Here is a 43823-nt window from a genome sequence, read left to right as displayed (position 1 = left end):
CATTGGCCGGGACTCTTTTTGTTTCTAATGTTTAGCCCCCGATCCATCTATAGGTCCCTAATTAATTTACTGACCCATGCTGGAGAACATCCCAGGATTTGGGCTAACTCTTTTTGCGAGGCTCTAGGGTTTTCCTTCATCGCTTGATGTAGCCGATCCAATGCTTTTTTCCTTCTTGAAGTATATTCTTTCTTGTTTCTCTCACTTGCTCGTTCACGTTCTACCCGCGCCAAGAAAACTTGAAGCGCCGGAAGGCTTTGAATGCATTGCATACAAATATAAAATTTTTTGAAGTAAATGGCTTGTTTCTCACTCAAACAAAACAAACATTCTTTGCAGTGATATCTATAGACCATAATCGCCTTTCTCTCGTCATCGCAAAAATACTCCGTCTGAACATTGGGATTCAGATTCAACATACGCCTAAGCTCCGTAGGAATTACGATTCTACCTACATTGTCGACCACTCTAACAATTCCAGTTCTTCTATCCTCTTGCATAAGCACACCTCATTCTAGCTCACACATCGCATTTTTCGCATTTGAGCAATTAAAACGTATGTATCTAATTGTTGACTCAACTGGACCACATATTCACTCGTTAAACTCTCACCTTGGTGTATTGCTTCTTCCATTTGGTTCCGAATGTTCTTCATGGCATTGAGTAACGCACCATCGTCTAAATTGTTTAGTCCAAGGGTTACACAAGCCTCCTTTCCATTCGCTAACATGGTCATATGGCAGTCCCCTTTTTTCAACTATTGCAATTTTGTTTTTTCACAAAATTAACTGTACCATACATCTCATAAAAAACTTGTAATTCCATTTTGTGCAACTTTAAAAAATAAAAAAACAGGTTTATGATCACCTGTTTTAACCGAAAAACACTTATTTATAATGACTTATATTCATTCCGGCCCGTTACATCTACTTTAACCTCTTCCAATGACGTCTTTACCGACAAGCTGATCACTCTGATGATTCAAACGAGATGCAATAAGACCGACTTCGTGGAACATTTCCGCCAAGTTATCAGCCGTGATCTTTTTGCTCTTTACCTGTTGACCAAGCAAGCCGATACTAAGTTGGTAATATCCTTTGTATCTATAAAACTTTCCAATAGACGCCAGTTTTTGTGGCGTTAGTGGCTGTTTAGGTAAAAACTCTTTTTCCCTTTCTAATATTTCTTCAATAGATTTAAAATCCCCTAATTGAAAATAAATTTCAAGTAGTTCATCTGCAATGTGTATCTTATTATCCAAGCTGACCTCGTCCATATATTTTTTAAGCAACGGTATAGCAATATCAAACTCTTTCTTTCGTGCTTTTGTTAAGGCCCGAGTAATCTTGGCGGATTCGATAACAAAATCATTCTTCATGTTTTCAAAAGTATCCAGGTGCTTCTCAACCGCATCGTAATCTTTTAATTGCGAATATGAATTAATCATCGTCAAATAGGCCCTCGCTTTAAGTTCAGTATCTTCTTTTTCTAGCGGAAGACCTTCCTCACAGAGTTGTATGCATTCTTTAAACTTTTTGATGTTATATGCATGTAAAACCATTCTAAAGTAATAAGTAATTTTCTCCTCACGTGATAAAAAATTAGTGTAGTGTAAAATTTCTTTGCCTGATTGAAAGGATTCTTCCAATTTATCGAAATCGTTCCTCTCAATCAAATACTTTTGAAGCAGCCCTTTGGCTACGTAATACGGCACTCCGCGTTCTCTGGAATACTTTATGATTATTGCATAGAGCGAAATTTTCAGTGAATCATGGTTTACTTTTCTGGTAAAGTCAAGCAATCGTCGAAGCGATTCTTCCGTCTCTACCATATGCAACTCCAATATCCGCGTCCCCACTTTCGGAACTAGCAAAAAGTTCTTTTCACAGGTAGTCACTTCTTCGAGTACTTCAAACAAAGTGTTTATCCGATTTTCTTCTTGTAGGTAACACTCCATAATCTCGAAATATTGTGCAGGAAAAGTGGTAGCTATAGCCTTCAAATTTTTAAATTCAAGCCGCTTCGTTTCCCCGCGCTCTATACGATTTAGTACACTTTTACTTACCCCTGTTAGCTCTTCAAGTTTTGCGTATGTCAAATTTTTCTCTTTTCTAAGTTGGAAGATAATATCTGAGATGGTTTTTAATTTAACGCCCACCATAGCACATAACCTTCCTTTTAAATGTATATTTTTACAATTTTTAATTATAGCAAAGTAAGTTTCGTCTTACAATTAATTGATTTTCTCAGCCTAAATTCTTACACAAAACACGATGATTCGATAAACTTCTACAAAGCTTAACTGTTATTTGGTAATCACTGTAATCACTTGTACATTTTGAGGAAATTATCAAAACGAAAATAGACTCCTATTCCTATCCCATATTTTGTATTATTGTGATAATTTATGTTTGAACAAGTCAGTCGGCCGACCATTGTTCAAAATATTTTTTAAGGAGCGGTTTGAATGACTTTATCAATGACGAATGGTTTCAAAAAAGTAACTCTTTGGTCGCTCGTTGTATGCATTTTTTTGGCGATGTTCTCCACCGTTGCATCTGCTGCCCCTAGTCAAAACAATTCCTTAACGGTTTCCGGGTATGTGGAATATTTGACGGAGAAACAAAAGACTGATCCCGGCGCAACTGAGGTATTGGAAAAATTCAAAGCTCTTTCTTCCTACGATCAAGAAAAATTTTTGAAAGTTCTTCAATCCTCTGAAATTGGGAAAGTGTTGGAACTCAAAAATCAGACTGTGATGATTGAGGGAGTACCAGTAGAAACAAAAGCTACTTTGGTTTCTGACCTACCTAATACGTTGAATGCTCAATGGGAGTCAACTGTGTTAGGTGTTAGCATTACAACTTTTTACCTGACACTTACGTACAGGTTCGATCTCGCTAATGGTGGGCGTGTCACAAAAGTTGTCGATGCCAATGGAGCACACCGAAATTATAACCCCGGGGTTATTATCAGCGAGTCTGGGTCAGCATCAAAGGAGACTTCCGGCAGCGAAGCATATGCAAGGCAGAATTGGACGGCAAAAATGGTTCCCGCTGGAGGCTTCGTTGAATATGCTCTTATCGGCTATTTAAAAGGGGATGGGAATGCAGGATATGCCAAATTTGAAGGGAATACTCCAGCTCTAAACAACATCAATAAAGGCATTTGGCAGCAAATTTGGTATAATGATAGCACCCATACCTTGAAATAATTGGGAGGTGCTTTAGATAGAATACCATCTTATATATTGGCTTTCGCTTGCGCTTGTAAACACAGGGCTTGCTCAAAGTAAGAATCAGAATGGATTATTCTGGTTTTTCATTTCTCTTATTATCGGTCCGCTTGCTACCTTGGCACTAGTAATTAATTTTAAGAGAAAGCACTAGAAACAAGGGTCACTATCGCTTATATTGCGGTGTGACCCTTGTTCTTTAAATTCTATGTGTTGGTTGCCCGGACGCCTTCCGCAGCTCATTAGAGATTCGCGTCCCCGCATTTAACATAGGCTTCTCCGCCCTTCGTACATTTGGTGGTCGGCTTCGAAGGATGCAAAATATTATTACCACAGGGTTAGCTGACATAAGGAAAGGAATGATCTAAATATTTGCGACTGTAATGCTTATCTTCTTTTTAGTCAGCATGTTGTCGTTGGGAATAGCATACTATAAGATCCACAGCACTCCGTATGCGAAGTTAATTTTACTGAGTATTATACTGACCTTTATTGGATATTGTGTAACTTTCTATTTTATTTTCTTCAATGAATGAGCGTAAACAAAGAACCTTCGCATTCCCTGCGAAGGTTCTTGTTCTATCTACCGGGTCGATCTCGGCTAAAAAACTCGACTGACCGAAAGTTCTCTCCACACAAGCACCTCTCCTGAATTCTCCCGCTTATAAACAAAATGTTTCCGATCATCTTCATTCGTTCAAGAACGTCGTCGCCCGATTCTGAATCAGCTTCGCCACGTCCTCCGCGGACTTTTGGCCCTTGAAGAAGGCTTCCGATTCCTTGACAATAATGTCCTCCAGCTTGGAAGGCTTGAACGCCACCTGATAGACGGCCCTCGACAGATGCTGCTCCAATCCCTGAAGATCCGCTTCGGTGACTTGGAACGTCTTGCCCTTCAGCGGTCCGAGCTCGTGAGCCTTAACGGTTCCGGTTTGGAGCAATTGCTTCACCTGCTTGTGAAATACGGCTTTGTTCAGAGGAAAACCGGCCCGTTCCGGTGAAGGCTGCATCTCCTCGGACATCAGAAATTTGATAAAATCCCAGGCTTCCTTCTTCACGGCGGATTTCTCGTTTATGCCCATCGTCCGGTAAGTCCGGAAAAAATCTCCGGCTTTTTGGCCTTCTCCCTTCGGTCTGGAATACAGCTTGGGTTGAGCGAAATTTTCCTTCGGCGTCAAAATATAATCCGCGGGCGAGGTGATATGCGTCATTCTGAAATACGCTTGGCGCGCCTCTTCCGTCACGACCTTCTCGTCGAACATCGACTTCACTTGCTTCATTAAGTTGATAAAAGACTCGGATTGAAAGTTGGCTTTCCGGTTGACCTGATCGACATACAAGGATAAATTATTTTTCACCATTTCATTTAACAATCCGGAGGGATAGGTCATAAAGGCATAACGCTGATCCCCTTTCTTCGCCAGCGCTTTGGCAGTCTCGCTGAACTCGCTCCAGGTCCAACGAGCGTCGTCGAAGGTCACCCCCGTTTTCCGGATCGCCTCTTCGTCCCCGACAAGACCGTACAAGAAGAAATTGACCGGCATCCCGTAGACGCTGCCGTTCAGCTTGATTCCTTCCAAAATGTTTTGAAAATATTGATCCTTCTTGAACTCGGGGTCCTTCTCCATCATGTCGCTCAAATTGGCAAGCACTTTCTTATTCACGTAGTTATCCATAGGCAGCAGGTCCATCTCTACCAGATCCGGCCCTTTTCCGGATAACATTTGCGTATTCGTCTTTTTGATAAAGTTTTCCACATTCTCCTCGCCGTGACTATCGTCCGTCGGGACATAATTAAGCTGGATCTCGATATTCGGGTGCTTCGCCTCATATTTGCGCTTCGCGTCTTTGAAAAAATCGTCCTCAAAAAACGTCGAGAGCACAACCGTCTTCTTGCCGCCCTGTGATTGGACAGATTCGGCGGTCTTGCTTGTCGTGTCCGCTTGCGCCTCGTTCTTGTTCGCGCCGCCTTCCGGCTGCGCCGCTTCGCCGGGGCCTCCATCGGCGCTGCAAGCTGTCGCCGCGATCATCAATAGGCAGCCGCTTAGGCTTAGCCATGCTTTTCTCATGTTCTGTTCCTCCTGTTAAGAGCTTTTCGATTTCAATTCATCTACCGTCACAAACGAATAGCCTTCTTCCTGCAATTCCTCGATCATCTTGGGCAGCAATTCGATCGTATTGCTCAGATCGCCCTTTTTGCCGCCGAAGCTGTGCATCAGAATGATGCCTCCGGGCTTCAGATTCGCTTTGACATTTTTCAGCATGTCCTCCGGCGTCGCTCCGGCCCAATCGCGTGTATCGACATTCCACAGCACATTGTGCTGACCGTTTTGCTCGATGGCTTCGGTTACTTTTTTGGAAACCGCGCCGTAAGGCGTCCGGACATACTTTGGGGCCTCGCCCGTTGCGTTCTGAATCACCTTGTTCAGCTTGACGATTTCATTGTTGATCTGCTGTCCGTTCAGCTTGGTCAGATCCTTGTGGCTCCACGTATGATTCCCCAGCATGTGCCCTTCCTTGACGATGCGGGATAGAACGTCCGGGTATTTCTCCGCCTGATAGCCGACGACAAAAAAAGTCGCTTTCGCGTCATACTTCTTCAAAACGTCCAAAATTTTGACGGTATATTTCGCATCCGGCCCGTCGTCAAAGGTGAGCGCGACCAGCTTGTCCTTCTTCGGCGGCTTCAGGTTCGCCTGACTCTGGACTTGCTCACTCTTCGCCTCTCTTACTTTCGCCTCCGTCTGGGGGAGCATCGCATCGACGATGAAATAGCCAGACAGCAACGCAAGCACAACGATGCCAATCCGCAAACGCAGCAGTCCTTTAGTCCTCTTCATTCCGTTCAACCTTTCCATGAAATTGGTTTCTCTAAACCTAGTTATAAGTCAACGTTGTTACCAAAACTTCTCCGAGTTGTAAACAAAATGTAACGGAATCGGACAACGATGGACAACGAGGTACAAAATCCGGCAAAAAGGTTCTCAACGCAAAAAAATCCCTAACCAGGATGATGACACTGGCGGGACACAAAAAAGAGCAGCAAGGTTATCCCTCCTGCTCCTTGAGTTTCCCCGGCTTACGGGCTAACTTTCACATGCACTTTCGTTCTATTGTTACTTTTGTTCGCCACAGCGATAATGTGCTGTTTGTCCGGGTTCACATGAAATTTTTTCTCGAGCGCTTCGTCCGTTTTATTCCCTGTGACAACGATGTCGCCGACCTTTGTTTCCCTAATCCCCTCTACTTCGTATAGCATATAGATAACTTTCGTATCTCCCGAGCTGGACTGAGAAACCGTCAATGTCAGTTCATCACTAACAGGCCGAAATTCCCCCGATTTACCAAATCTGGTTAACAGCCCCGTTCCGAGCTCGAAATAATACTTGTACGAGAACAAGCCTGCATCGCCAGTCTGTACGTTTTGCGGAGTAGTTGCCGTCTCTTTCGCGAAAGCGCTGATCGGAGCGGCGGACATCAGAAGTGTGAAGGCCGATAACATCAACAAGGACTTTTTCATTAAACAATCATCTCCCCTTTGTTTCAGATTAGTTTGAGTCCGAACACAAGTAATGATATTCTATCTCGTTTCCGATTTGTAAGATTTAGTTTATCTCGCTAAAAAATTGTATTTTCTTGTATAGAAGTTGCAAATTCCTGTAGATAGATGTCGATTGAAATGTTTTAACTTTGAACGCTTCACTTAAATTCGATGATAAAAAGGGAGCTGTTCTGGGAAAAAGGCGCGGCGCTCGGGGCGCTGACGACAGGGCGGGACTCATACCATTTCCTGCCGTTCAGCAGCATCCTCCGGTTATCCGGGCTCCACTCGATTTGTTCGGGAACGATTCCCTTGTAGATTTCCTTTTCGTTCATGATATTGTTTCCTTGCAGCTTGGCCACGTACAGATTTTCGCGGCCTTTGGAGTAGGCGATATATTTGCGGTCGCGCGAGAGCTGGAACACGCCGCTCCGTTCAAGCAAAATCGTTGTCTTCGCATTCCGGCGGTCGAATAACGTTAACGAGCCTTCCTCCCCGACAAAAACGATTTGATCGTCATTCACAAAATCGCCGTTTCCCTCACTGCTTACGGGATGCTCATACTGGCTTACGAAGGTATCGCCTTGAAGTGAACCGAAAACGATATATGCCTGACGAGCCGCTATTTTGAAAATTAACGCACTCGCTCCGTCATCCGAAACCTGAACGGAATAAAATTGATGGTTCTCCGTTTTCCCGGGGAACTTGAACTCCTTCGTCTCCTGACGCGTCACGTCATAAACGACAATGACAGCCTCCTGGTTCCCGTTCTCTTGCACAAAGGAGACGTAGCGCCCGTTATTCGACCACGACATCTGCCCCGCCACGACAACGCCCTCTTTGTTGGTCCACTCCCGCAGGACGGTTTGCTTTTGATCCGCCAAATGAAGCAGCATTAATTTCTCTTTGCCGCCGGTCTGAACGGAAAACGAAGCATACGCGCCGTCGGCAGATACTTTGACGCCGTGCACAAATCCATGGATCTCCGGCCATGACTGCCGGGTCTTGAGTTCGTAGTCCAACTGCTCGAAGCCTCGCTCCCGGCCCCTTTTACCAAAATAGCCAAGCACGTGCTCCTTGTCGGTCCAGCCGAACAGCTCGCCATCCTCGTTCTCCTGCAGCTTATAAATTTTGTTTACTTCGAATGTCTCGCTTAAGCTCTGCGGCTCGCGGCCTTCTTCCGTGTCGGGAATAATAACGGTCTTCGATTTCAGCGCCCCCGTACAGCCGGTGACGATAACGGCCAGCAGAACATACGCCGCCGCCCACAGGAATATCCGTTTCATTCTGCATGTCCTCTCTTCGGCTTCGTATAAGGGAGCTCAATCGCTACGCTCGTTTCCTGATCGGCGCTCCGGATCACGATGCTTCCCTGGTGGTCGTCGACAATCGCTTTGCAGATGCTGAGCCCTAAGCCGCAGCTGCCCAGCTCTTTGGACTTCCGCATATTGGCCCGGTAGAACGGCTCGAAAATTTTCGCCAAATCCTCCGGGCGGATATCTTCCCCTTGATTCGCAACCGTCATGTGCACGCGGCCGGAGACAAGCTGCGCCTTCACCGAAATCGCCGTATGCGCGAAGCCGTACTTAATCGCATTATCGATAATATTGATGAACAATTGCCTTAGTTTGGGTTCGCTTCCATCAACCCACAGCCCGTCCTCCACCTCGCAGCGAATCGTTTTCCGGTATCGTTCGGCCTTGAATCTCATGCCCTCGCATACGTCTTGAAGCAACCGCCCGGCCAAGACAGGCTCGAACGCTTCCCGGTCGGACGTTTCCTTGGAAAGCTCCAATAATTTAACTACCATATCGTGGAGCCTCTTGCTTTCGTCAACGATATGATTCATCCCTTTGTCGAAGAAGGCTTCGTCGGTTTGCCCGTTTTCCTTGATCATTTGGGCATAGCCCAGGACGGACGTCAGCGGCGTTTTCAATTCATGCGTCACATTGTCGAAAAACTGCTTGCGATGGCGGTTCAGCTCCTCCAAGCGGTCCCGGTCCTGTTCAATGCGTCCGATCTGGGCCTTGATCTTCTCGATCATCGTCCCGAAGTTATCCGCCAGTTGGCCGATCTCGTCTTTCCTTCGGAACGAGAGGCGGATATCCAGATTGCCGTTCGTCACTTCCGTGGAAGCCTTGGTCAGCTTGACGATCGGGATCGTGATATTGCGCGATAAAATATACGAAAAGATAAACGCAGCAGCGAAGATAGCGATCGTAACGTACGAAATAAAATCCAAAATATGCCTGCTCTGCTCGTACAACAGGGAAAAATCTTTGGCGAAGCGCAAAATCCCTACTTTTTTCCCTTCGATGACGACCGGATACGAGTAGTAAGCTTCGGCCGTGCTGTCCGTGTAGTTGATCGTGTACGAGGTTTTGCCGTTCAAGGCATGGTCCAGATCGTCGCCCGCCGTATTCGAGTTTTTCCACCCGGCCGAAGCATAGACCAGCTCCCCATTCACGCCGTAAGCGCTAATCTCGCTGGAAGTGACCTGCCGAAGCTCTTCCACCACGTCCTTCGCCATTTGGCGAAAATAGATCTCGTCGTTGCCGAAATGGTTGATCATAAAAGCCTGTTTCACATAGACGCTGCTGTTCTTCTTGAGGCCGATCAAGTCCTGGGTCATGATCTTCTCGTTGCTGGTCTCGATTATCTGCACGATAAAGTGGTTGAGCAGCAAAAACGAGGCGGCGAAAATAACAAAGAGACCTAACAAAAATTTTACTTTGATGGTCGGAGCCGGGATCATGCCTTTAATCCACCTGTTTGTCAAATTTGTACCCCACCCCGAACACGGTTACGATCACGTCGCCCGCCTCCAGCTTTTTGCGCAGCCGTTGGATATGAATATCGACCGTCCGCGTATCGCCGACATATTCGTAGCCCCATACGAAGTCCAGCAGCTCCGTCCGGGTAAAAATTTTGCCCCGATGCCGGTACAGCGTCATCAGAAGCTCGAATTCCTTGGGCGTCAGATCGACGATCTCGTTATTTTTCCGGACCAGCCGCTCGCTTTCGGTAATTTCAATATTTTTGAACCGGATCGGCTCGTTGGCCGGCTCCTCCGCAGGCTTATGGGGATGGGTCATTCTCCGAAGTATCGTCCGGATGCGGGCGATCACTTCCCGGAGGTCGAACGGCTTGGTAATATAGTCGTCAGCGCCAAACTCCAGGCCGACAATTTTGTCCGTAATGTCCGATTTGGCCGTCAGCATGATGATCGGAATGTTCCGGGTCTCCGTCACCTTTTTGCATATATCGAGCCCGCTGACGTCCGGAAGCATCCAGTCAAGCAGCAGCATATCCGGCTGGAAGTGCTCGATGGCCCTGAGCCCGTCCGCTCCGGTATGGGAGATCGTCGTAAGGAAGCCTTCTTTGTTCAAGCCGTAGGCCAGCAAGTCCGCGATCGCTTCTTCGTCTTCGATAATTAAAATTTTCACTTTGTCCATCTTGTCCACTCCATTCTTACCGAACATGGTAGCATACCTCATGGCTTTCGATCTACTTCGATGTGAAAAGCGCCAGCATTTGGCTGACAAACCGCGCGGGCTATTTTACAATTTTGGATAGGACGGCTGTAACGAAAACGGGACATGCAGGCACTAATGATAGAGAAAAAAAGCTTTTACGAAACCGAGCCGACAAGAAGGTGCGTTAATGTATGATCCGATAACGAAGATCTATCTGCTTTATTACGACGATTTATACCGCTTTCTGGTTACCCGGTACCCGAATCCCGACCATATCGATGACATTATACAAAATACGTTCCTCGAAGCGCTCCGGCATATGGACAGCTTCAAGGGCGACTCTTCGATCAAAACGTGGCTGTTCGGCATCGCCAAGCATCAACTGTACCGGAGCCTGCGAAAAAACAAACTCCAGCTTCCGCTGGACGATTCTTCCGAAGCAGAGCTTGCCGCCCATACGGATTTTAGCGACAAGGTGCTGGCAGAGCAAATCGTGGAACGGTTAAACCGGCTCGATCCGCCCCATCGCGATATTATGCGGCTGCGGCTGCTCCATGGGCTATCTTTTAAAGAAATTGCGCAATGGACCGACCGGACCGAAACGTACTGCCGAGTTAATTTTTACCGGATGAAAGAAAAGCTGAGAAAGGAGTACGGCGAGGATGAACACATGTAGTATCGTGAAAGATTTAATGCCGCTCCATGTGGAGGGGCTCGCGAGTGAAGAAAGCGCCGCGCTTGTGGAACGGCATATCGCGGATTGCGAGGAGTGCCGCCGTTACTATGAGACGATGAAGCAGGATTACGAGAGCCACGAGCAGAGTCGGCCCGAGCCGGATAAGAAGCGGCAGATTGAGGAGCTGATCGCGCAGCTCGGCAAATATCAGCGCAGGATCAAGCTGGTCAGCGTACTGGTGGCGATGCTGATGACCTGCATTATTAGCGGTGCAGAGGTTCACTTTCTGTCGACGATTCCATTCCTGATCCTCACTCCATTCGTGTGCCGCTTATACTACTCCCGTACGCTGCCGATTGTTGCGTCAACGATTCCGTTCGGCTTGCTGGGCGGGCTGTTAAGCGAGAACAATTCGAGCTATATTCCGTTCTTTACCGTGATCGCTCTTGTCAATGCGGCTATCGGCATCGGGGCTGCGCTATTGGTAAAGCAGGGGCTCAGGCAGGCGAAAACAGCAGCCAAAACGGGATTAATCGCGCTTGGAGCGGCGATCCTTTACTTCGGCTGTGCCAGTTATTTCTCCTTCTGGGGCAATCCCGTCGGATATACGAAGGCGCTGCTTCAAACGAATGAATACGTCAAGCGGACGTATGAACAAGGGACGCTCGACTTCAAGAAAGTGTTCTTCAACTTCAAAGACAGGCGGCATTACGGGAAGTTCGAGTTTGTGATGAACGGCGTGCGGCAGACGGCAAGCATCGGCTTCCACCGGGACGGCAGCGTGACCGACGAGTATAAATTTAAGCTGGACAACCAATTTAGCGAAGAACGCAGCGACGATTTGAAAACTGCGATTGCCGCTGCGGTCGATCCGATGCCTTCGCTCAACGTGCAAGCTTCTCCGCAAGCCGATCTGGAGATTACGCAGGACGAATTGAACGCCAACTTCTATTATTTGGCCCCCGACAAACTGGACAAAGCGGAGAAGCTGCGGGCCAGCGAGAGCGGGAAGCTGCGCTACAAGATCCTATTCGGCGCATCCGATGCAAGATACGTGAAGCTGACGAAGGAAGCGTTTTTGGCCAAAAGCGCAGCCGTTCTTCGAACGCTGCAAGAGCGGAAGCTGAATTATCACAGCGTCGAGATGAAAGCGATGGACCCAAGCGGAAACATTCAAACCGTAGAGCTGACCAAGCTGACGACGGAGCAGGATTTGCCCGGCAGCTACCGGACGTTCGATCCGGAGCGGCAAAAGGATCAGCCTTAGCCGCAGGTTAGAGAACAGAGACACCGGCCCCATATAGCCGGTGTCTCTTGTCGCTTATCATCGGCTGCCGCAGCTCCGCCCTATCTTGTAAAAATGCACACCTTGGCATCGACGTTCAAGACTTGCGTTCCGCCCGGCAGGCAAGCCAGCGGATCGTTCCAATGGGAATGTCCGCAAAATACGAGCGCTTCCGGCCCGCTCTCCAGTACAGCGCGAATCTCGGGGCTGCCTGCGCATCCCCGCTCCGGCACATCCGGGCTTTGATGAAGCAGCAGCGCATGAGGCTGCTTCTTAAGCAGCTTGCGCAAAGCTTGCAGGTAGTCCGCTTCCGTCATCCGGTTCGGCTTGTCCGGTCTGCCGATCACGCCTCCGAGACCGCCCCACGCCGCGCCGCCGAATTCGACGACTCCCGGGCGGTCGATCAGACAAATGTTGCTTCGGCCGGAGAGCTGCCGCTTCTTGGCATCGTCCATCAGATCGTGATTGCCGTCCACTCCGACGACCCAGCGAAACGTTTCGCCGAATTTAAACCATACGCCGGACGGGTCGCCGCTGCCTCCTCGCCGGAGGTCGCCATACAGATCGCCGCATAGCAGGACGCCGACCCGATCGGGAGCAAGATCAGGCCGCTCGATGCCGATCATCAGCGACAAGTAGTCGGGGAGTCCTTCGCCTAGCATGACGTCGTTCCCATCCCTGGTCCGCATCATCCCCTGCAAATCGGAGGTCACGATCAGCGCGTCGACCGATGACGGCAAACCGCACATATGCCCCACGTACACAGGCAGCTGCACTTCCTCGATACCGCCCGAGCCGGTCGAGGTCCGATAAGCGAACCATTCTACAGGCTCCTCGCTAAGCGATTCGATCCTCATCATGGTCTATCCCGGTCCGTCACCGTAATCCCTAAAGCTTCAAGCTCCGGAAGAACTTCCTCTACGTTTCGTTCCGGATTCAGGGAACGGATCGCCTCTACGCTGATTGCGGGGGCTGCATACAAAGCTTTGACGGGCTCGATCGGAATCGGCATGTCGAAGTAGCCTTCCGCCCAGTCCGCATAGTCCTCCGGCGTTTCGCAGATCGTTCCGAGCAAAAACTCCGAGCCGTCGTCTGCGCCTTTCGGCATCCGTACTTTTCCCGTTCTCCACTGCGAGTCGCCGGTTTCGCGCCATATGCAAAAGGTTACATCTTCTTTCTCCAGTGCTTCATCCTCAAGCAAAGCCAGCAAAGCTTCCGGCGTCCCGTCGTAAATTCCCGGCCATACCGCATACTCGTCCTGGGCGTGCGGGCTTAGCTCGGATTCGTGATCGAACCCTTTCAAAATAACGCCCTCCGGCGCAAACAATACGAACAAACAATCTCCGGCGCCGTTGTCGATTTTCGCAAGCGAGACGTTTGGCGCCCAATTCGGAATAAACGTATGATACCGGAGCCATTCTTCCGGGCATAAGATTACGTCCAAGGCCGCAAGCGTCAGCAAGCGCCGCTTCAAATCATCCGGCGCCGGCAAAACAGTTCGTGATGCCATCTCGATCCCCTTTCTTTATGCAGAAATTCGGTACGTGCGGAACATGTACCATTTTACCAAAAATGTTGCCGCAAACCCATACGCCGAATAATTTGGATTAATCCCGCTTTATGAATTCTTCAGAATTCCTTTAGAAATTTCTGCGCTCGTTCTGAAGATTTATTCGATAGGATGAAGAAAGCAGATGGAGAAAGGAGAGTATTGGCATGAGCACGCTTCAGGAAAAGCTGCTGTTCCTATATAAATTCTCGCGCGATCCTCAACAAATCGGCAGCGTGACGCCAAGCTCCGCGTTTTTGGCGAAAAAGATGGTCGAATCGGTAGCTTGGGAGAACGTGAGCGCTGTCGCGGAGCTTGGCGCCGGTACAGGTGCGATTACGGAATATATTCAAAAGGCCAAAAAAGACAATACCCGCGTTCTTTTGTTCGAACGAGATGCGGAGCTGCGCGGTCGGTTGCAGGAGAGATTTGCCGACTGCGCCTGTTACGACGATGCCCGATGTTTGCAATCCGTTCTACGGACGGAAGGAATCGATTCGCTCGACTGCGTGATCAGCGGACTTCCGTATTTCAATTTTCCGCAAAGCCTGCGCGATCGGCTCCTCAGTGAAATTACGGCCTCCCTCAGACCGGGCGGACGGTTTGTCGCTTTTCAATATTCACAGCAAATGCGCAAGCAGTTCAGCAAACAATTTGCCATTGAAGGGATACACTTCGTTCCGTTCAATGTCCCTCCGGCGTTCGTGTATGTATGCCGTAAGGAGGAGGGCTAACGATGGATATCGTGTCGCTGCTCTCCTGGCTCTCACGGATGACGACGGGCGAAACGATTCCGTTCCAAGAGCTTGGTTATCTCATTTATGGCTATGCGCTGGGCTTGCTCGAATCTCCCTATCGGATCATCGCGCTATTGCTCGTTTGCGTATTTCTAAGCCTACCGCGGAAAGGAAGGGATAAACAACGATGCAAGCCATAGTCCATGCTTCGATTAACGATAGCGGCTTAACGCAGGCAGGAAGGCTGAAGATCAGCCGAGCAAGCTCGCAAATGCCCGTTCTGGGCCGAATTCGGGAACGGTTCGCGCTCGGGCGGCCGCTCAAGGGACTGAAGATCGTCCTTGCTCTTCCTCTGGAAGCGGCAACGGCCTGTCTTGGGAAGACACTCCAGGCCGGGGGCGCGGAGCTGGTCATCACCAGCGGCAGCCCACACTCGAACGATGATGAGATAAGCGCTGCCTTGGCAGCCGACGGAGTCACTGTGATCCCCCAATCCGATTCGGAGCCGGAGTCTGCCAAGGCACGGCTTATCAGCGCCATAGAGACAGGGCCCCATCTGTTCGTCGATGAATGCGGGGAACTGGTCGGCACGATTCAGTCGGAGCGCCCGGACTTGCTGGCGGGCATTCGCGGCGGCGTGACGCGAACGAGAGCGAGTCTGCAGCATTTGACGCGATTGGAAAAGGAACAACGGCTTCCATTTCCGATGATCGTTCTGGACGATGCCCCCGGCATGGAGACGTTCGATCGTCGGTGCGAAACCGTACCGTCCGTATGGGATGACATGCTGCGTACGACGGACTTCGCCGCAGCGGGCAAAACCGTCGTGGTCGCAGGCTACGGCAGGCGCGGCAAAGCGATCGCCATACAGGCCAGAGCCCTCGGCGCCCATATCGTGGTCGCAGAAACCGATCCGTTGAAGGCGGTCGAGGCTTTTATGGACGGCTGCCAAGTCATGCGCTTGCAGGAAGCGGCCTTGATCGGAGACCTTCTAATCACCGCCACCGGAGCTTTGGATACGATCGGCGGGAAGCATTACTTTCTGATGAAAGACGGCGTCTTGCTCTGCCAGACAGGTCCAGCCAACGGCGAGATCAATACGAACGAGCTTGCAGATATCGCCGTATCGTACGGTATCGTTCGGGAAAATCTGGAGCGGTACGAGCTGATCGACGGGCGGAGCATTTATTTCTATGACGCAAGACTGCCTGTGCATGGGACATCCGCGGACGACGAATGCGCCGAGATGACCGACATGCGTTTGGCCCTGCTGGCTTTGTCGCTCCAATATATGAACGAGCATTACGATCGGCTGGGCAATGAGGTCTTGAAGGCGCCCTACACACTGGATGAGGAAATCGCTGTCTTAAAGCTTCAATCGCTCGGAGCGAATATCGACGAGGCTGCGGACCGGTAGTTTGACTACGACTTTTTCAACAGATCGAACAAGTCGAGACCGATCCGGTCGACGGAATCGCTCAAAAGACCGGACCGGTAATTCGAGAGCACGACGATGCCGGACGACCGGTCTTGATGAAATCCCATAAAACTGGAAAATCCATGTGTCGATCCGTTATGCCAAGCGAACTTGCCTCGTTCGTCGATAATCCATCCCAGTCCGACGCCAATCGTCTTGCTGTGACGCGCATAGGTTTGTTGGCTGATCAACAGGTCCTGACCTACCTCTTCATTGGGATGGTCACCCAAATGGGCGGACAGGAACGTCAGCTGATCGTTGAGCGTGGAGCGAAGCGCTCCCGCTCCGGCATAATCGCGCAGCAGCGTCTCAGGCCGCTGCACATCTTTCCCCGCATAGCCCGGAACCATTCTCGCCTGCTGCTCCAAAGTCAGCGTGATGCCGGTGTCCGGTAAATGCAGCGGCACACATAGACGTTCGGTGATGGCCGTCTCGTAATCCGTTCCTAGCCAGGTCGCCAGAAGCCTGCCGAGTATCCCCGTTCCCTCGTTCGAATAGCGAAATTTGCGCCCTACGGTGCCCGGAGGAACGTTTCGCAAATAGGAAATGGCTTCCTGCGGCGTAAAGTGGCAGTATGGATCGCGATGCTGCGTTTTATCGAAACGGTTGCGCCATGCTTTAAAGATTGGAAAGCCCGGCAGACCTGACGTATGCGTAGCCAGATGGGCAAGCGTCACCGGATGACGGCCGGGAAGCGTCGGCTCGAACTTCCCGAGCGAATCATCCGGGCGGAGCGCGCCTTCGGCGATCAGCAGCGCGAGCAACGAGGTTGTGAATACTTTTGTAATCGAGCCGATCTCGTATATAAGATTGTCAAAGGACACCGCTCCAAACGGCCGCAAATCCCCGAAGCCGTACACATGCCGCTCCCCTCCGCGCAAGATGCCGACCGACAGCACCGCATGCTTCCTTTTGCTGACATAAGGCTGAACGATACGCTCGACAGCTTGTTCAATATTCGTCGTATGATTTAAGCGCATTCGAGTTCATCTCCTCTCTTGGAGCAGATTTCATCACCTATATTTAATTTAAATTAATAATTTAGTTTACTTAACAATTGTCCAAAAAAAATTAGTTTCCTTTCGCCTGCTCCTCTTCAACAATCGCTTTCAGCTTCAAAACAATGTTTCTCAAAGTCAAAATATCGTCCATCCCCAGCTTCGAATAATAACGTTCAATAATGGAACGCTCGATCTGCTCGTTTCGGGCCATATACTCGGTACCCCGCTGATCCAGCTCGACGATGATCTCCCTGCGGTTGCTCGGATTGATCGACCGCTTGATGTACCCCGCCTTCTCCAGCTTGCCGAGAAATTGGCTGACGGCGCTCGGCGTAATCTCCATTTTATCGGCAATCTCGCCCGTATTGAGCCGGCCGTGCTCATGAACCATACCAAGCACAATGAACTGCTTATCCGTAATCGTCTCATCGACCAACGCGGCATATTCCAACGTTAGCATCACATTGGTGTCGTACTCGGCTTTGTTGATCTCTTTCACGTATTGGATCAGTTCTTCGTTCATCTTAATCACCTTAATTATTAAGTTTACTTCAATATTAGTTTATTCGATTTCCGTCCGTATGTCAAATTTCGCTAAAATCGTGAAAAACTTAATCGCGAGGGGTTATATCAACGCGCGTTTCTGAGAGAACCGCTCCTCCCCTCGATCTCCAAAACCGAGGATGGGTCAGTCCCGCTTCTCGCCGTACAGGACCGACGAGAATCATCCGCGGAACTCCCTGTCCCTCTTGATACTCATTTCATGACAAGACAAGCAGCGATGAAAGGTAACGGAACAACATCGTCGCCGCAATGCCCGTCACGACCGTGCCCAACAAGCTCCGCGTGAAATAAGCTACGGCAAAGGCAGGAACGGCGGACAGCAGAGCGACAGGCTGCGGCGAGAAAGCGCCTTTCGAAACGAGCAGTTCCTGCGCCAGCAAAGCGGACATCACGGCAATCGGGATGTGACCGAGCCAGCGAAGCCCCCAATCCGGCAAACGGACGCGGCTCAACACGATTAGCGGCAAAATTCTCGGGAGCAGCGTCACGAGCGACGCTCCCAGAAGCATCCATAGAAAGCTCGGCCTTATTTCCATTTTTCAATCCACACTCCTATACTTGCGGCGAACAAGATCGCGATCAGCACGCCTGCGCTTTCGGATATAAAAACACTTCCGGCAATGGCCGTCGCTACCGCGCTAAAGGCAACGAGGAGATCTATGCCGGGCTTCGACCGCTCCAGCAGTTGAAGCATGAACAATCCGATGAACATGGCCGGCAGCGCATAGTCCAGCCCGAATTTTTCCGGGTCGGGGATCCATTGACCGAAAATGCCTCCGGCCACGTTGGCGACGATCCAGTTGAGATAAGCGGTCAGATTTAAGCCGAACATCCACTTCTCGCTGCCCTTGGTTTTGGCCGTTAATCGGGAAGCGGCTACGCCGAACGTCTCGTCGGTTAACAGGGAACCGATCCCCGCATTTCTCCAGGCCGGCAGATGCCGGAAATAAGGAGCCAGCGCTGCGCTCATGAGGAGATGGCGCAAATTGACGAAAAATACGGTAAAAATGATAACTGTGGCGGGGCTTCCAGCCGCCATCATGCCGGCCGCGATAAACTGCGCCGAACCGGCATACAGCAGCAAGGACATCAGCGCAATTTCGGCAAGGGACATCCCCGCCGTCTTCTCGACGACACCGGCCGCGAAGCCAATGCTCAAGTAGCCAAGCACCGTAGGCAGGCAGTCCTTTACGCCTTGAATAAAGCTTTCCTCGTTTCCCGTACTTCCCGGGTAAGCCGCATGAATAGGTTTCTCGCTCATGATTCCTCCCGCCCGTCGAGCCGTTTTCCGGTCACGACATGGGTCAGGGCCGGGTTATTCCGCCACAGCGCATCCAGCTTCTCCGGACCGAATTGGACCGTGATTTCTTCGAGCATGATGTCGTGCCGGACATATTCCGTCGCTACCAGCACGAGAGCCGGGTCGTGCGTCTTGACCGCCCAAGCGGTCGATTCGTCCGAAAAGTTCGCGATCAGCACCTCTTCCCCGTCCCGGGCGGCAATCGTCAAATGACCGCCAGTCCGCTCTTTCACGACCTCCGGCGTCATGTAGTCATGGTGAAACGTCGTCCCGATCTGCGTCTCCGGCGCTCCGAACAGCACGGAAAAAACAGGAACGCCCTCCCGAAGATGACGCTCCACGGACGCCTTAACCCCGGGAACCTGCGGCTCCCAGACGGAAAGCCACAGCTCCTTCTCCGCTCTGCCGATCAGATCCGCGATTTCGTTCATGACCGATTCGTCGCTGCGGATATGCCAGATGACATCCATTTCCCGCTCCTGCTGCAGCATCGTCAACGACTTCTCCAAATAAGCAAAGGACTCGTCGAATTGCTTTCTCAACCGGCCGATCCATTCGTCCGCCGGCACCGGGGCATATTTTACCGGCTCGGATGGGACAAGATGAACCGCGCCTTTGTCCATCAGCTTCCCGAGCACCTCGTAAATCATCGACCGGGGTACACCCGAACGCTTGCTGATTTCGTAGCCGGTAACAGGGTTAGATTTCAGCAGGCCGACGTAAGCCTTGCACTCGTATGGCGAAAAGCCGAGCTTTTGCAGTTCCTTGAATACGTCTTCCATAGATCCCCCTCGTAGTAGTTAGTATACTACCTACTTTAAACGAAAGGGTTTCCGATTGTCAAAAAAATATGTCCCTACTGCTGAAAACGGTTTATAATTGTTTAATAATCCCATTTTCGTTAAATAGTTAGCAAAGGAGGACGACAATGGAAGATTCAAAAGTCAAACGCTCCGCCCTGATGAGCGCATACCTGCGAAGCTATCATGCCGTTCACGAAACGCCAAAAATTTTCAACGATTTTCTGGCCCATCATTTGCTGAAGGAAGAGGAACACGCCGCTTTCGAACAGACTATGGTAACGACGCTTCAGCTCGTCGATCCTGAACGCGCTGCCGCTTGCGAAGACCGGACGGCGGCTGTGGCATGCATGCTGCAAAGCTATTTTCCGACCTCTCTCTTTCTCAGCCGGGCACGGTATGCGGAGGATCGTCTTGAGAGCGCTATCAGGCAAGGGACTAAACAGTATTTGATCCTCGGAGCCGGAATGGATACGTTTGCGTTCAGGCATCCGGAGACGTTAAAGGATATCCAAGTGTTCGAAATCGACCATCCTGCTACGCAAGCCTTTAAGCGCTGCAGGCTTGCGGAATTGGGATGGGAGCTCCCGTCCAACCTCCACTTTGTGCCGTTGGATTTTACGAAGGAGAATTTGGAGACGGCGCTAGCCAGATCGTCGTTCGATGCGCAGTCATTAAGTTTCTTTAGTTGGCTGGGTGTCGTCCATTATTTGCCCCGGGAAGTGGTATTCTCCACGCTGCATTCGATCGCCAACCTCTGCCCGGCGGGCAGCTCGGTCACATTCGATTACTGGGATACGGACGCCTTCGACGCCGAACGGACGGCTAAGCGCGTAAAGTTGATGCAGGAGATGCTGCGAAGTGCAGGCGAGCCTATGCTAACGGGTCTTGATCCGTCCGCTCTCCCGGACGAACTGCTGGACATCCGCTTGCGTCTTCAAGAGCATTGGAGCCCAGCCCATATCCAAGGACACTACTTTCAAGGACGCACAGACGGCTATTACGCATACGAACACTCGCATTTTGCAAACGCGGTTGTCGAATGAGCGATCCATCGCGTAGATCTGCGGCAACTTAACATTGGGATTCGCGTTGTAAGAATCCGGCGTGTTGGCTTCTTCCGGCGCCGAACTCCCGAATCGGAGGTTCAGGCCCAGTATCAATGAATTTACTTCGTAAAATACGAGGTGTTCACATCCACCCGCTGAACGCCAAGAGCAATCTTATTCCTCATCTGATGAAAAAGCGGTGTCCGGCGCATCACTGGCGCAAGCATGCGCCGAAGTCTGAGCATCCCCGGGGACTTCATGGCGATCAAGCGGGCCTGCATCGCTTGCATGCTCTGAATTTCAGCCACCGCCGGCTTGCGGTAAAGCTCGTACCCTTTCAGAAGCTCGGCAGGCACAATGCCGTCGCCTCCGGATTCTAGCGCCTTCATCACCGTATCGTGCGCGATAACCGCATCCTGAAAGGCCAGGCTGTTGCCCTGCCCGGAAAACGGCGAAGCGATATGCGCCGCATCACCGAGCAGAAGCAAGCCGTCCTTTACCCATGTATCGGTCATGCCAACCTGAATGTCCAGCACCGAACATTGCTTAAAGCTTCTGAGGTGACGAGGAAGCACGTTCTGCAAATCCGGCTCGGCCGCAATCAAAGTGCGGACGAAATCTTCGATTCCTTTTTTCACGAGCTCCGGGTACGTCTTTTTCGGAATCACCCAGCCGACCTGTACTTGATCCTCGCCTTTTGGAATATAGATCAGCATGCCTTCGTCTTCGATCTGGATTTGCAGCGGGTAATCTTTGCCCGGAACCTTGGGCATGTCGAACCATACGAAGTCCAACTCGAACTCCCCCATCGTCTGGCTTAGGCCCGCCAGCTTTCGAATCGTGGAGTGGCGTCCGTCCGCTCCGGCAACAAGCCGGCAGCGCATTTCGAGTTCCTCGCCCTCGTGGTTTTTGGCGATCAAGCCGTGTACCGCGCCATCTTCTTCGATCAGGTCCGTCACCGACGTCCCTCCGAAATATGTAAAGTTAGAGTAACGAGCAGCCTGTCCGATGAAAAACTCAAGCAACGGAGGCTGCGGAATGGTCAGACCGTAATTGTACGGCGGTTCCAGCTCATCGAAGCGAACCTCGAACAGCGTTTTGCCATGGTCGACAAACGTAAATTTGGGCACATGCTGATGCGGAATATGGAAGATGTCCTCCAGCACACCGATCTGATCGAACAGCTTAACGACGGACGGTTGAAAAAAATAGCCCCGGAATTCGCGGTCCAAACGGTTATGCCGTTCCAGCAGCGCCGTTCTCACGCCGCTCCGCGCAAGCAAATAACTGAGCATGCACCCTCCGGGTCCGGCTCCGACGACCGCGACATCCACATCGATTATTTTCATAGCAAACCAGCCTCCATTTTCATTTATTAAGTATTTAATTAATGAAATAACTAAAAAAATTTAGGTGACGATGTTCAAAAATTGCTTGACCGAGATTCGGATATACTCCGTACTCTGCGTGTCATCGTCAGCGAACCGGGCGGTCATTAAGAAATAAAACACCATCGACGTCTGCACATTGCGGATCGCGACCAGCAGCTCCTGCGGGGCCAAATGAACCTGCGGTGCAACAAACGCGTACAGCAGCTCGACACCTTCCCGTATAATGTCCTCCACCCGGGCACGAATCTCGGGAATGCGCTGGGCCTCGCCGAAGCACATCACGATCAAGTCCTGCTGCTCGCGCAAATTGCGGATTAAGGCTTGAAAATACGCGGTCAAATTGTGCTCTAGCGGAGCTTGCTTGTCCATGGCCTCCAGCGCTTGCCGGATGGAATGCAGGAGCGTGTATTTGTCCAGTATGGCCCACAGCAATTCTTCCTTGGACTGAAAATAGTGATAGATCAGGCCGTCTGAAACTCCCGCTTCCTTGGCAATATCCTTGGTCGTGCTTTCGCTGAAGCCTTTGCGGGAAAACGTCCGGAGAGCGGCATCGATCAGCTTGCTTTTCGTCTCCAACGCCTGCTGCTGGCGGCTTGTTCTTGGTTTCATCGGAACCCATCCTTTTGCGCTGTGAAATCCAAATTCATTAAGTGATCACTTAGCAAAATGATATACGACCTTCTCGACTTTGTCAATCGCCACTACTTGATACGGGGATTCCGACTTTTTTACCGCCCGAGCGGGACGCTGCCGGACGTCAGCTGCATTCCCGCACATGCAGGACAAACGCTCACACCTTGCCGCTGAACCCGAATATATTAGGTTTAGTGGAACGACACTGAGAGGAAGTGGGAGCATGCCGAGCGATACGGCGAAAGAATTGTATCTCGAGCTGCTGAAGAAAACGATTTTGTTCGAACTATGGCTGGAACACGAGCCCGGCGCTACCGTCGAGAACCGCAGGCAAGGCTTGGACTGGCCGATGATCGCGCACAGCATGATCGGCAGGCTGCGCATGGACAGTCTGCATCAGCATATGAATTCTGTGCTCGCGGACAACGTCGAAGGCGATTTTATCGAGACGGGGGTATGGCGTGGCGGGGCATGCATCTTTATGAGGGGCTTTCTGAAAGCGAACGGCGTGAAGGACCGGCGCGTCTGGGTAGCCGATTCGTTCGAAGGCTTGCCCGCCCCGGACGAAGCCCGCTATCCCGTCGATAGAGGGGCTATATTTCACGAACAGGAATTTCTGAAGGTCTCGTTATCCGAAGTGATCAGAAATTTTCAGCGATACGACCTGCTGGACGACCAGGTGCGCTTCCTGAAAGGCTGGTTCGAAGATACGCTGCCGACGGCGCCGATTGAGAAAATCGCCATTGCCCGGCTCGACGGCGATATGTATTCCTCGACGATGGACAGCTTGACGAACCTGTACCCGAAAGTATCTGTCGGAGGCTACGTCATTATCGACGACTATTCGATCGGTTACTGCTCGGCCGCGGTGCACGATTACCGGCAAGCGCACAACATCGAGGACCCGCTCATTCCGATCGATACGACCGGCGTGTATTGGCGCAAGACGAAGCCGTAAAGGTTCGCGCTGCAAGGAATACACAAGAAAAAAATCTCTCCATTGACAAATAGATGCAACCGATTTTACAATAACCTTGTAGAAGATCAACATAAGGGCCATGCATTTTTTAGACCGCTATCGGTTTGAAAAACAACCCCGGTATCTCTTAGGAGACGCCGGGGTTGTTCGCTTTTAAGGGGGTGATGTATCGGAAACCATACTCGAACGCCAAAAATGTAAGCGTTTCATTTTTGCACAAAACTTAGGAACCAGGAGGACATCCTATTGAAAACTTTGCCGAAACTTCTTGCAGCCGTTCTTGCATTGTCGCTGACCGCAGCCCTATCCCCGATTTCGCCGACGGCATCGGCTTCTCCGGACACGTCCGTGTCCAACAAACAAAACTTCTCGACAGACGTCATTTACCAGATCGTGACCGACCGGTTTTCCGACGGCAATGCGGGCAACAATCCGACAGGGAACGCGTTCGACGGCACCTGCAGCAGCAATCTGAAGCTGTATTGCGGCGGCGACTGGCAGGGCATTGTCAATAAAATCAATGACGGCTACTTGACCGGCATGGGCATTACCGCGATCTGGATTTCTCAGCCTGTCGAAAATATTTATTCCGTCATCAACTATTCCGGCACGAACAGCACCGCCTACCACGGCTACTGGGCGCGCGATTTCAAAAAGACCAATCCCGCTTTCGGCAACATGACCGACTTTCAAAACCTGATCAATGCCGCTCACGCCAAAAACATCAAGGTCATTATCGATTTTGCGCCGAACCATACGTCCCCGGCTATGGAGACGAACGCCGCCTTCGCGGAAAACGGCAAGCTCTACAATAACGGCGCCTTGGCCGGAAGCTATACCGGAGATACGAACCGTTATTTCCACCATAACGGCGGGACAGATTTTTCGACGCTGGAAAACGGGATCTACAAAAACCTGTTCGATCTTGCGGACCTGGACCACAATAACAGCTTCATCGATACGTATTTTAAAGAAGCGATCCGAACCTGGCTGGATCTCGGTATTGACGGCATCCGGGTGGATGCGGTCAAGCATATGCCTTTCGGCTGGCAAAAAAATTGGATGGCTTCCATCTACAACACGAAGCCCGTCTTCACGTTCGGCGAATGGTTTCTGGGCACGAACGAGGTCGATCCGGCGAATCATCATTTCGCCAACGAAAGCGGCATGAGCCTGCTCGACTTCCGGTTCGGGCAAAAAGTGCGGCAAGTGTTCCGTGACAATACGGATTCCATGCTTGGTCTGGACAGCATGGTTACCGGGACGGCCGCAGATTATGCCCAAGTGAACGATCAGGTGACCTTCATCGATAACCATGACATGGACCGTTTCCAAGTACAGGGCGCAAGCAACCGGAAGCTGGAGCAGGCGCTTGCCTTTACGCTGACTTCCCGTGGCGTACCGGCCATTTATTACGGAACCGAGCAGTATATGACCGGGAACGGCGATCCGAACAACCGGGCGAAGATGGCTTCCTTCTCGACGGCGACTACCGCCTATAACGTTATCAAGAAGCTGGCCCCGCTCCGTAAGTCGAACCCGGCGATCGCTTACGGAACAACGCAGCAGCGGTGGATCAACAACGACGTCTACATCTACGAGCGCAAATTCGGAGGCAGCACGGCGGTCGTCGCCATCAACCGCAACCTGACCTCCCCCGCCTCGATCAGCGGGCTCGTTACTTCGCTGCCGGCAGGCACTTACACCGATGCGCTAGGAGGACTGCTTAGCGGCGGCGGCCTGACGGTAGGCAGCGGCGGCGCCGCATCCGCGTTCACGTTAGCCGCCGGAGGCGTATCGGTGTGGCAGTACACGGCGGCGCAAACGACTCCGGCGATCGGACATGTCGGCCCGATGATGGCGAAAGCCGGCAATACCGTCACCATTGACGGCAGAGGCTTCGGCTCGACGAAAGGCACCGTCTATTTCGGCACGACAGCCGTTACCGGCGCCAATATCGTCTCTTGGGAGGATACCGAGATCAAAGTCGTCGTACCGTCGGCCGCAGCGGGTAAATACGGCATCAAAGTCAGAACGGCCGGCGCGGCAGACAGCAGCGTGTACGGCGGCTTCAATCTCCTGACCAAGGAACAGGTCAGCGTTCGCTTCGTGGTGAACAACGCCTCGACGACGCTGGGGGAAAACGTCTATCTGACGGGCAGCGTGAGCGAGCTCGGGCAGTGGGAACCGGGCAAAGCGATCGGTCCGCTGTTTAACAAGGTAATGTACGCTTATCCGAACTGGTATTACGATGTCAGTGTTCCAGCGGGAACGGCCATCGAATTTAAATTTCTCAAGAAAAACGGCAGCTCCGTCACCTGGGAAGGCGGCTCCAACCATACGTTCACTACGCCTTCCAGCGGTACGGCAACCGTAACGGTAAACTGGCAGCCGTAATGGTCATGCCGATGGATTGCGGCATACTAAAAAACAGTCCGAGAGAAGCGATTGGTCTTGAGTTTCCGCCGATGAGATGCTATAGTATAGCTAAAATTAAAGGCAATGCTACCAAGCAAAAAGGTACAACCTCGCGTTTTACATCGGGGTTGTGCCTTTTTTTGTTGCCAAGAAGGAGAATGCACTGATGTTATTGGAAGCCATTTACCATCGTCCGAAATCCAACTGGGCCTATGCCTATGATGAGCGCACGATCCATCTGCGCCTGCGTACTAAGCGGGATGACGTCGAGCGGGTCGCTTTGATCGTTGGCGACAAATACGCGTGGGACCGCACCGTCGAGGAAATCCCTATGACCAAGTGGATCAGCGACTCGCTGTTCGATTATTGGCACGTATCGGTGCAGCCCCCGCTGCGCCGGATGAAGTACGCCTTCCGGCTGGAAGCGGGCAACGAAGCCGTCTGGTTTGTCGAGACCGGCATTTCGAACGAAGAGCCGAAGGACAGCATCAAAATGTTCGATTTCCCCTTCCTGAATCCGGCGGACGTGTTTACACCCCCGGCTTGGGTCAAAGATGCCGTTTTTTACCAAATATTCCCTGAGCGCTTCGCCAACGGAGACCCGGGCAACGATCCGATGGCCGTTGAACCATGGGGTGGCGAGCCGACGCCCAAAAATTATTTCGGGGGCGACCTCCAAGGCGTCATCGACCATCTGGATCACCTGAGCGAGCTTGGCGTCAACGCCATTTATTTCAATCCGATCTTCAAAGCGACTACCAACCATAAATACGATACCGCCGATTATATGACGGTAGACCCTCACTTCGGTACGAACGAGACGCTGAAGCAGCTGGTCAAGGCTTGTCACGAACGCGGTATCCGCGTGCTGCTGGACGCCGTCTTCAACCATTGCGGGCACACGTTCCCTCCCTTCCTCGACGTCAAGGAAAAGGGAGCGGATTCCCGTTACGCCGACTGGTTCCACGTGCGGGAGTGGCCTCTCGACGTCAAGGACGGCATTCCAACCTATGACACGTTCGCTTACGAGCCGATCATGCCCAAACTGAACACCGAGCATCCCGAAGTCAAAGAATACCTGCTGAATGTAGCGAGGTACTGGATCGAAGAAATGGACATCGACGGGTGGCGTCTGGACGTAGCCAATGAGGTCGACCACCGCTTCTGGCGCGAATTCCGCGACGTCGTGAAGAAGGCGAAGCCCGACGCCTACATCTTGGGCGAAATTATGCACGACTCCATGCCATGGCTCATGGGCGACCAGTTCGATGCGGTGATGAACTATCCGCTGACGAATATTATCAACGAGTTTGCCGCCAAGAAGGAACGGGACGGAGCAAGCTTCGCCAACGCCTTGGGCGCTCTCCTGGCCAGCTATCCGCAGCAAGCGAACGAGGCTGCCTTCAACCTGCTCGGAAGCCACGATACGGTGCGTCTGCTGACGCTTTGCGATGAAGACAAACAGCGGATGAAGCTGGCTACACTGCTTCAATTCACGCTGACCGGCACGCCCTGCGTCTATTACGGCGACGAAATCGGTCTGACCGGAGGCTACGATCCCGGCTGCCGCAAATGCATGGAATGGGACGAAGCGAAGCAGGACCGCGAGCTGTTCGCGTTCTTCCGGCAAGTCATCGCGCTGCGCAAACAATACGAAGCGCTGCGTACGGGCGATCTGACCTTCCTGTTCACGCAAGAAAACGATATGCGCCTTGCCTACGAACGCTCGCTGGGCAGCGACCGCTTGATCGTCGCCGCCAATGCGGGGTCTGAAGCCGATACGCTGGATCTGCCGGTCACCAGCCGTCGTTGGAGGGACCTATTGACCGAAGAAGACCTGATCGCAGACAACGGCGAATTGCATCTGTGCTTGTCCGCAAACGGCTTCCGTCTTCTGCTGGCGCAAAGTTAGAGAAAGTACAATATAAACAATATCGATAAGCATGAATACAATGTTAGATATTTAATTGGTGATAATAAGAATGGATAGAGGTTTCAGAAGAGATCTGAATCTCTATCCATTTCTTTTTGTTTATCTTCTACAACATTCTTGTTTTGTAAATCGATTTTCATTTTTTGAAGTATCGTTCTCTATCGTCCCGATGGAGTTTAACAACATTTACTGATTTATCTACTCTTAGAAAACTCTTCTACTTTGAGGCTATTTCTAATATACTATCTACTGACAATATCTTTGTTTTTAGGAGGGAAGTAGTATGAGAGAATCTGTTGTACAAAGACAATTACAAGCATATAACGATAAAAATATTGACTTATTTATGGAATGTTATAGTGAAGATGTTAAAATTTATGATTTTCCTAATACACTTGCCATAGAAGGGCAAGTGGCTATGAGAGAGCGCTATCATAAATTGTTCGAATCATACCCTAATATGTTAGCAACTGTTGATAAAAGAATATTTCACGGAAAATATGTAATAGACCATGAAGAAATAACTGGAAGATTAGAAGGTGCCATTATAGAAGCAGTTGCAATGTATGAAATAAAGGATGATCTAATTACAAAGGTTTGGTTTCTTAGAGGCGATTAGTGAAAATTAAAAAAACAAGTGGAGAAAATATATACAATGCTTCTTCTCTATTGCTCCCCTTCGGTTGCTATCGTGTCCCGATAGCTGAACAGGCTGCCGAGCGGCAGCCTCCAAATTCTTAATAACCTTAAAGTCATAAAATACATTTTCTATGCAAATAGAGTCAACTTTGTAAAGCGAAATATTTACTAAAAGGTAGGAGCAGGTGGTTCGTCTATTTTCATACGGAGTAAACTATAAGGCTTCTGCCTCAGGTCATTTCCATAATGAAATCTTGACTGCCGATGTAATTGGTTCACGATGAAATATAAGTATTGATCTGGACCAATAGAAAAAGTATCCGGCCATAAAATTCTCGGATCATGTGCGATGGTTTCCATTATTCCATTCGGCAATATCTTTCGAATACTATTGTTTTCATAGTCTCCAGCATAAACGTTTCCTTTTGCATCGGTGATCATTCCATCTGAAGCACCTTTTTCTCCCCAATACTTCACGTGATCCTGTAAATTCATATCCGGTATCGTTCGGTCTCTTAGGGCTTCCGTTGAAATCGAGTACAGATGACGACTGGAGAGAGGACAAAAATACAACATCTTGCCGTCCGGGGAAATCGCTATACCATCGGATGCCAATCTAAACGGTGAAGTAGATCCATCTTTGTTTCGATTCATCAGGATTTTACCTTCAACTTTCGGTAAGAAAAAGAGATCGGGCGAGGTTGAATTTGCTCCGTTTAACCGTCTCCAGGCATAGCCCGTTTCTAAATCAACGACAATAATGGCTCCTGGTCCTCGGGAAGACGAATCCGTTATATAAGCATAACCTGCTTTACCAACACGAAAATCAAATCGGACATCATTCAGATAAGTGGTTGGCAGGACAACATTTTCCGTAAATGTATATACACTTCTTATGGTATTTGAATTTAAATCTACAGCGACTAACTTCGCCCCCCCTTTGATGGGTTCTGAGAAATTAGGAGCCCCCGTATCCAGTACCCAAAGCGTTCCCTTTCCATCAGCAACGACACTTTGGACACTAATGAAGGATGTTGTGAAATTCGATTGGCTTACCAAATTAGCGTCTAAACTAGGATAAGGCTGTAATGTACCGCGAACGATTTCAGCCACCGTAAATTTAACATCGTCTCCCCATCTTGGAAAGCAAATAAAAATGCGCCCAGTTTCAGAAACAGTAACGCCTGTAGGCATGGCTCCGTAAAATAAAAAAAACGCCTCAAACTTACCGAAATACTGTTCACTCGGTAACATCACTTGCATAAAATCCTCCTCAACAAGTTCGAACTGCTATTACCTATTTATATGACTGAATGAGGTTCAAGTGCCTGGAAAATAAAATATTTTTACGGGAACCCCGAAAGTTCGTGTCTATGACGGACAACGAGTAAACGGTGTTGTGTTTTGCCTAATTATCACCGCCCACGAGAGTATGAATAAAAAGACGTACACTATACATAGGAGCCTCCTTCCTTGTACAAGCTATGGCCATGGACGTGGAACGAAATTTATTGTTGCTAGTCTGGTTTGTGTGTATAACCACCATCTATTTTCTTGTTCCAAGAGCAAAAGCTCATGAATTTGTGTTGTGCTTTCTTGTGTGTCAGGCTGTTGGATGGATAGTAGAAGTGCTGCTCGTTCAATTTGATTTGGTGGCCTACCCGTTACGTGAATTCCCCAAAGCTTCGGATTTGAATATCACGTTCAAAGTGGTGTGGACGCCTGTTGCGAGCGTGTACTCGATTATTTTTCTGTCCGTCCGCTGCCTAGCGAGTTGGTTCTTTAGGGACCGCAAAGTTTTCAGGAAGGAAGCGAATGAGAGATGAGTTTGCTGCTGCAATACGGCATTATCGTTTCAGTGTGGATCCTTTCATTGTTATTGATTCTCATCATCCCGCGGCAGAAACGTCGATTGGCGATGGTCGCTTTTTTGTTCAAACAGTATATTACGTGTATTTTCGGTCATGCCGTGGTCGAACTCAAACTTCTCACCTATCCCGTAAGGGAGCTTGCCGACGTTAGCCGGACGAGCTTCACCTACGAATATATGGCCTATCCGATGACATGTGCGGTGTTTAACACATATTATCCGTCCCATCGGGGGCGCTGGGTTCAATTCGGCTATTATGTATTATTCACTACTGTACTTACGGTGGTCGAGGTGCTTATCGAACAATATACCGATCTGATTCGGTATGTTCGTTGGAACTGGTTTTGGTCATGGGCCACGATTTTTCTCACATTCCTGATGACTCGAGCGTTCTGCGTGGTCTATTTCGGAACCATGACACGAGTGGAAACGGCAAAACAAAAGAATGCAGCCAGTACGACACGTTCCTAAATGTGGGCTATGCCCCGAAGACGTCGCCCTGCTTGCGCTGCCGCCGCGCGTGGTGCTGAAGAGCAACGACCAACCCGTAATAAAAGGAAGCAGAAGAAAGAGGGAGGCCCCTAAAGGACCTCCCTTTCGCTTGTCATGATTCGCTGCGCTGGTCCGCCAAATCAAGCGCGTTCGCCGACGTGCAAAAATGTCTCATTGAAAGGGGGCAATTTCCGTAGTCTTGCTTATATCCACTAAAAATATGCTCTTCAACATTAAGAGGTTATTTACGGTGACTCTCCGTGTCTATGGCAAATACGTTCCTCCAAGCGTCAACGCAGTTCATTTGCCCATGCGGAGAGTATCGGCGTAAATTCGGAAATCATCATAAGCAGCGTCTACATAGACAGACGACCATACCTCGACATTAGTGAGCTTGATTCCACTTGTACCGAATAAGAAGGAGAATCACTGCCACTACCAAAGCTACCGTTTTATTGTTGGTCCGGTAGACGTAATGCGTTTGCTGAAGTTTGCGCTTGATCTAAAAATTCCTCTGCTTGGGTCAATTGCTGCCGGGCCGTCTCCAAAGCTTGTGAATTTGTTGCCGCATTAGATTCACTTATCGAGCTTATCGCCTGATTTAAAGCCGTTTGCGCCTCAGAAACCGCGTTAGATGCATGCTGCTCCAGCGTATTGCCGCTCGAGTGAAGTGTACCTTCTGCCGGTTTTCTTGCATTTTCGGTGGCTAGATCAATTTTGTTTTCATTGGGCAAGGTGAGTCCTCCTTCCTTAGAGCAAAGATCAATAACTTAAACAGAAATAAGTATGCGGTTGAGATTTTGTTTATATTCCTGTGACTGCATGGGAATATCCGGACCCCACATTACCGGCAATCCATTTTTGTATAGGATCCAATGCGTAGGAAAAGCTAAATCGGATGAAAAAAGGAGGGGATAATTTCTCAATGAATACGCCAACGCTAGCGCCGCACGAATCGATGGAACTGCATGAAGCGTTAAACTTCAAAACGCTCTGCCTCGCTAAGTCAAAACTTATGCAAGGCTTGGTCTTTGACCAGGAGCTGAAAGCGTTAATGCAGAAGGACGTCATTCTATCCACGCAACAGATCGCCGAGCTCCAGGCCATCTACGCAAGAGCTCCATTCCAAGCGCCTGTTCCGAATAGCCCGACACCTATCACACATTAAAGGGGAGCGCCAATGAACACCGATTATTTAGACCCGATTAATTCGTTAAATATGCCGGAGATGGCAGATATGACATTTGCAATGGATTTCCTTATTCGTGCCAAGGAGGGTGTGCGAAATTTGTCCATCGCCCTGACGGAAACGGCTTCTCCCGATGTAAGAGCGCTGCTGCGCAATCATCTTATGCAGGGGATTGCACTGCACCAAGAAATCACGGAGCTTATGATTCGCAAAAAATGGTTCCATCCTTACGAGCTGAACGAACAGTACCAACTCGACCAGCTTTCAGCGAAAAATACGGTGATGATCGGGCAGATGAATTTGTTCCCGGATGATACGTCGCGTAAAGGGATGTTTGATCGGACCCCAGATGAACATATTGGAGGACATAAAGCATGAAGGCGGTAACGTATCAAGGGATTAAAAATGTCGTGGTCAAAGAGGTGCCGGATCCGAAGATTGTGAAACCGGACGATATGATCGTAAGAGTCACCAGTTCCGCCATTTGCGGTTCGGACCTTCACCTGATTCACGGGATGATCCCTAACCTTCAGGAGAACTATGTCATCGGGCATGAACCGATGGGGATCGTAGAAGAAGTAGGCCCTGGAGTGACCAAGGTAAAGAAAGGTGACCGGGTGATCATCCCTTTTAACATCGCATGCGGGGAATGCTTTTATTGTAAGAATCAGCTGGAAAGCCAATGCGACAATTCAAACGAACACGGGGATATGGGCGCATATTTCGGCTACTCCGGAACGACCGGTGGTTACCCTGGCGGGCAAGCGGAGTATTTACGAGTTCCGTTTGCTAATTTCACCCACTTCAAGATTCCTGAAAACTGCGAGCAACCGGACGAAAAGCTAAGCTTGATCGCCGATGCCATGACGACGGCATTCTGGAGCGTAGATAACGCCGGTGTCAAGAATGGAGATACGGTCATCGTGCTCGGCTGCGGTCCGGTCGGACTTCTGGCCCAGAAATTCTGCTGGCTGAAGGGAGCAAAGCGAGTCATCGCCGTTGACTATGTCGATTACCGCTTACAGCATGCGAAGCGAACGAACAATGTGGAAATCGTAAACTTCGAACAGGATAGAAATATCGGCAACAATCTCAAGGAAATGACCAAAGGCGGCGCCGATGTCGTGATTGATGCGGTAGGAATGGACGGCAAGATGAGCGATCTCGAATTTCTAGCCAGCGGTTTGAAACTGCAAGGCGGCACCATGAGCGCATTTATCATTGCGTCTCAGGCTGTCCGCAAAGGCGGGACCATCCAAGTCACTGGGGTATACGGCGGACGCTATAACGGATTCCCGCTCGGCGACATCATGCAACGCAACGTGAATATCCGTTCCGGGCAAGCCCCGGTCATTCACTACATGCCGTATATGTACGAACTGGTTACGTCGGGCAAAGTAGACCCTGGAGATATTGTTACGCACGTCATTCCGCTTAGCGAGGCCAAGCACGGCTATGAAATGTTCGATACGAAAACGGACAATTGCATCAAAGTCATCTTAAAGCCCTGAATATGGGTAAATACAGGGGAGGACAATCCGAATGAATTCCAATTACGCTTTGCATGAGATGCTGGAGGCTCATGAAATGGCTGCGTTCAAGACCGTTTGCATGACCAAATCCAAAACCATGCAAGCTCTTGTAACCGACCCGGAGCTCAGGCAAATTTTGCAGCAAGACGTGCAATTATCACAGCAGCAGCTTCAGGAGCTCGGTGGAGTGTTGTCTAAAGTGACCCTAACCTAAAGGAGATAGAAACATGAACACCCTATTAGAACACTTGACAGGGCTTCATACGCTGACCGACGACGTGATCGCAATGGATTTTTTGATGAACGCCAAGAGCGGAGTCAGAAACTACGCCATGGCCGTAACCGAATGTGCCACCCCCGAAATCAAGCAAATTTTGATGAAACAACTCGACGAAGCTATAGACTCCCATGAAAAGATAACAAACTACATGATGCAGCGGGGCCTATACCATCCCTACCATATTCCGGAGCAAATTCAGCTCGATCTGAAAAATATTCAGACCGCTATGAACATTCCGTCCTGACTCCGTATTCGTCCCGACAAAACGCGCAAACCACCATGGTTCAGGCGCGTTTTTTGATTTTATCCGAAGACTTTGGAGAATAAAATGTTCCCCCGTGTCAAGAATCCAACAATACAATAATGGCAGACACGCTCCACACTTATTTGGGCTTCGTCACAAACACACTTGAACAAGCGTTCCTTCGTTTGTTTTGCTTCTGATTGTCATCGCCACGCACTCTGTGGATCTCTTTTCTCACGTCTACCCTTCTCTTTTGGTATTCTTATGTTGCCAATCTTTGCAAATAACGTCTGATTTGTGATTTTAAAATACTCAATCCTCCCGGCATTCTGTAGAATTAATTGAACTGCCAGTTTGCTTTAACGTCTGGCGGCCAGCACCAGCCGCTCCTGACAAAGCAACCCAAACGTCCACTTTACCTTGAGTTTTAGCCCGTGTGGAAGGTTCAGTTGAATCAACAATGAGTGCAGTCCCACTTATTAAACAAAGATTCCATCCTAGACCAAGCAAAGAAAGCGCAACTACTAGAAGAACCATAGAATCTCCCGGCGAAAAAGCAGCTGTTAAACCTGCCAGAAGCAGTGTAGCACCAGAAGCAATAGCCATTGCTGTACGCCCCGCATTATGAAACTAGCAATTCTGTCCATTATTTCGGCTAGGCATCCATTGCGTTATCCTGCCCGTTCGTTTAACAAGCAATATCAACAACAAAGTTTAACATAGCCTAAAACAAAAGAGGATGAGCACCATGCATGAAGGGATAATCCCTTTGCATGACTCATCCTTTATTAAAATGTCTAACATTGTATTCAATTGCTTATTGTTGTTGGTTTTAGTGAACTTTTCCTTTTTATCACTTAACGCCTGCCTTAACCTTTGCTTGCCCCCGCTGTCAGCCCTTCTACCAGGAAACGCTGCAAATAAATGAACAGGAGCGAGATCGGAACCGCGATCAGCACGGCCGCCGCCGCAAACAGCGTAAAATTGCTGTTCTGGTTGCTGCTGATCTGGTCGTACAGGCCGACGGCCAGCGTCCATTTGTCTCTTGTGCGCAGCACCATCCGCGCGAAAATAAAATCGATCCAAGGGCCGACGAACTGGGTCAACGCCGCGTACGCCAGCATCGGCCTGGAAAGCGGAAGCATGATTTTGACGAAGATCGTAATGTTGTTCGCCCCGTCGATTCTTGCCGCTTCATCCAGACTGCGCGGGATCGTATCGAAAAAGCCTTTGGCAATAAAGCTTCCCATCAACGGAGCGCCGAAGGAGTAGACGATGATCATCGCCAGATGCGTATCGAGCAGATTCAATTCCTTCAGCAAAATATAGATAGCAATCAAGCTCATGAAACCGGGAAACATCCCGAGAATCAACAAGGTGGACAGTGCGGTTTTGCGTCCTTTGAACCGGAACCGGGACAGCGCGTAGCCGCACAGCAGCACCATCAGCGTGCCGAAAATCATCGATAAGGTGGCGATTTTGAGCGTATTCCAGTACCAAGTGCCGAACAGGAAGCTTTTGGACGTAAACAGCTCCGTATAATGCTCGAACACGAATTGCTCGGGAAGCAAGGTTTTGCTGTACAAGGACCGGCCCGGCCGGAAGGAAGCCAGAATGACCCACAGCGCCGGATATAAGCAGCATATGCACGCCACGATCAGAAACAGATAGCTGAACGCCAGCCGAATCGTGTTGCTTAATTTTCTCCCTATCATTGGATCATATCCTCCTCCCGGAACGAACGGGTCCTGCGGTAATTGTAGATCGAGAACGAAGCGATGATCAGGAAAATAATAATGCCGACAGCCGAGGCCATGTTGAACTGGCTTTGGTTCAGCGTCAGCTTATATAACCAGGTGACAAGCAGGTCGGTTGCGCCCGCGTATTGATACTCCCCTTCGACCGGATTGCCGTCCGTCAGCAGGAAAATCGCATTGAAGTTGTTGATATTTCCCGCAAACTGCGTAATCAGAATCGGAGCCGTCGTGAACATGACCATCGGCAGCGTAATGATGCGGAATTTCTGAAACGCGGTCGCCCCATCCACTTCAGCCGCCTCGTACATATCGCGCGGGATCGTCGTCAGCACGCCCATGATCAGCAGCATCGAAACGGGCACGCCGACCCACATATTCACGACGATAACCGTCACTTTGGCCCACAGCGGGTCCGTCAGCCACGGCAGCTTCTCCAGTCCGAAATACGATAGGTATTGGTTGATCGGTCCGAACTGGCCGTTGAACAGATTTCGCATCACCAGCAGAGAAATGAGCTGCGGAATAGCGTAAGGGATGATCATGATCGTCCGCCAAAACCCTTTGAAGCGGATATCCTTTTGCTGAATGATCAGGGCCACCAGAAACCCGCCGAAAAAGGTCGTGATAGTCGACAATACCGCCCAAATGATCGTCCAGCGCAGGACGCCGAAGAACGTATGGCTCCATGTTTTGAGTCCGACAAGGTCCTTAAACGTCTGAAACCCTACCCAGTTGACCAATTTGGCCGGGGGCATATGGTTCGGGGAAGAATAGTTCGTGAAGGACAGCAAGATCATAAAGATGATCGGCATGATGGTAAAAAACAAAATGCCGGCCGCAGGCAGCATCAGAAACGCTTCCGCAAATCTTCTGTCCCGGATATAGGCAAGCGACTGGATGAAATTATTCGGCCTTCCCCCCGCCTCCCGCAGCTTTCCGACGAGATACGCATCCTTGACGACAAGCACGTACAGCAGGATGAACAAGCCAAGCACCAGCAAGGTAATGACGCCCTGAATCAACAAAAAGATGGAGTGGTCGCCGGGAACCATTTTGGCAATGCCGTTAACCTTCTCCAAATGCATCGCCTGTTCGCCAAGCGTTGCAATGCCCCACAGCGCCTGACCTAAATTTTGGACGAAATACTTCAGCGCCGCCACCTCGATGAGCAGCAGCACCAGCCCTTTAAGCCATTGCCGGTTATACCATTGTCCTAAGCCTAATCCGATGCATGACAGCACCGCTGCGGTGATCCGATGTTGAGACATAGTATGACGAAGCTCCTCTCCCCGAAAAAAAATGTGGAATCACCCGCCGGATTCCGCGACGGGTGAACCCAGACTCAGCCTCCCGGTCCGTTATTGCTTTTTACCGCTGTTGATGAGCTCTTTCAGACGGGTAGCCGCCGTGTCGAGCGCCTGTTTCGGATCTTTGCCGTTATTCCATACTTCCGTCAGTGCAGAGTCAAGCGGATTCCAGACGCTGTCCATTTCCGGGATCGACGGCATCGGCTGCGAGTTTTTGAACTGCGCGACAAAACCGGAAATGATCGGATCATTCTTGATTTGTGGGTCCTCTTGCGCCTCTTTGTTCGTCGGGATGGATCCGACCTTCTTGTGCAGCAGAAGCTGCGCTTCTTTGCTGGAAGCGAATTGGGCGAACAGCTTGGCCGCGTTCGGATATTTCGAGAACGAGTTGACGTACCATGCTTTGACCCCGGAGAACGATACCGCCGGCTTGCCTCCGATCGCCGGAATCGGAGCGATGCCGAGCTTGTCGCCAAGCGCTTTCTTGTAGCCGGTCAGCTCCCAAGGACCGTTGATATCCATCGCCACATCACCTGCCGTGAACAGTCCCCGCTTGATGTCCGGGTTAATGTCGCCTGATTTCACGGGCAAAATTTCTCTCAGGCTGGCATACACTTTCATTCCGGCCAGTGCGCCTTCGTTGTTCAAGCCGATATCGGTTTTGTCCGTGCCGTTTTTGCCGAACAGGTACCCGCCCGTCGAAGCGATGAACGGATAGTTGAAGTAAGTATTACCGGTTTCCCACATGATGCCGAATTTATTTTTGTCTTTGTTCGTGAACGTTTTGCTGAACGCGACGACGTCCTCGAACGATTTCGGAGCTTCCTTCACCAGTTCTTTATTGTAATACAGCGCGTAGGTTTCGGCAGCCCGCGGAAAACCGTACAACGTGTTGTTGAAGGTAACGGCTTGAATCGCGTTGTCCGTATTGTTTTTCTTCGTTTCCTCGGCAAACGAATCGTTCGGGAGAATCAATTGCGCCGATGCGGCCCGACCCAAGTGGTCGTGCGGAAACACCACCACGTCGGCTCCTACGCCCGCCGGACCGTCGTTGGTCAGTCGGGTCACTTGGTCCGTCGGAGCGATTTCGTCGATTTGAACCGGAATATTATATTTTTCCGTAAAAAGCTTCGCGATTTCATCTGTGAACACGCGTTCATCTTTACTCTCCCAGATCACCAGCTTTGCGCCCGCTTCCGGCGTCAACGCGCCCGCTTCTCCTGCTGCAGCCGACGGCTGCGCATTATTGTTCGCGGCTGGAGTCTCGGCTTCCGGTTTGTTCGTGCCCGAGCAAGCAGCCATCGAGACGGATAAGGAGGATACGGCAACCAGCGCCAAGAGCTTCTTTTTGAATTCCATTTTTGTAAGTACCCCTTTCAGTTTCCGATAATAATTGCTCTGCCTTCGCGCTTGCGGCAACTGCAACTTGTGCAAACCTTTGCGCACAAAGCCGTAAAAAGTGCTACTAACAACTTTCTTGCCATGGAATCCGTTTGAAAACGTTTCATCCACGACATATCATAACTCACGCAGAAAATTTTGTAAAAACGTTTGCACTGGTTATTTGAGCCAATTTTTGCTGAAATCCCCGCTCCTATCCCCCTTATCCTTCCATTTCCTCATCTTTCCTACATTTTATATGCCATAATTTAGGGAAAACAAGTTATTTTGCACTCATTTTCAAACGTGTATTTACAATGGACCGGCTTTTGCGCTAACATAAAAAATATGCGGCAGCCATTTTCGTGCCACCTTTTGTTCAAACGTTTGCACAAGTCATTTTTTACATTAGCCTCCTCTGATATGTTACCATGGGAGAAACATGCTTCCTTACTTGTGCAAAATAGCAGCCAAGTGCCAATATCCCGCAAGAAAGCGGCTCTCCTATCAACAGAACATCCGGAGGTTACACAGCTATGGCAATCACAATCGTCGACGTCGCCAAAAAAGCCGGCGTCTCTCCTTCCACCGTATCGCGCGTCCTTTCCAACCATCCCCGGATCAGTCCGGCGACCGCGGCGAAGGTGCGGGAAGTGCTGAAGGAGCTCGGCTATCACCCCAACATCATGGCCAAAAGCCTCGTCTCCAAGACGACGAATACGATCGGTTTAATCTTGCCCAGACCGGCCGAGGAGCTGTTCCAGAACCTGTTCTTCTCCGAGGTGATTCGCGGCATCGTTACCCAGGCGGCGCGTACGGGGTACGATCTCATGATGACGACGGGGACAACGGAGCGGGAAGAGCTTGAAGCCGTTACCCGGCTTGTCAAGGGCCGGCGGGTCGACGGCGTGATTTTGCTGTATTCGCGTCAAAGCGATCCGCTCATTTCGTTCATGCTTGAGCACGGCTTCCCTTTTGTCCTGATCGGGCGAAGCGACGAGTTTCCCGACATTTTGTCGGTGGACAACGACAACGTGCAAGCGGCTTACGATGCTACCCGCCATTTGATCGCACAAGGGCACAAGCGCATCGGATTTGTGAGCGGCCCGCCGAATCTGATCGTTTCGGGCGACCGGATGAAGGGATATTTGCAGGCGCTCAAGGACGCCGGGATCGACGCTCGCCCCGAATGGATCGTCGAAGGGGACTTTTTGCAGGAAAGCGGCTACCGTGCGATGTCGTTTTTCATGTGTCTCCCCGAACGGCCGACGGCGCTTGTGGCGATTGACGACGTCGTCGCTTTCGGCGTGCTGCGGGGGCTGACGGAGCTCGGCTACAAGGTCCCGAACGATCTCAGCTTGGTCAGCTTCAACAACATCTCGTTGTCCGAGCTGTCCACACCGCCAATCAGCTCCATCGATATCGGGATTTACCAGATCGGCTACACCGCTTCACAAACGCTTATCCGGGCCGTCAAGGGGGAAGCCATGCCCCAAAAGCGCGTGATCATTCCCCACCGTCTGATCGTGCGGGAATCGTCCCTGACTCAAGCTTAAGACTAGGAGAGATGCACATGTACACAACGAAAAAGCCTTACTTGATCGACGCGATCGTCGGAAATTCCCGTTTCCTCGCTTCTCTGGGCCGTACGGGCAGGATGTACCGCCTCTGGTGGCCGCATATCGACTATCCGCAGCATGTGGACGAAATCCGCGGCGGCCTGTACATCGAAGGAACCTCATCGGGAACAACTTGGTTTGACGGCGAGGAAGACGGCTGGCGGCACGAAGCCTCCTACGTTCCCCGCACGAACATGTTTAAAACGACCGCCGTTTCCGAGCGCTTCCCGCTATCCGTGGATACGGTCGATTACGCCGTTCCGGGCGAAGATTTCGTTGTCCGCCAGTATACATTCACGAACCGCGGCGAGGCGCCGGTATCGTTCCGCTTTATGTATTACTCGTCATTCCGCTCGATGGAAACGCCTTTTTACCATACGACCCAGTTTGAGGAAGCACACGATTCGCTCATGCACCTGCGGCACGAGTATATTTTTTCGGTCTCCAGTTCAAACGTTTGCACAGGATACCAAGCCGGAGCCGGCGTATGGGAAAACGCGCAATCCGGCCATTTAAACGGGAACGGGATAGACATGCAGCCGGACGGCGCGCTGTGCTGGCACATTGAAAAGCTGGAGCCAGGCGCGGCTATCGAGGTGCCCGTATACATTGCGGCGGGCCAGACGCGCGCTGCCTCCCAGCAATCGCTGGCAAAAGCGAAGAGCCAGCCGCATACGTACTGGTACGAATTCACGGAGAGCTACTGGCATCGATTCCTGAACGACGCCGTGCCGGCTCCCGGATCGCGAAGCGATATCCGCGAGCTGTACGAGCGTTCTCTGCTGGCGATGAAGCTGATGAGCGACGAGAAGTCCGGCAGCGTCGTGGCCGCTCCCGAATTTGACGAGCAATTTTCCCGCTGCGGGGGCTACTCCTATTGCTGGGGCCGCGACGCCGCGTTTATTACGACGGCGCTGGACCGCGTCGGCCTGACGGAATTGTCCGCGAAGTTTTACGAGTGGACCCTTACGGCGCAGGACCCGGACGGCTCCTGGCAGCAACGGCATTACCACGACGGCCGGCTGGCTCCGTCCTGGGGATTGCAGATCGACGAAGGCGCCTCGATTATTTGGGGCATGTGGCAGCATTATCTGCAGGTGCAAGATGAAGCTTTCCTGCAAAACGTATGGCCGGCCGTCGAACGGGGCGCCCGCTTCCTTACCGGCTATATCGACGCGGAAACCGGATTGCCCTCATGCAGCATGGATCTGTGGGAGGAGCGATTCGCCGAGCACACGTATTCGGCAGGTGCGGTTTTCGGCGGCTTGACGGCGGCAGCTTCCTTTGCCGAACGACTCGGCCAGCCGGAGCTGGCAAGCGAATGGAGCCTCGCGGCGGAGCGCATCCGCCAGTCGATCGGCGAGCTGTGCTGGAACGAGGAGAAAGGCGCCTTCTACCGCGCGTTAAAGCTGGCAGTGCCGGAGGCGGCCTATCGCGAAGCCCAGCAGCAAGGACTCTGCACCTCCGTGAGCGTCAATGCGAAAGGATATACGACCTATTTCCTGGAGCACGACCCGATCGTCGATATCAGCCTGATCGGTATCTCCGTTCCGTTCGGCGTGTTCCCTGCCGATGATCCGCGCATGGTCCGCACAGCCGATACGATTGAACAATACTTGACGTCTCCCCAAGTCGGCGGTATCAAGCGTTACGAGAACGACCATTACATTGGCGGCAATCCGTGGATCTTAACGACGCTGTGGCTGTGCCATTACCGCATTCATCGCGGGCAGTACGCCGAAGCCAAGTCGCTCCTGCAATGGGCGATAGATCACCGGACGGCGGCAGGGCTGCTGCCCGAACAGGTCGACAAGCAAACGGGAGAAACCGCTTGGGTCGTACCGCTAACTTGGTCGCACGCGATGTTTATTTTAGCCGTTTCTCTGCTTGCGGAGTATGGACAATTGGATTAAAACACACAAGCCCTTGGTTCTCTCCTGACGGGAGCGGCCAAGGGCTTGATTTGTGTTCCTGTACGTTCGCTGCGAGTGCGACTGGTTTAGTTTCTCGAAGCGCTTACCGCGGAGCGGGATATTCGTTCAAGCCGGCCCAGCCGGTGCCCGGACCGATTTCCCCGGTTTCCCCGTTCCCTGCCCGGACATCCCCCTTCTCCAGAAACGGCGTAATTTTTACCCAATCGATGTACATCTTGTCGGTGGCAAAGTTAGGTACCCCCGCCCATTCCTTCGGAAACCAGACGCCAAGCCAAAATTTCGAGGCCGCCCGGGGCACGTTCGTATAGCTCGTATGGATCAGCTTATTGTCGACGTAAAAATCGACTCTCTTCGGGTCGGTATGCCAATCGAACCGGTATACATGCCAATTGCCGTCGATCTGCTCCGGAAAGTCCGTCACCTGCGAAGTATTCCGCGCTTCGACGACCCAGGTCGTCGTCATGATCTTGCGGAGGCTCTTGTCACCGGGCGCTTCGAAGTCGATCTCATGATTGACCTCGCCGTTGTTGAAGAAAGTCCAGAAGGCCGACACCGCACCGAGCTTCGGCACTATTTTGGCTCTCACTTCATAGCTTCCCGATGCATAGGCATATTTCGTCACGATGGACGCCCCGGTACGTTTGCCGTCCGCCCGCGTCGAGCCGTCACGGTTCATTCCCCGGACCGGTCCGTTGTACAGGTCGCCGTTGGCGGTGAGCTCCACGATACCGTCCCGGGTGACGGCCACATTGACCGGAAGCACGCCGCCGTTCACGTCTTGACCGCCCCATTGCTGCTTCGCGATCAGCCATTTTTCAGGGTCGATGCCGTTCTTGAAATCGTCAAAGAACACACCCGGAGGATGTGGCGGCGGGAGCGGTCCGACCGACTTGACCGGCGGATCTTCGTCCGGCAAGCTGCCGCCTATCTTGAGAGCGACGTCATCGACATAGGCGAATTTGCCGTTGTCCGGATTTTTATAAACGTAAACCTGCACTTTCCGGGTGCCGGGAACCGTCCGGAACGAGAGCGACTTCTGCTCGTAAGCCGCCGATTCGAAGCTCATCATAAATTTGCCGCCCGCCAGCTTCTTGTCGGAGGCATCGAGGCAGTCCGCTCCGATCCAGGCTTTTTCGCCGGGGGTGCCGGCTTTGCCCGCGCCGCTTAACGTGACGATCGTATTTTCGTCTATCCCGTCAATCTTTTGCCCCATACCGCCTTCGGTGGGACCAAGCTTGAGTGCCTTGGTTCCGCTTTGAACGTCGGTAGTTACCACGGTCGCCGCTCCCCAATCCTCCCAGTCGGCCTTGCCCTGCTCGAAGTCTCCGTTTTTCACCAGATTCGTATTGGCCGGAAGCGGCCCTGCGGCGAATGAAGGAGCCGGAACGGAATAGATCAGGGCCGAGAGCATGGACAAACCCAGAAGAGCGCTTACAACAACGCGAAAGCTTCGATTGGTTTTTTGATTCATAACACCCTTCCTCCCTTCCATCATTTGGATTATCTTGAACACTCCCACCACCTGCGCTAATGGCG

At 51.0% G+C, this 43823-nt stretch carries 44 protein-coding genes and 1 pseudogene; 20 read left to right on the top strand and 25 right to left on the bottom strand.

The window, feature by feature from the left end; translation table 11 throughout:
- Positions 1 to 47: 47 nt before the first annotated feature.
- The 3 genes from PEL01S_RS29380 to PEL01S_RS29370 form a co-directional block, all read right to left on the bottom strand.
- Complete coding sequence (locus tag PEL01S_RS29380) at positions 48 to 500, bottom strand: AbrB/MazE/SpoVT family DNA-binding domain-containing protein (protein ID WP_127462762.1); 453 nt, start codon at positions 498 to 500, stop codon at positions 48 to 50.
- Positions 501 to 514: 14 nt separating this feature from the next.
- Positions 515 to 655: a Spo0E family sporulation regulatory protein-aspartic acid phosphatase gene (locus PEL01S_RS29375; RefSeq protein WP_255320173.1), complete on the bottom strand. Its 141-nt coding sequence runs from the start codon at positions 653 to 655 to the stop codon at positions 515 to 517.
- Positions 656 to 931: 276 nt separating this feature from the next.
- Positions 932 to 2161: a helix-turn-helix domain-containing protein gene (locus PEL01S_RS29370; RefSeq protein WP_127462761.1), complete on the bottom strand. Its 1230-nt coding sequence runs from the start codon at positions 2159 to 2161 to the stop codon at positions 932 to 934.
- Positions 2162 to 2467: 306 nt separating this feature from the next.
- Here PEL01S_RS29370 and PEL01S_RS29365 point away from each other — a divergent pair, with 306 nt between their 5' ends.
- Positions 2468 to 3214: a hypothetical protein gene (locus tag PEL01S_RS29365; protein WP_127462760.1), complete on the top strand. Its 747-nt coding sequence runs from the start codon at positions 2468 to 2470 to the stop codon at positions 3212 to 3214.
- A gap of 710 nt (positions 3215 to 3924) precedes the next feature.
- On the opposite strand, the gene PEL01S_RS29360 is transcribed toward PEL01S_RS29365, so the two are convergent.
- The 6 genes from PEL01S_RS29360 to PEL01S_RS29335 all read right to left on the bottom strand — a co-directional run bounded on the left by PEL01S_RS29360 (position 3925) and on the right by PEL01S_RS29335 (position 10231).
- The gene (locus tag PEL01S_RS29360; RefSeq protein ID WP_164824335.1) at positions 3925 to 5304 is read right to left on the bottom strand and encodes an ABC transporter substrate-binding protein; all 1380 of its coding nucleotides are present in this window, start codon (positions 5302 to 5304) and stop codon (positions 3925 to 3927) included.
- 15 nt (positions 5305 to 5319) lie between these two features.
- Positions 5320 to 6075 carry a polysaccharide deacetylase family protein gene (locus PEL01S_RS29355; RefSeq protein ID WP_127462759.1) on the bottom strand — a complete coding sequence of 252 codons (756 nt, stop codon included), beginning with the start codon at positions 6073 to 6075 and terminating at the stop codon, positions 5320 to 5322.
- A 239-nt stretch (positions 6076 to 6314) separates the two neighbouring features.
- The gene (locus tag PEL01S_RS29350) at positions 6315 to 6755 is read right to left on the bottom strand and encodes a hypothetical protein (RefSeq protein WP_063184896.1); all 441 of its coding nucleotides are present in this window, start codon (positions 6753 to 6755) and stop codon (positions 6315 to 6317) included.
- Positions 6756 to 6934: 179 nt separating this feature from the next.
- Positions 6935 to 8062, bottom strand: coding sequence for a hypothetical protein (locus tag PEL01S_RS29345; protein ID WP_127462758.1), 1128 nt, complete (start codon positions 8060 to 8062; stop codon positions 6935 to 6937).
- Positions 8059 to 9531, bottom strand: a complete 1473-nt coding sequence (locus tag PEL01S_RS29340) for a sensor histidine kinase (RefSeq protein WP_127462763.1) — start codon at positions 9529 to 9531, stop codon at positions 8059 to 8061. The genes PEL01S_RS29345 and PEL01S_RS29340 overlap by 4 nt, the downstream gene beginning before the upstream one ends.
- Positions 9532 to 9535: 4 nt before the next feature.
- Positions 9536 to 10231, bottom strand: coding sequence for a winged helix-turn-helix domain-containing protein (locus PEL01S_RS29335; RefSeq protein ID WP_063184936.1), 696 nt, complete (start codon positions 10229 to 10231; stop codon positions 9536 to 9538).
- Positions 10232 to 10439: 208 nt separating this feature from the next.
- Between PEL01S_RS29335 and PEL01S_RS29330 the strand changes: the two genes are divergently transcribed.
- Complete coding sequence (locus PEL01S_RS29330; protein WP_127462757.1) at positions 10440 to 10928, top strand: RNA polymerase sigma factor; 489 nt, start codon at positions 10440 to 10442, stop codon at positions 10926 to 10928.
- The gene (locus PEL01S_RS29325) at positions 10915 to 12195 is read left to right on the top strand and encodes a zf-HC2 domain-containing protein (RefSeq protein WP_127462756.1); all 1281 of its coding nucleotides are present in this window, start codon (positions 10915 to 10917) and stop codon (positions 12193 to 12195) included. The genes PEL01S_RS29330 and PEL01S_RS29325 overlap by 14 nt, the downstream gene beginning before the upstream one ends.
- Before the next feature lie 80 nt (positions 12196 to 12275).
- Here the strand turns inward: PEL01S_RS29325 and PEL01S_RS29320 are convergent, their stop codons facing one another.
- Both PEL01S_RS29320 and PEL01S_RS29315 read right to left on the bottom strand, forming a co-directional pair.
- A complete protein-coding gene (locus tag PEL01S_RS29320) occupies positions 12276 to 13070 on the bottom strand; it encodes a metallophosphoesterase family protein (protein ID WP_218032561.1) in 795 nt (264 codons plus the stop codon).
- Positions 13070 to 13723: a hypothetical protein gene (locus PEL01S_RS29315; RefSeq protein WP_127462754.1), complete on the bottom strand. Its 654-nt coding sequence runs from the start codon at positions 13721 to 13723 to the stop codon at positions 13070 to 13072. Before PEL01S_RS29315 ends, PEL01S_RS29320 begins: the two co-directional genes overlap by 1 nt.
- A 206-nt stretch (positions 13724 to 13929) precedes the next feature.
- Between PEL01S_RS29315 and PEL01S_RS29310 the strand changes: the two genes are divergently transcribed.
- The 3 genes from PEL01S_RS29310 to PEL01S_RS29300 are packed head-to-tail and all read left to right on the top strand — an operon-like array spanning position 13930 to position 15916.
- Entirely contained in the window at positions 13930 to 14496 is a 567-nt protein-coding gene (locus tag PEL01S_RS29310) for a class I SAM-dependent methyltransferase (RefSeq protein ID WP_127462753.1), read from the top strand.
- A gap of 2 nt (positions 14497 to 14498) precedes the next feature.
- Positions 14499 to 14699 carry a hypothetical protein gene (locus PEL01S_RS29305; protein WP_127462752.1) on the top strand — a complete coding sequence of 67 codons (201 nt, stop codon included), beginning with the start codon at positions 14499 to 14501 and terminating at the stop codon, positions 14697 to 14699.
- Positions 14687 to 15916, top strand: coding sequence for an adenosylhomocysteinase (locus tag PEL01S_RS29300; protein WP_127462751.1), 1230 nt, complete (start codon positions 14687 to 14689; stop codon positions 15914 to 15916). Before PEL01S_RS29305 ends, PEL01S_RS29300 begins: the two co-directional genes overlap by 13 nt.
- Before the next feature lie 5 nt (positions 15917 to 15921).
- Here PEL01S_RS29300 and PEL01S_RS29295 read toward each other — a convergent pair whose 3' ends face one another.
- From PEL01S_RS29295 to PEL01S_RS29275, 5 genes are all read right to left on the bottom strand, one after another.
- Positions 15922 to 16956: a serine hydrolase domain-containing protein gene (locus tag PEL01S_RS29295; protein WP_127462750.1), complete on the bottom strand. Its 1035-nt coding sequence runs from the start codon at positions 16954 to 16956 to the stop codon at positions 15922 to 15924.
- Between the two features lie 91 nt (positions 16957 to 17047).
- Positions 17048 to 17500, bottom strand: coding sequence for a MarR family winged helix-turn-helix transcriptional regulator (locus PEL01S_RS29290; protein ID WP_127462749.1), 453 nt, complete (start codon positions 17498 to 17500; stop codon positions 17048 to 17050).
- 238 nt (positions 17501 to 17738) lie between these two features.
- Positions 17739 to 18077: an AzlD domain-containing protein gene (locus PEL01S_RS29285; RefSeq protein ID WP_127462748.1), complete on the bottom strand. Its 339-nt coding sequence runs from the start codon at positions 18075 to 18077 to the stop codon at positions 17739 to 17741.
- Entirely contained in the window at positions 18068 to 18802 is a 735-nt protein-coding gene (locus PEL01S_RS29280; protein ID WP_127462747.1) for an AzlC family ABC transporter permease, read from the bottom strand. Before PEL01S_RS29280 ends, PEL01S_RS29285 begins: the two co-directional genes overlap by 10 nt.
- Positions 18799 to 19623, bottom strand: a complete 825-nt coding sequence (locus PEL01S_RS29275) for a TrmB family transcriptional regulator (RefSeq protein WP_127462746.1) — start codon at positions 19621 to 19623, stop codon at positions 18799 to 18801. The genes PEL01S_RS29280 and PEL01S_RS29275 overlap by 4 nt, the downstream gene beginning before the upstream one ends.
- A gap of 146 nt (positions 19624 to 19769) precedes the next feature.
- Between PEL01S_RS29275 and PEL01S_RS29270 the strand changes: the two genes are divergently transcribed.
- A complete protein-coding gene (locus PEL01S_RS29270; RefSeq protein ID WP_127462745.1) occupies positions 19770 to 20687 on the top strand; it encodes a class I SAM-dependent methyltransferase in 918 nt (305 codons plus the stop codon).
- A 122-nt stretch (positions 20688 to 20809) separates the two neighbouring features.
- On the opposite strand, the gene PEL01S_RS29265 is transcribed toward PEL01S_RS29270, so the two are convergent.
- Positions 20810 to 22039 (bottom strand): FAD-dependent oxidoreductase, encoded by a 1230-nt coding sequence (locus tag PEL01S_RS29265; RefSeq protein ID WP_127462744.1) that lies wholly within the window; start codon positions 22037 to 22039, stop codon positions 20810 to 20812.
- 60 nt (positions 22040 to 22099) lie between these two features.
- On the bottom strand, positions 22100 to 22690 hold the full coding sequence (locus tag PEL01S_RS29260; protein ID WP_127462743.1) for a TetR/AcrR family transcriptional regulator: 591 nt from the start codon (positions 22688 to 22690) through the stop codon (positions 22100 to 22102).
- A 247-nt stretch (positions 22691 to 22937) separates the two neighbouring features.
- On the opposite strand from PEL01S_RS29260, the gene PEL01S_RS29255 reads away from it, so the two are divergent.
- From PEL01S_RS29255 to PEL01S_RS29240, 4 genes are all read left to right on the top strand, one after another.
- A complete protein-coding gene (locus tag PEL01S_RS29255) occupies positions 22938 to 23672 on the top strand; it encodes a TylF/MycF family methyltransferase (RefSeq protein WP_127462742.1) in 735 nt (244 codons plus the stop codon).
- Between the two features lie 267 nt (positions 23673 to 23939).
- On the top strand, positions 23940 to 26090 hold the full coding sequence (locus tag PEL01S_RS29250) for an alpha-amylase family glycosyl hydrolase (protein WP_127462741.1): 2151 nt from the start codon (positions 23940 to 23942) through the stop codon (positions 26088 to 26090).
- A 187-nt stretch (positions 26091 to 26277) separates the two neighbouring features.
- Positions 26278 to 28023 carry an alpha-glycosidase gene (locus PEL01S_RS29245; protein WP_127462740.1) on the top strand — a complete coding sequence of 582 codons (1746 nt, stop codon included), beginning with the start codon at positions 26278 to 26280 and terminating at the stop codon, positions 28021 to 28023.
- Between the two features lie 304 nt (positions 28024 to 28327).
- Positions 28328 to 28663 carry a nuclear transport factor 2 family protein gene (locus PEL01S_RS29240; protein ID WP_127462739.1) on the top strand — a complete coding sequence of 112 codons (336 nt, stop codon included), beginning with the start codon at positions 28328 to 28330 and terminating at the stop codon, positions 28661 to 28663.
- 188 nt (positions 28664 to 28851) lie between these two features.
- Here the strand turns inward: PEL01S_RS29240 and PEL01S_RS29235 are convergent, their stop codons facing one another.
- Entirely contained in the window at positions 28852 to 29946 is a 1095-nt protein-coding gene (locus PEL01S_RS29235; RefSeq protein ID WP_127462738.1) for an L-dopachrome tautomerase-related protein, read from the bottom strand.
- Positions 29947 to 30167: 221 nt separating this feature from the next.
- On the opposite strand from PEL01S_RS29235, the gene PEL01S_RS35560 reads away from it, so the two are divergent.
- Together PEL01S_RS35560 and PEL01S_RS29225 are read left to right on the top strand one after the other, a co-directional pair.
- Positions 30168 to 30509, top strand: coding sequence for a CBO0543 family protein (locus PEL01S_RS35560; protein WP_127462737.1), 342 nt, complete (start codon positions 30168 to 30170; stop codon positions 30507 to 30509).
- Positions 30506 to 31024: a CBO0543 family protein gene (locus tag PEL01S_RS29225; RefSeq protein WP_127462736.1), complete on the top strand. Its 519-nt coding sequence runs from the start codon at positions 30506 to 30508 to the stop codon at positions 31022 to 31024. The genes PEL01S_RS35560 and PEL01S_RS29225 overlap by 4 nt, the downstream gene beginning before the upstream one ends.
- A gap of 473 nt (positions 31025 to 31497) precedes the next feature.
- Here the strand turns inward: PEL01S_RS29225 and PEL01S_RS29220 are convergent, their stop codons facing one another.
- Positions 31498 to 31779: a hypothetical protein gene (locus PEL01S_RS29220; protein ID WP_063184920.1), complete on the bottom strand. Its 282-nt coding sequence runs from the start codon at positions 31777 to 31779 to the stop codon at positions 31498 to 31500.
- Between the two features lie 191 nt (positions 31780 to 31970).
- Between PEL01S_RS29220 and PEL01S_RS29215 the strand changes: the two genes are divergently transcribed.
- Genes PEL01S_RS29215 through PEL01S_RS29195 form a run of 5 tightly spaced genes read left to right on the top strand, consistent with a single transcriptional unit; the run spans position 31971 to position 34290 of the window.
- Entirely contained in the window at positions 31971 to 32213 is a 243-nt protein-coding gene (locus PEL01S_RS29215) for a spore gernimation protein GerQ (protein ID WP_127462735.1), read from the top strand.
- Between the two features lie 12 nt (positions 32214 to 32225).
- Positions 32226 to 32612: a spore coat protein gene (locus PEL01S_RS29210; protein ID WP_120749736.1), complete on the top strand. Its 387-nt coding sequence runs from the start codon at positions 32226 to 32228 to the stop codon at positions 32610 to 32612.
- Entirely contained in the window at positions 32609 to 33745 is a 1137-nt protein-coding gene (locus PEL01S_RS29205; RefSeq protein ID WP_127462734.1) for a zinc-dependent alcohol dehydrogenase, read from the top strand. The genes PEL01S_RS29210 and PEL01S_RS29205 overlap by 4 nt, the downstream gene beginning before the upstream one ends.
- 31 nt (positions 33746 to 33776) lie before the next feature.
- Entirely contained in the window at positions 33777 to 33980 is a 204-nt protein-coding gene (locus tag PEL01S_RS29200) for a hypothetical protein (RefSeq protein WP_063184926.1), read from the top strand.
- 13 nt (positions 33981 to 33993) lie between these two features.
- The gene (locus PEL01S_RS29195) at positions 33994 to 34290 is read left to right on the top strand and encodes a spore coat protein (protein ID WP_127462733.1); all 297 of its coding nucleotides are present in this window, start codon (positions 33994 to 33996) and stop codon (positions 34288 to 34290) included.
- 342 nt (positions 34291 to 34632) lie between these two features.
- On the opposite strand, the pseudogene PEL01S_RS29190 reads toward PEL01S_RS29195, so the two are convergent.
- From PEL01S_RS29190 to PEL01S_RS29175, 4 genes and pseudogenes are all read right to left on the bottom strand, one after another.
- Positions 34633 to 34908: pseudogene (locus tag PEL01S_RS29190) on the bottom strand (MFS transporter); the annotation flags it as partial.
- A 251-nt stretch (positions 34909 to 35159) separates the two neighbouring features.
- Positions 35160 to 36005, bottom strand: coding sequence for a sugar ABC transporter permease (locus tag PEL01S_RS29185; RefSeq protein ID WP_174807028.1), 846 nt, complete (start codon positions 36003 to 36005; stop codon positions 35160 to 35162).
- Positions 36002 to 37315, bottom strand: coding sequence for a carbohydrate ABC transporter permease (locus PEL01S_RS29180; RefSeq protein WP_010496545.1), 1314 nt, complete (start codon positions 37313 to 37315; stop codon positions 36002 to 36004). Before PEL01S_RS29180 ends, PEL01S_RS29185 begins: the two co-directional genes overlap by 4 nt.
- A gap of 90 nt (positions 37316 to 37405) precedes the next feature.
- The gene (locus tag PEL01S_RS29175) at positions 37406 to 38713 is read right to left on the bottom strand and encodes a sugar ABC transporter substrate-binding protein (protein WP_063184930.1); all 1308 of its coding nucleotides are present in this window, start codon (positions 38711 to 38713) and stop codon (positions 37406 to 37408) included.
- 557 nt (positions 38714 to 39270) lie between these two features.
- Here PEL01S_RS29175 and PEL01S_RS29170 point away from each other — a divergent pair.
- Both PEL01S_RS29170 and PEL01S_RS29165 read left to right on the top strand, forming a co-directional pair.
- Positions 39271 to 40290 (top strand): LacI family DNA-binding transcriptional regulator, encoded by a 1020-nt coding sequence (locus tag PEL01S_RS29170; RefSeq protein ID WP_063184932.1) that lies wholly within the window; start codon positions 39271 to 39273, stop codon positions 40288 to 40290.
- 17 nt (positions 40291 to 40307) lie between these two features.
- Positions 40308 to 42266 (top strand): glycoside hydrolase family 15 protein, encoded by a 1959-nt coding sequence (locus PEL01S_RS29165; RefSeq protein WP_127462732.1) that lies wholly within the window; start codon positions 40308 to 40310, stop codon positions 42264 to 42266.
- A gap of 103 nt (positions 42267 to 42369) precedes the next feature.
- Here the strand turns inward: PEL01S_RS29165 and PEL01S_RS29160 are convergent, their stop codons facing one another.
- Complete coding sequence (locus PEL01S_RS29160) at positions 42370 to 43758, bottom strand: family 16 glycosylhydrolase (protein WP_163768468.1); 1389 nt, start codon at positions 43756 to 43758, stop codon at positions 42370 to 42372.
- Positions 43759 to 43823: the final 65 nt, after the last annotated feature.

Origin of the sequence: Paenibacillus elgii NBRC 100335, from assembly GCF_004000865.1 — a bacterium.
GTDB lineage: Bacteria > Bacillota > Bacilli > Paenibacillales > NBRC-103111 > Paenibacillus_G > Paenibacillus_G elgii.
This window is presented reverse-complemented; position numbering and strand designations above follow the sequence as displayed.

Coding starts and splice junctions, on each gene's coding strand:
- PEL01S_RS29380 (WP_127462762.1), bottom strand. CDS start 500: ATGCAAGAGGATAGAAGAACTGGAATTGTTAGAGTGGTCGACAATGTA.
- PEL01S_RS29375 (WP_255320173.1), bottom strand. CDS start 655: ATGAAGAACATTCGGAACCAAATGGAAGAAGCAATACACCAAGGTGAG.
- PEL01S_RS29370 (WP_127462761.1), bottom strand. CDS start 2,161: ATGGTGGGCGTTAAATTAAAAACCATCTCAGATATTATCTTCCAACTT.
- PEL01S_RS29365 (WP_127462760.1), top strand. CDS start 2,468: ATGACTTTATCAATGACGAATGGTTTCAAAAAAGTAACTCTTTGGTCG.
- PEL01S_RS29360 (WP_164824335.1), bottom strand. CDS start 5,304: ATGAGAAAAGCATGGCTAAGCCTAAGCGGCTGCCTATTGATGATCGCG.
- PEL01S_RS29355 (WP_127462759.1), bottom strand. CDS start 6,075: ATGAAGAGGACTAAAGGACTGCTGCGTTTGCGGATTGGCATCGTTGTG.
- PEL01S_RS29350 (WP_063184896.1), bottom strand. CDS start 6,755: ATGAAAAAGTCCTTGTTGATGTTATCGGCCTTCACACTTCTGATGTCC.
- PEL01S_RS29345 (WP_127462758.1), bottom strand. CDS start 8,062: ATGAAACGGATATTCCTGTGGGCGGCGGCGTATGTTCTGCTGGCCGTT.
- PEL01S_RS29340 (WP_127462763.1), bottom strand. CDS start 9,531: ATGATCCCGGCTCCGACCATCAAAGTAAAATTTTTGTTAGGTCTCTTT.
- PEL01S_RS29335 (WP_063184936.1), bottom strand. CDS start 10,231: ATGGACAAAGTGAAAATTTTAATTATCGAAGACGAAGAAGCGATCGCG.
- PEL01S_RS29330 (WP_127462757.1), top strand. CDS start 10,440: ATGTATGATCCGATAACGAAGATCTATCTGCTTTATTACGACGATTTA.
- PEL01S_RS29325 (WP_127462756.1), top strand. CDS start 10,915: ATGAACACATGTAGTATCGTGAAAGATTTAATGCCGCTCCATGTGGAG.
- PEL01S_RS29320 (WP_218032561.1), bottom strand. CDS start 13,070: ATGAGGATCGAATCGCTTAGCGAGGAGCCTGTAGAATGGTTCGCTTAT.
- PEL01S_RS29315 (WP_127462754.1), bottom strand. CDS start 13,723: ATGGCATCACGAACTGTTTTGCCGGCGCCGGATGATTTGAAGCGGCGC.
- PEL01S_RS29310 (WP_127462753.1), top strand. CDS start 13,930: ATGAGCACGCTTCAGGAAAAGCTGCTGTTCCTATATAAATTCTCGCGC.
- PEL01S_RS29305 (WP_127462752.1), top strand. CDS start 14,499: ATGGATATCGTGTCGCTGCTCTCCTGGCTCTCACGGATGACGACGGGC.
- PEL01S_RS29300 (WP_127462751.1), top strand. CDS start 14,687: ATGCAAGCCATAGTCCATGCTTCGATTAACGATAGCGGCTTAACGCAG.
- PEL01S_RS29295 (WP_127462750.1), bottom strand. CDS start 16,956: ATGCGCTTAAATCATACGACGAATATTGAACAAGCTGTCGAGCGTATC.
- PEL01S_RS29290 (WP_127462749.1), bottom strand. CDS start 17,500: ATGAACGAAGAACTGATCCAATACGTGAAAGAGATCAACAAAGCCGAG.
- PEL01S_RS29285 (WP_127462748.1), bottom strand. CDS start 18,077: ATGGAAATAAGGCCGAGCTTTCTATGGATGCTTCTGGGAGCGTCGCTC.
- PEL01S_RS29280 (WP_127462747.1), bottom strand. CDS start 18,802: ATGAGCGAGAAACCTATTCATGCGGCTTACCCGGGAAGTACGGGAAAC.
- PEL01S_RS29275 (WP_127462746.1), bottom strand. CDS start 19,623: ATGGAAGACGTATTCAAGGAACTGCAAAAGCTCGGCTTTTCGCCATAC.
- PEL01S_RS29270 (WP_127462745.1), top strand. CDS start 19,770: ATGGAAGATTCAAAAGTCAAACGCTCCGCCCTGATGAGCGCATACCTG.
- PEL01S_RS29265 (WP_127462744.1), bottom strand. CDS start 22,039: ATGAAAATAATCGATGTGGATGTCGCGGTCGTCGGAGCCGGACCCGGA.
- PEL01S_RS29260 (WP_127462743.1), bottom strand. CDS start 22,690: ATGAAACCAAGAACAAGCCGCCAGCAGCAGGCGTTGGAGACGAAAAGC.
- PEL01S_RS29255 (WP_127462742.1), top strand. CDS start 22,938: ATGCCGAGCGATACGGCGAAAGAATTGTATCTCGAGCTGCTGAAGAAA.
- PEL01S_RS29245 (WP_127462740.1), top strand. CDS start 26,278: ATGTTATTGGAAGCCATTTACCATCGTCCGAAATCCAACTGGGCCTAT.
- PEL01S_RS29240 (WP_127462739.1), top strand. CDS start 28,328: ATGAGAGAATCTGTTGTACAAAGACAATTACAAGCATATAACGATAAA.
- PEL01S_RS29235 (WP_127462738.1), bottom strand. CDS start 29,946: ATGCAAGTGATGTTACCGAGTGAACAGTATTTCGGTAAGTTTGAGGCG.
- PEL01S_RS35560 (WP_127462737.1), top strand. CDS start 30,168: ATGGCCATGGACGTGGAACGAAATTTATTGTTGCTAGTCTGGTTTGTG.
- PEL01S_RS29225 (WP_127462736.1), top strand. CDS start 30,506: ATGAGTTTGCTGCTGCAATACGGCATTATCGTTTCAGTGTGGATCCTT.
- PEL01S_RS29215 (WP_127462735.1), top strand. CDS start 31,971: ATGAATACGCCAACGCTAGCGCCGCACGAATCGATGGAACTGCATGAA.
- PEL01S_RS29210 (WP_120749736.1), top strand. CDS start 32,226: ATGAACACCGATTATTTAGACCCGATTAATTCGTTAAATATGCCGGAG.
- PEL01S_RS29205 (WP_127462734.1), top strand. CDS start 32,609: ATGAAGGCGGTAACGTATCAAGGGATTAAAAATGTCGTGGTCAAAGAG.
- PEL01S_RS29200 (WP_063184926.1), top strand. CDS start 33,777: ATGAATTCCAATTACGCTTTGCATGAGATGCTGGAGGCTCATGAAATG.
- PEL01S_RS29195 (WP_127462733.1), top strand. CDS start 33,994: ATGAACACCCTATTAGAACACTTGACAGGGCTTCATACGCTGACCGAC.
- PEL01S_RS29185 (WP_174807028.1), bottom strand. CDS start 36,005: ATGATAGGGAGAAAATTAAGCAACACGATTCGGCTGGCGTTCAGCTAT.
- PEL01S_RS29180 (WP_010496545.1), bottom strand. CDS start 37,315: ATGTCTCAACATCGGATCACCGCAGCGGTGCTGTCATGCATCGGATTA.
- PEL01S_RS29175 (WP_063184930.1), bottom strand. CDS start 38,713: ATGGAATTCAAAAAGAAGCTCTTGGCGCTGGTTGCCGTATCCTCCTTA.
- PEL01S_RS29170 (WP_063184932.1), top strand. CDS start 39,271: ATGGCAATCACAATCGTCGACGTCGCCAAAAAAGCCGGCGTCTCTCCT.
- PEL01S_RS29165 (WP_127462732.1), top strand. CDS start 40,308: ATGTACACAACGAAAAAGCCTTACTTGATCGACGCGATCGTCGGAAAT.
- PEL01S_RS29160 (WP_163768468.1), bottom strand. CDS start 43,758: ATGAATCAAAAAACCAATCGAAGCTTTCGCGTTGTTGTAAGCGCTCTT.